This is a genomic window from Paenibacillus wulumuqiensis, from assembly GCF_000971965.1.
In the GTDB taxonomy this organism is placed as follows: Bacteria; Bacillota; Bacilli; order Paenibacillales; family Paenibacillaceae; genus Saccharibacillus; species Saccharibacillus wulumuqiensis.
In genome coordinates this window covers 692,057-749,727 of sequence record NZ_LAQP01000001.1, presented here as the reverse complement: position 1 = coordinate 749,727, position 57,671 = coordinate 692,057, and the positions used below count along the sequence as shown (strand labels likewise).

Genomic DNA, 57,671 nt, shown 5'->3' with positions numbered 1-57,671 from the left:
TTCGATTGTCCACTCACCGGCTTCCGGACGTTTCAGTTCGGTTACCTGATGATAAGCGCCTTTGAAAATTTCTTCATCCCGGTCGGAACTGACTTTTACATGACGAACCTTACCCTGAGGAGAAACCAGACGCAGCTCAGCGATCGGCTGATCGGTGATCCAGTCGAGGGTAATGGATTTTACGTTGTCTTCTACGGTCAGTGTCTCGGTCGCTGTGCCGCTATATTCACCACCGCGCACATAATATTGTCCATAATTGGGCGATCCTGTGGACGCTGCTGGCGAAGATTGCAGTGATGGCTGCGAGGAAGCGGTCATATTGCTCGCAAACATAGCTGCCGGAATATCTGCGGATGGTTGGGTATAGACATCTCCGTATACGCTGGTGCCTACCGAAGCCGGAGCCAATGCAGCTGCCCGTGCACCAGCTGTACCGATATAGGATTTGAACAGATCAAAGGTGTAGGAACCGGTGCGTACCGTAGCATGATTCCACGGTCCCATCTGTACCAGTGTGCTGTTCGGACGCAGTGCACTATCGGTTGTGACGACACCATCATTGCTGCCGAATAGTGCCAGATAGGCACCGCCGAAGCTGTAGGAGGACTTGCCGGAACCCGACCATTTGTTGCCGCTGAGTGTATAGAACGGCACTTTATTCACATCCGGGTCTTTGGCCATTTCCGAGCGGAAATATTCCATATTGGAAGTCTGAAGAGAGTTGGTGCCTGGACTCTGGGAGCCGACCAGATCCGCCAGCCATCCAGCCCAGCTGCTATAGGCCAGATCGGCCAGCTGTGAGCCATGATGCGGCGTACTGAGCGTGATGACGCGGTTGACATACGGATAAGCGTTATAGCGGACCAGCGCGGATTCGGTATCGACGCCGCCTTTGCTATGGGCAACAATTACGATCTTTTTGCCAAAGTGCTGGCTGATTTCCTTGATCTTGGCGGCGAGCAGTTCGCCATCTTTCCACATGTCTTCCGGTGTGCCGGAAATATCATACATGTTGATAAAAGCGGTCTGGTAGCCATTGTTGTAGGCATACTCATACATATCGTTGTTGTCGTACCAGACTTTGGCCTGGCTGGTCAGACCGTGTACAAACAGAATGACCGGCTTGTCTGCCGATACATTCGCTGGCGTCTGGCCGGCTGCCCAGGCTCCCGGTGAAGCAGCTACCGCCGGAGTGGCAGGAGCCATAAAGGCCTGGGATGGAAAGGCCGGTGCAGCCAAACCTGTAATGAGTGCACACACCAGCAGTTTACTTTTGATGGACATGATATTCCTCCTTGATATGTAATAAATGGAAATATTTTTCCCTTTCTTAATGTAGTGGGAAAATATTAAAGCTGTTACTTATTTTTGTAATTATTTTGTTTAGCTATACAGGACGAATAAATTAAATTTTAACAATTTGAAAATAATGTGAGGTAAATTTCCACGATTTGAGTATAATAAAAACCGTAGCATCTAAAAGTATGTTCAAAAAAGTACAAGCGAATCAGAAAGAAGGGGTCTATAACATGAGCAAGATGGAATTACTCCAGAATCCCAAGCAGCGGAAACTGCTGTTCAGTGCGGGATTCAGCTGGATGTTCGATGCGATGGAAGTGGGGATGATTTCCTTTATCGCTGCGGCACTGGCAAAGAGCTGGAGTCTGAGTCCGCAGGAGGTAGGTTATCTGACGAGTATCAACTCGGTCGGGATGGCAGTCGGCGCAGTGGCTGCCGGTTATCTGGCAGACCGCTACGGGCGCAAGTCGATTCTGCTGTGGACGCTGCTGATCTTCTCGATCGCGAGCGGATTGTCCGCGCTGGCGACAGGATTTGGCGTACTGCTGGCACTCCGGTTTATCGCCGGCTTTGGCCTGGGAGGCGAGCTGCCGGTAGCTTCCACACTCGTATCGGAATCGGTTGCTGTCAAGGATCGCGGACGTGCAGTCGTGCTGCTGGAGAGCTTCTGGGCATTTGGCTGGATTATCTCGGCTGTGGTCGCGTATTTTGTCATCGCCCGTTACGGGTGGCAGTGGGGATTCGTGATCGGTGCTTTACCCGCATTGTATGCGCTGTATCTACGCCGTGCGATTGAGGATTCACCGCGATTTGTCAAAGGGGGTGCCGGTCGTCAGGCATCCTTTAGAAATGGACTACGGGAAATATGGAGCAGTCCGTACCGCCGTACGACGCTGATGGCCTGGATTCTCTGGTTTATGGTGGTGTTCTCGTATTATGGGATGTTCCTCTGGCTGCCGTCAGTAATGGGACTGAAGGGCTTTACGCTGATCAAAAGTTTTGAGTATGTGCTGATCATGACGCTGGCCCAGCTGCCGGGTTATTTTACAGCGGCTTACTTTATCGAGAAATTTGGCCGCAAATTCGTGCTGGTCGTCTATCTGGTGCTGACCGCAGTCAGTGCCATCTGGTTTGGCTACGCTACCAGCGAGCTGTCGCTGATTCTCGCAGGGGTCTGTCTGTCCTTCTTTAATCTGGGCGCATGGGGCGGATTGTATGCCTATACGCCGGAGCTGTATCCGACACGGGTGCGCTCGACAGGTACCGGAATGGCGGCAGGATTTGGACGGATCGGCGGGGTAATTGCGCCATTTATGGTAGGGATGCTCGTCGGTGATGGTGTACCGGTGAGCACAATCTTTACGATTTTCTTCGTAGCGATCCTGATCGGGGCGGCGGCTGTTCTGTTCCTCGGCAAGGAAACCAAAGGACTGGAACTCGAATAACTGGCCTGGCCTTGCTTGGGAAAAGAATGATTGGCTGGTGCGGTCTGGATTGATTCGGCTATTATAGGAACAATAAAGCTCTCTTTACAGTGAAGCTGAATTCGGGTATTGATGCATCAAAGGATAATCAGCATAATATAAAAAACGCTGCAGTCATAAGGCTGCAGCGTTTTTTTTGTACTGTAATGAAGCAGGGGAGATTCATCTCATCTATCTGGTATAAAAGTATCTGCTTCTCAAAAGTTGATTCCCGCGGGAAGAGTTGTCTGATGATGCAGCCATTCATGCGGGTAATGGAAAATCGACTAATCCTCGAACAATTCGCGCAGCATCGGAGCTGGATTTTCCAGAAAGTGGCGGGTGATCTGGTAGTGATCCGTGTCCTGGTAATCGATCCGGCGCAGTGTCTCCTGATCAAAGCTGATAATATCCGCTTCCGGATAGCCCATCAGAATCGGCGAATGGGTCGCAATAATGAACTGTGAGCGCGGCGTCAGCTCATGGAGAATCCGCAGTAGGGAGAGCTGTCTGGCAGGAGAAAGTGCCGCCTCCGGCTCATCCAGCAGGTAGATTGCCGACTCGCGGATACTGGTAAACTTGTGTTTGAATAGATTCAGAAAGGATTCACCATGCGACTGCTGATGCAGCGACTTGCCGCCATAATATTTATAATTAGTCGTGTCCGTCTCATCGATGTGATTGGCGAAATGGTAAAAGGATTCTGCACGCAGGAAAAATCCTTCGGTCAACTTGGGCAGCCAGGAGAGCCGGATATGGTCACCCAGCGCAGCTTCAGCCGATTTGACCTCATACGTATTCTGCCGCGAACCACCAGCAGTATGGAATCCGCACTGGTAGGCGATGGCTTCCAGCAGGGTAGATTTTCCTGAACCGTTCTCACCGACGAAGAAAGTGACAGGATTTTTGAGTTCCAGCATATCCATTCGTTCGATCAATGGCAGGGAGAAGGGATATATGCTGTAGTCTTCGATATTTTCTTTTAATAATGTAACCCGGCGCAGATACATGTTGATCCACCTTTCGATATTAGAATACAGCTGTTACCAATCAGGATACAGAATTGTCTGGTAACGCAGAGAGAGGGAGCGTTTGCTTCGGCCCTTGTTATGCCCAGTATAAGATAGACAAAATGGGAAAGTAAAATGCTACTGTACCTTATGTTTGTTCACAAATTGGACAAAATTATGAAATCGGTTCACTTTTTGGGTCAAAAGTGTTTTATAATGAGTGAAAGCAGGTAAAAAAAGGTAATGTGTCCTTATACCGGACGTATCTTTTGTTTTCCTGTGTCATGAAGAATAGGTACTCAGCAAACTTATACTTTCTTGAAAGGCGGAAGATCTTATGGCAGATGAGAACAAGAAGCAACCGCAGTCGAATGATCAAGAAAATACTCAAGAAGAAAATGTAACGCTGACAAATCGGCAGGGCCATCCTGTCACTGACAATCAAAATGTAAGAACAGTAGGGAACCGGGGTCCTGTGACACTGGAGAACTATAATTTTCTTGAAAAAATAACTCACTTCGACCGTGAGCGTGTGCCTGAACGCGTCGTCCACGCACGTGGAGCGGGAGCGCATGGTGTATTCGAAGCTTATGGAACGGTCGGTGATGAGCCGATCGCCAAATATACCCGCGCCAAGCTTTTCCAGGAGAAAGGCAAGCAGACCCCTGTATTTGTCCGCTTCTCCAGCGTTATTCACGGAGGTCATTCTCCGGAGACATTACGTGATCCGCGCGGTTTTGCTACCAAATTCTATACCGAAGACGGTAACTGGGATCTGGTCGGCAACAATCTGAAAATCTTCTTTATCCGTGATCCGCTCAAATTCCCGGATATGGTTCACGCGTTCAAGCCGGACCCGATTACGAATGTGCAGGATATGGAACGTTTCCTTGATTTTATCGCCAATAGTCCGGAGTCTACACATATGATTACATTCCTGTTCTCTCCATGGGGCATTCCGGCGAACTACCGGATGATGCAGGGATCAGGGGTCAATACGTACAAATGGGTGAATGAAGCCGGTGAAGCGGTACTGATCAAGTATCACTGGGAACCGCTGCAGGGCATCCGCAACCTCAAGCAGGAAGAAGCCAATGCGATTCAGGCCCTCGACTTTAACCATGCGACTGTCGATCTGTACGATGCGATTGAGCGCGGTGAATATCCGGAGTGGGAACTGTGTGTGCAGATGATGAGCGACGATTATCATCCGGAGCTGGACTTTGACCCGCTGGATGATACCAAGCTGTGGCCGGAAGATAAGTTCCCGTTCATGAAGGTTGGTAAAATGACGCTTAACCGCAATCCGGAAGACTACTTTACCGAGGTGGAGCAGGTTGCCTTCGGTACAGGTGTACTGGTGGATGGACTGGACTTCTCGGATGATAAAATGCTGCAGGGACGTACATTCTCCTATTCGGATACCCAGCGTCACCGGGTGGGTGCGAACTACCAGCAGCTGCCGATCAATGCGCCGAAGTCCCGCGTTGCCACCAACCTGAGCGGTGGTCAGATGCGTTACAAAACAGACCGTGCACCGGGTCAGAATCCGCATGTGAACTACGAGCCTTCTTCGCTTGGCGGTCTCCAGGAAGCGCCAAAAGCAGGCAAGGATCATGAACCGGAATATTACAATACCCGTCTGATGCGCGAGAAGATCGACCGTCCGAATGATTTTGCACAGGCGGGCGAGACGTATCGCAGCTTTGAAGACTGGGAGCGCGATGAGCTGATCAGCAATCTGGGCAGCAACCTGGCTCAGTGTAACGAAGTGATCCAGGAGAAAGTGCTCGCCAATATTACCCAGGCCGATGAAGATTACGGCAAACGTGTCCGTGAAATGATGGAAAAAGTAATGGCTGATCCGGAAAAAGGTACGCCAATGCACCGTGCTCACAAGGCTGCCAAAAAAGCAGAAGATACAGGACATGAAGCAGGTCCTTATTGACCTTACGTGTATGTAGCTATTAATTGATAATTTCATTAGTGCAATAGCCCCTATCCTGAACTCAGGGTGGGGGCTATTTGTTTGTGCAGTTATGCATATTCGCAATGGCGGAAAGGACCGCTTGGAGCAACCGTAATCATAGCATTTCTGGCATTGATCCACTCTGGCATACCATCACCAAACTTTACTTTGTAAGGGATAGGAATTGAAGTTATATTGTAGGGGGCTTGCTTTATTGATGTTGATTTACAGCTAAAGTGATTTCCAGCTCAGGAATATATTTCACCTGAATATTCCCATGTATATCCGTTTTGTATTTATTGGAATTCTTTTGGTAAAGATACTTAAAAGGCTTGATAGTTACAGCTCGAGGAATCGATTGGAAAGGTTCAAACTTTGTATCTGTAGTTGAGCTATTCCCATCATTCCAACCATAGGCATAAAGAAGTTTTATTTTGTGTCCGTTATCATCCCATAGTTCGTAACCATACTTTTGTTGAGTGTTGTTCATTTTAGTTGGAAGAATGAATTCGGTTACTAAAGTTGTAGTAATAGGTGTAATCGCCAGTGTGTTAACTTTAAATCCAATATTTTTGGTACTTTTTTGGATGGAAGGAGACGTGGTCTGAATGTTATCTGTATTTAATTGAACCGGTACGTCCAGTCTAAGAGGCCTCTGAATGCCTTCAACATGAAGATCAAGGCCTGCATTAAATTGATCGGGAAAAGGAGCTCCTCCCTGGTTTCTCAGATCTCCAAATTCCAGAATCATGGAATTTTGATCGGGACCGGGGAAGGAGAATATACCCGTAGTATGATGATCGGTTGAATAATGGTTTATACTTTTCCCATTGATCGTTATGTCGATGTCTTGAATTTTGTCATTCCAATCTTTATAGGCCTCGGTTTTGCTTCCTTCTATAGCTATAGCGACGCGGGTTCCATCATAAGAGACTGCAGAAGCTTTTATAGTCAGTTCGTTATAGGTATCATTTGTATTAATTTCTGTATACAGTTTTTGCTGATAAGCGATTTTCAGCCCCATGTCTCCTGCCATTTGAAATAGACTGCCTACCACAGGAAGGCCGTGAATAGTAGAAGCTATGGCAGGTGAAGCCATGCTTGATCCCAACAGCAGCGTAACTACAGCCGCAAAGGAACCAAATGCAGTTAAGGCTTTAAACTTCCATGTCTTTTTTACTGTAAAAGGCAATTTTTCCTGGGTATCGTCCAGGTTTTTCATGATCTTGTCTTGCAGATCAACTTCAATTGAAGTATTCAAGATAGAAGTTTGCAGTTCTTTAAGACTTGAATCTGAATCAAAATGAATGCCCATACGTATTCACTCCCCGTTTTTTTTCCTGAATTAACTTTTTGCGAATCCGTTCATACTTCTTGCGAACGGTAGCCGGTTTGATATTCATAATGAAAGCAATCTCTTCATAACTGTATTCTTCAAGCGATCTTAGAAGTACAATCTGTTTTTCCTCTTTTGTCAGTTTATCCAGATATGTATGAACAAGATGTATTGTCGGATTCTGTGCTTGTTCAATTTGTTCCTTTTGATAGGCAAACAGGGTATTCAGATCTTTTTTCTTTTTCTTCAAAACATCAATGCAGGAATTCTGAGCGATTTTATATAACCATGGTGAGAAAGATTGCGTACATTCGAACTTGCCGATATATTTATAGGCTTTTATAAACGTTTCCTGTGTAACATCTTCTGCTTCCTGAAGGTTATACAGGGTGTAGTAACAATATAAAAATATGGGTCTTTGAAAGCGTTCAATGATCAAACTGTAAGTCTGTTTATCACCCTGCTTGATTTTGCTTATGATCTGCGTAAGATCGCTATCGATTTCATTTTCGGTCATATTCCCAACCTCCTTCATTACATACTACTTTCATACAGGTAATTTTGTGACAGCTATATCAAACTTTTTCCGGTGAGTATTAATGATGTATACGCCGGCACTAAAGATGTACAGCGATCATATCCGTATCTGCAGTAAACCATACTTTGTAGAATACAGCTGTTTCGGATTGCGTGTAATGACCATTAACCAAGCAAAAGTTTGATTTCCGCTGCAATTTGTTTAAATAAACGTCATACCGAAAACAAACACAAAGGCGGCGATCCCGATGAAGATTATCATTACACAGGAAGAAGCAGTACAAAAAGGAGTCTGGAATGAAGTTATGCAGATGTTTGGCGTACAAAGTGAAGACGAGACTTATCCGCAGGAACAGTATATCCTCACCGAGGAACAGGCGCGCAAGCTTCAGATTATTTGACGACAGCGACGAACTGAATAAAACACCCAGAGGAATCATTTGCCAGCACCTGGTTTATTGCCGGAATACGTTGCTGCAGATGATTCCTCTTTTTGGCATAATCCGGTTTTGTCGACAGCAATCGTCATGAAATCTACACTTTCTTTTTGAGACCAAATACATTTCAACGGGTAAAACATAGTATAGATAACCAGTTGTTAGAGGATATAAAAACATATACATAATGACTGGTGAAGATCATACGTCTTGTCGTACATGCTGCAAATGGGAGACCAGACGGGAGTCTGTTCGTCCACATTATGAGGACTGGAGTGGTGTGAGTGGAATTTTATCGGACGAGTGTGGAGGAAGCGCTGCAGGAGACAGATACAACTGAAAATGGCTTAACTTCACAGGAAGCGCAGCAGCGCCTTGAAACGGACGGTTACAATGAGCTGAAGGGCAAAGAGCGTACACCCACCTGGAAGCTGATCGTGGAGAACCTGAGAGATCCGATGGTGGTGGTTCTGCTAATCGCTTCGATCGTACAGATCATACTGGGACATGTGGTGGAAGCAGGCATTATTATTTTCGTACTGATCCTGAATGCGATCATTAGTGTAGTGCAGACACGCAAAGCCGAGAGTTCCATTGAAGCGCTGCGACAGATGTCCGCGCCGGAAGCCAAAGTACTGCGTGATGGCGTACGCCAATCACTGCCTGCCAGGGAGCTGGTACGCGGCGACATTATCCAGCTGGATGCCGGAGACTTTGTCCCTGCGGATGCGCGGCTGCTGACGTCGGAGAGTCTCAAAGCCGACGAAGGCATGCTGACCGGTGAATCGGAAGCGGTCGAAAAACATATTCGTGTAATCGATGAAGAATCACCGATTGGCGACCGCAAAAATATGGTCTTCAGCGGTGCGCTGATCGTCTACGGACGCGGAACTGCCGTTATTACCGGCACCGGACTGAGAACGGAGATTGGCAAGATCGCCGGGCTGATCGAGAGTGCCGAGTCCAAGCAGACTCCACTGCAGCGCAAGCTGGAAAGCTTCAGCAAAAAGCTCGGTGTGTTCATTTTACTGCTCTGTATTCTGATTTTTGCCGTGGAAGCGGCCCGCATCTGGTTCTCAGCAGATACGGTGGATACGACCGCAGCGATTCTGGAAGCGCTAATGTTCGCTGTAGCGGTTGCTGTCGCTGCGATCCCGGAAGCACTGTCGTCCATCGTGACGATCGTATTATCTGCCGGAACGAACAAGATGGCCCGGCAGCATGCGATTATCCGACGCCTGCCTGCCGTGGAATCGCTTGGTTCCACCAGTGTCATCTGTACGGACAAGACCGGTACACTGACCCAGAACAAGATGACGGTCGTCGATTATTATTTGCCGGACGGCAGCCGGGATGATTTTCCGGATAATCCGGCAGAATGGTCGGAGGGAGAGCGCAGGCTCGTTCATATCGCCGTACTCTGTAATGACTCCAATATTGATGAAGAAGGCAAGGAAATGGGCGATCCGACCGAGGTGGCGCTGATTGCCTTCAGCAACAAAAAGAACAAAAAATACACCGAGATCCGGGATAGCTTTCCCCGCGAAGCCGAGATTCCGTTTGATTCGGACCGCAAGCTGATGTCCACAGTGCATACATTTGATAACCAGAAAATGCTGCTAACCAAAGGCGGACCGGATGTGCTGATCGGCCGCTGTACCCATGTGCTGCTGGGAGAGCAGGTAGTCCCGCTGGATGAGGAGATCCGCCAGCGTCTGTTCGAAGCGAATGAAGACTTTTCCAGTCGGGCACTACGCGTACTCGCCTACGGATACAAAAACCTCCCCAATGATCAGTCTACCGTCGGTACCGGGGACGAGCAGGAACTGATTCTGGTTGGACTGACCGCGATGATCGATCCTCCTCGCGAAGCGGTATATGGCTCGATCGAGCAGTCCAAGCGGGCCGGTATTCGCACGATCATGATTACCGGTGACCACAAAACAACCGCCCAGGCGATTGGCAGGGATATCGGTCTGATGGACGATAATGATATCGCCGTAACCGGTCAGGAACTGGACAAAATGTCCGATGAAGATCTGGATCGCAATCTGGAGAACATCTCCGTCTATGCCCGTGTATCCCCGGAGAACAAAATCCGGATCGTACGCGCCTGGCAGAAAAAAGGCAAAATTACAGCCATGACCGGAGATGGTGTCAACGATGCACCAGCGCTCAAGCAGGCTGATATCGGAGTCGCTATGGGCAGCGGTACCGACGTGGCCAAGGATTCGGCGGCCATGATCCTGACCGATGATAACTTTGTATCCATTGTCAACGCCGTCAGTGTCGGCCGGACGGTATTCGATAATATCAAAAAGTCGATTGCCTACCTGTTTGCCGGTAATCTGGGTGCGATTATCGCGATTATTTTCGCACTGGTCATGAATTGGATTAATCCGTTCACCGCGATCCAGCTGCTGTTTATTAATCTGGCAAATGACTCCCTGCCAGCGATCTCGCTTGGTATGGAAAAGGAAGAGCCGGGTGTCATGGACCGCAAGCCGAGGGATATTAATGAGGGACTGTTCGCTGGAGGCACGCTGAGAGCGGTCATTACACGCGGCCTGATCATCGGTGTCGCCGTTATTGTGTCCCAGTATATCGGACTGCAGCATTCACCGGAGATGAGTGTCGCAATGGCATTTACCACATTGATTCTGGCGCGCACACTCCAGACATTTGCCGCTCGCTCGAATGTGCAGAGTGCCATCGAAGCCGGATTGTTCAGCAATAAGTATGTAATCGGCTCTGTAGTACTGTGTTTTATTCTGTACGGTATTACACTGCTGCCGGGCGTACGCGGAATCTTCTCGATCCCTGACAGCTTTGGTGTACAGGAATGGGCGATTGCTACCGGACTGGCAGCTGCTGCACTGGTATTGATGGAGCTGGAGAAGCTGATTCGCCGGGCTATGGTCAGAAACAAAGAACAACAGACTGCTGCATAACAGGCACCATACTGAAGCAAACTCGGCTTCCAACAAGAATGGCTGTACTATGGTAACATGCATACCAGTCTTGCAAATGGAATAAGACTCATAGGCTAAATAGAGAAACAAACCGTAAAACAGCAAGAAAAAGCCTCCCGGCCAAGTTACACCGGAAGGCTTTTTTAACTTTTAGAATAAAGCTATTTATTTGTCGGAATCTTTGTCTTCGTCACCGGCGGATTTTGGAGAAGGCTTGCCTTCCCATTCATCGGCTTGTGTCTCAGGATTTGCACCGTTCTCTTTTCTTGTTTTCTCCATTAGTGTATCTTCAGAGTTCGGGTTTTCCATGTTTTTGTCTTGATCTGTCATGATGATCTCCTCCTTAGTGGGTCTAGTCTGTAGTATTGCTCCTTCTTTCATTACCCGATTGTGGAAAATGAAAACACAGTCATAGAACAATAAAGAACACAAAAATGAACTTGTTAATAGGTCGAACGCTATATCGGTTTGTTAACGTTTGATTAAGCGTTATCATATCCTAATATTATATTTGTTTATTTTTGACTTATGTATTTTCAAACAAAAACAAAAGTGATATACTGCACACATAAGCAATCCAATTTCAGGTAATTGATCAGTACAACCAACTTTATATACTGGAGGATGAAGCATGATACCTAATCAATGGGATTCTCAGAAAGCCGCTGCTATTCAGGAGGGTGTGGACAAGCTGGTCTATCGTTCCAATCTGATCGGCTCGGATCGCCGTGTATGCAACTGGGGCGGAGGCAACACATCGACCAAAGGCATGGTCAAGGATTTTCGCGGCCGTGAGATTGAAGTGATGTATGTCAAAGGCAGCGGCTCCGACTTGGCTTCGATGAAGGCGCAGCATTTTACCGGTCTGCGGATGGAAGATATTCGTCCTCTGTTCGAACGGGATGAGATGCCGGATGAAGAGATGGTTGCTTATCTGGCGAACTGCATGATCGATGCCAGAGCACCGCGTCCGTCCATTGAGACACTGCTTCACGCTTTCCTGCCATTCAAGCATGTCGATCATACCCATCCGGATGCCATCATCAGCCTGTGCTGTGCAGACAATGGCAAGCAGATCGCGAGTGAAATTTTCGGTGACAAGTTCGTATGGGTGCCGTATATCCGTCCGGGCTTTACCCTTTCCAAAATGATCGCACAGGGTGTGCTCGATCATCCGGGTGCCGAACTGGTGCTGATGGAGAAGCACGGTCTGGTCACATGGGGAGAGACACAGGAAGAATGTTACAACAAGACGATCGAGATCATTAACCAGGCAGCAGAATATATCGCCCGCAAAGCGCAGGAGAAACCGCTGTTCGGCGGCGCCAGAGTACAGTCGCTATCTCCAGAGGAGCGCAAGCAGCTGATCGCCGGCATTATGCCTGCCGTACGCGGCGCAGTGAGTGACAGCAAGCGGATGATTCTGACTTTTGACGACGCGGACGATGTGCTGGAATTTGTCAATGGACAGGATTCCGCCCGGCTGTCACAGGTGGGTGCAGCCTGCCCGGATCATCTGGTACATACCAAAATGACGCCGCTGTTCATCGACTGGACACCGTCTACTGATGATGTCGAAGGGCTCAAGCAGGCAGTCATTCAGGGAATTAACACGTATAAGCAGCAGTATCAGGAATATTTTGAACGCAACCGGAACGAAGGCGATATTATGTTCGAACCTGCTCCGCGCGTAATCCTGATCCCGGGCATCGGCATGATCAACACCGGCAAGAGTCATGCGATGTCGCTGGTGAGTGGAGCGCTGTATCACCGGGCGATTGCCGTCATGGGCGGCGCGACTGCACTCGGACAGTTCGTATCCCTGAGTGAATCGGAATCCTATAATGTGGAATACTGGCCGCTGGAGCTGTACAAGCTCACACTGGCACCGGCCGAAGCGGAGTTCTCGCGCCAGGTGGCCCTGATCACCGGTGGAGCCGGCGGAATCGGCAGTGCCACCGCCCGCCGTCTGGTCAGCGAAGGCGCCCATGTCGTACTGGCGGATCTCAATCTGGAAGGCGCACAGAAGGTGGCGGATGAACTGAATGCCAGCTATGGAGCGAACCGTGCCCTGGCTGTCAAAATGGATGTGACGAGCGAGACGATGGTACAAGATGCCTACGCCGAAGTCGCTCTGGCCTACGGTGGCGTGGACATTATCGTGAACAACGCCGGTCTTGCCACATCAAGTCCATTTGACGAGACCTCGCTCAAGGAATGGGAATTGAACATGAATGTACTGGGAACCGGGTATTTCCTGGTCGCTCGCGAAGCATTTAAAATCATGAAAGAGCAGGAACTTGGCGGCAGTATGGTATTCATCGGCTCAAAAAACTCGGTCTATGCCGGTAAAAATGTGACCGCTTACAGCTCAGCCAAGGCGCTGGAAGCCCATCTGGCCCGCTGTATCGCTACCGAGGGCGGTGAATTCGGTATCCGGGTCAATACGATTCTGCCGGATGCCATCTTGCAAGGCTCGGCGATCTGGAATTCCAACTGGCGCAATGAACGGGCAGCCGCCTACGGAATCGAGCCGGATCAACTGGAAGAACATTACCGCAAGCGCACCACACTGCTCGTGAATATTTATCCGGATGATATCGCGGAAGGAGTTGCCTACTTTGCTTCTTCCAAAGCAGCCAAGACGACCGGCTGTATGCTGACCATCGATGGTGGCGTACCGGCAGCATTTACCAGATAATGTTAGAATGAACAGATAGCATGGTCTAGGCACCACTTATGGAGGAGGATATGGCATGACAGACAAAGCTTATGCTCTATTTGAGGAACAGCAGCAAAGCAGAGGGATGGATCTGGATTTGATCAAATCCCGTTTGAAAGCGCTACAAATCGAGACGCCATCCTGGGGATACGGCGATTCGGGTACCCGGTTCAAAGTGTTCCAGAAAGAAGGCGTACCACGCGACCCATTTGAAAAGCTGGAGGATGCTGCCCAGGTGCATAAGGTAACCGGTCTGTGCCCATCGGTAGCGATCCATATTCCCTGGGACAAAGTTGAAGATTACGGCAAGCTGCGCAGTCATGCGGAAAGCCTGAATCTGAAGATCGGTGCGATCAATCCGAACATGTTCCAGGAAGAAGAATACATGCTCGGCGGTGTCACCAACAGCGATCCGGCGATCCGCCGCAAAACGACTGACCATCTGCTGGAATGTGTCGATGTGGCCAAAGAAACCGGTTCACGCGATCTGAGTCTATGGTTTGCCGACGGTACCAACTACCCCGGCCAGGGCAGTATCCGCAAACGCAAAAACTGGATGCTCGAAGCACTGAGCGAGATGTACCGCGCGCTGACGCCGGATATGCGCATGCTGATCGAATACAAGGCGTTCGAGCCGGCCTTTTACCATACCGATATTGCCGACTGGGGCATGGCCTACAATTATGCGGTCAAGCTGGGTGAGCAGGCGCATGTGCTGGTGGATACCGGGCATCATCTGCCGGGCGCGAATGTGGAGCATATCGTCTCCTATCTGATCGATGAAGGCCGTCTCGGCGGGTTCCATTTTAATAGCTACAAATATGCCGATGATGATCTGATCGTCGGTTCGATCAACCCGTATGAGCTGTTCCTGATCTTCTATCAGATTCTGGATGCGGCGGACAGTGGAGAAGACCGGCTCGTACAGGCGGTAAACAATATCGCTTATATGATCGACCAGTCGCATAATATTGAAATGAAGATTCCGGCGATGATCCGTTCGGTGTTGAACGTGCAGACTCAGTATGCCAAGGCGTTGCTGATCGATCACCGCGAAGTGGCGGAAGCCCAGGCCAACAACGATGTGCTGGGGGCCGAGGATGCGGTGCGCCGCGCATTCGAATTTGATGTGACACCACTGTTGCATGCAGTGCGTGAAGAACAGGGACTGCCGCTCGATCCGATGAAGGCGTATCTGGCAGACAGCTACGGACAATCGATTCTGGCGAGAGGCAAAGGTGGTGCCAGCTGGTGACCATCCTTGCCTATGATCTTGGAGCAGGCAGCGGCAGAGCAATTATCGGCAGACTGAATGATCACCGGATCGTCACACAGGAGATTCACCGGTTCAGCAATGATCCGGTGAAAATAGGAGATCGCCTCTACTGGGATATACTGCGCCTGTATCATGAGATCCAGCAGGGACTGGTCATCGCCAAGCAGGAGCGAATGCTGCCGGAAAGTATCGGTATCGACTCCTGGGCTGTCGATTTCGGATTGATCGGACGCACGGGTGAATTGCTCGCCAACCCTTCTCATTACCGGGACTGGCATACCCACGGTGTGATGGAGCAAATGCAGGAAGAGCTGGGGGCAGAGCAGATCTTCGAAGCGACCGGTATTCAGTTTCTCACATTTAATACACTATATCAGCTGGCAGCGATGCGACAGGCGGGTTCGCCGGTGCTCAAGGAAGCGGAGCGGTTTCTGATGATTCCGGATCTGCTGCGTTATTTCATGACCGGCGAGATGATCAATGAATTCACCAATGCGACGACGACCCAGATGTATAATGCCCGCCAGCAGGATTGGGATCGCAAGCTGCTGTCGCATATCGGTGTTCCGTCCTCCTGGTTTGGCAGGCCGGTACAGCCGGGATCGCCGGCAGGACATCTGCGCTCTTCGCTGATGGTCGATCTGGGGCTGCCTGCCATTCCGGTGACAGCGGTGGCGGAGCATGATACCGCTTCGGCGGTGGTGGCGGTTCCGGCGCTGTCGGATTCCTTTGCCTATCTCAGCTGCGGGACCTGGTCGCTGATGGGAACGGAAGTCAGTGAACCGGTCATTAACGAGCGCGTACGCGAGCTGAATTTTACCAATGAAGGCGGCGCTTACGGCACGTATCGGCTGCTCAAAAATATTATGGGCCTATGGATTTTTCAGGAATATAAAAGGGAATGTGAGCGCGACGGTCACCATGCTTCCTATAGTGAATGGATTCAGCATACGGCCGGATCGGAGCCGTTTATTTCCTTCATTGAACCGGATGATCCGCTGTTTCTGCATGCCGGGGATATGCGCTCACGCGTGCGCCAGTACTGCCGTCATACCGGACAGCAGCTGCCGGATACCTATGGTGCGGTAGCCCGCTGTATTTTCGAGAGTCTCGTATTAAAATATCGTTATGTACTGGAGCAGACGGAGCAGCTGTCGGGCAAGCGGTTCGACGGGCTGCATATGGTCGGCGGCGGCATCCAGAACCGTCTGTTATGCCAGTGGACCGCCAATGCACTGGGACGCCCGGTATGGGCAGGACCGGCAGAGGGAAGCGCGATTGGCAATTTAGCGGTACAATGGATAGCACAGGGGACATTCAGGGATATCCGGGAAGCCCGGGCCGTTATCCGTGATTCCTTTCCGGTGGATGTGTATGAGCCGCAGGATCAGGAAGCATGGGAAGACGCTTATGGACGCTTCCTGCGGTTGACGGCGATTCCCGTACAATAACGATTCGGAGTTGAGGATACTATGTTAGTCGCGGAACGGTATGACATGATTGTAAAGCTGGTGAATGAAAAGGGCAGTATGCGGGTAACGGAGCTGAGCGAGCGCTGCCAGGTTACCGAGGAGACGATCCGCCGTGATCTGGACCGGCTGGAACGGCAGGGGCTGCTGAAGCGTTCGCATGGCGGCGCAGTCAGCGTCAAGGATGAACAGCCGGAGACCCCGTTCTCGGAGCGGGAGATTATGCACACCGAAGAGAAGCGCCGCATCGCCGAGGAAGCGGTCAAACTCATCGAGCCGCAGGACCGTATTCTGCTGGATGCGAGTACGACCGCATGGTATATGGCAGCGAGTCTGCCGGATATCCCGCTGACCGTGCTGACCAATTCCATCCGCGTGGCGACCCAGCTCAGTACCAGAGAGAAGATCGAGGTCATCTCCACCGGAGGACAGCTGGTACCGCGTTCGCTGTCCTTTGTCGGACCGCTGGCGGAACGTTCGCTGGATACGTACTATGTGAACAAGCTGTTCCTGTCCTGCAAAGGACTGCATCTGGACCGCGGCATCAGCGAATCCAATGAACTGCAGGCACGGGTGAAGCAGAAGATGGTTGGTATGGCCGACCAGATTATCCTGCTGGCCGATGCAAGCAAATTCGGTGTCCAGGCCTTTGCCCATGTGATGGACCTCAGCGAGGTCGATCGGCTGATCACCGACACTCGCCTTCCCCAGGAGACAATCCGCCAACTGGAAGAGCGCGAACTCAAAATTACCATCGTCTAAGCAAATGTACCATATCAGCATCATGACCGAAGCACAAAGTAAAAGATGGCGGCCGGGCTCCCTGCAAACTGCCATCTTTTGTGTATTATGGAGCGAAAAGAGGTGCAGCATGAAAGTATCCTTATTCATCACCTGTCTGAGCGATGCCATCTATCCGCGTGTGGGCGAAGCGATGGTCCGTCTGCTGGCTGCACATGGTGTGCAGCTGGACTTTCCGCCGGTGCAGACGTGCTGCGGACAGCCTTCCTACAATAGCGGGTACTGGGAAGAGACGCGGACCGCGGCCAAAACGATTTTGAAAGCGTTTGAATCTAGCGATTTTGTCGTCTCGCCCTCCGGCTCCTGTACCTATATGGTGCATCATTACCCGGAGCTGTTCAAGGACGATCCCCACTGGCTGCAACTGGCCCATGAACTGGAAGCCAAGACGTATGAATTCACCCAGTTTCTCGTACAGGTGCTGGGAATTACGGATGTGGGCGCGCATTTTCCATACAAGGTTACGTATCATCCATCCTGTCACGGCAGCCGCCTGCTCGGAGTCAGGGAAGAGCCGATGACGCTGTTGTCCCAGGTCCGTGGACTGGAATTGGTCCCGCTGCCTTTTGCCGAGGATTGCTGCGGCTTTGGAGGGACCTTTGCTGTGAAAATGTCGGATATCTCCGGTGCGATGGTATCGGAGAAAGTAGATCATATCAAGGAAACGGAAGCACAGGTACTCGTCGGACTGGATATGGCCTGCCTGATGAATATTGCCGGCAATCTGCGGCACCGGGGTGAACAGGTGCGGGTGATGCATCTGGCAGAGCTGCTGTACGAAGGGGTGGGGGTAACATGAATCCGGCACAATCTACACAGGGCACCGTCAAGGAAAGAGCCGACGTTGCGCTGAATAATGACTTTCTGCGCAATGCCGTCAAGTTCACGACCGAACGGCTGCGCAGCGGCAAGCAGGCTGCGGCTACAGAGCATGGCAACTGGGAAGAATGGCGGGAACGCGGTCGTCAGATCCGGCTGCATACGATCGCCCATCTGGATTACTACCTGAATACGTTTGTGGAAAATGCCCGCAAAAATGGGGTACATGTGCACTTTGCCCCCGATACGGCCGCAGCGACGGATATCGTCATGACGATTGCCCGTCATAAGCAGGCCGAGTCGGTCGTTAAGTCCAAATCGATGGTCTCCGAAGAGCTGCATATCAATCGCGCGCTGGAACTGGCCGGGATCGAGACGATTGAGAGTGATCTGGGTGAATACATTATCCAGCTCGCCGGAGAAGGCCCGTCGCATATCGTCATTCCCGCTATTCACAAAAACCGCTATCAAATCGCCGAGCTGTTGTCCGAAGACGCAGGAGAGGAACTGCCGCCGGATACGACCATTCTCGCCGGTTATGTACGGCGCAAGCTGCGTGAGAAGTTCCTCGGGGCGGATATCGGCATGACCGGCTGCAACTTTGCCATTGCCGAGACCGGATCGATGGTTTTATTTGAAAATGAAGGTAATGCCCGCATGGTCACCACACTGCCCAAAACGCAGATTACGCTGATGGGGATGGAGCGCATTATTCCTTCCTGGGAAGATCTTGAAGTGATGGCGACACTGCTGCCAAGGTCTGCAACCGGCCAACGGCTGACGATGTACATGTCCGGCATTACCGGACCCAAGCGTACCGCAGATGGCGACGGGCCGGAAGAAATGCATATTATTATCGTGGATAACGGACGCTCGGAGCAGCTCGGTGATCCGGAATTTCAGGAACTGCTGAACTGTATCCGCTGCGGTGCCTGTCTAAATGTATGTCCGGTCTATCGTCATATCGGCGGTCACTCGTATGGGGGTACGTACAGCGGACCGATCGGCGCAGTGCTGACACCGGCACTCAACCGTAATGTCGCGGAGTGGGACGATATCGCCAATGCGTCCAGTCTGTGCGGGGCCTGCTATGAAGCCTGTCCGGTCAAGATTCCACTGCATGATATGCTCGTCTATCTGCGCCGCCGCAAGGTCGAGCGCGGTCACGGCAATCGCTGGGAATCGCTGGGCATGAAAGGATTCGCCGTGCTGATGGCCAACTCCAAGCGATTGGCACTGGCACTCAAAATGGGCCGCATCGCCCAGAAACCGGTCGTGCATGACAAAGGCATTACGATCAAAATGGGTCCGCTCAAAGGCTGGAATACGTACCGTGTCGCCCCGTCGATGGCAGATCACTCGTTCCGTGAACACTGGCAGGAGCTGTCCGAGGAAACAAGGCGTACAGCCCCGCCGATGGATGCACAGACCCGGGATCGAATGGAGCAGATTTTGCGTCAGCGCCGGGCGAGCGGGATTACGGGAGGTCAGCATGAATAATTCGCAATCAACGCCTGACTGGCTGCAGCAGCTGGAAGAACAGTCACGTATCAGCCAGCAGGCTTTTATGGATAATATCTCAACCCGACTGCGGCGTCCGCGCATGACGGAAGCGCCTGCACATCCGTACCGGGGAGCGCCGGAATTCTGGAGTGGCTTTCAGTGGAGCGAGCAGCAGCGGATCGATAAATTCACCACCCATTTCCAAGAGGTTGGCGGTCATGTAGTTCGTCTGCAGACGATGGGCGAAGCGGCAGAATTTATTGCCGATCACGCCATGCAGATGGGAGCACGTTATCTGGTTCGACAGCAGCAGCCGGAACTGGCAGCGCTGCGTCTGGAAGAGCGTCTGCCGGATGTGCAGATTTCCAGTTGGAACAGCGATCCGGATGAAGCATGGACAGCCCGGGCAGCAGAGGCGGATATCGGGGTAGTCATAGCGGATGGCGCGGCGGCCTATACAGGTACCGTAATGGTCACTTCAGCAGCGCAGCAGGGACGTTCGGTCAGTCTGCTGCCGACGGTATGTATCGTTATTTTGCCGGTGGATCGGTTGTATACCAGGCTGGGTGAGCTGCTCATTCCGATGGATGAGATCGGCCGGGAGAACCTGCCAGCCGGTATGCACTTTATCTCGGGACCGAGCCGTTCGTCGGATATTGAGAATGATCTGACGATTGGTGTACATGGACCGGGGATTATCTATACGCTGCTCGTTGGCTGAATACTCTTCGAGGATGGCGAATAGGAATGGGTATGCAGATTGTTTATTTCGTATATGTCCGGCTGTGCTGTCATAGCCGGGCTTTTTGCTGTGGTATTTTTGACTTTGATATAAGCAAGGGTAATGATAGCGATCCGCCGATCAGGGGTAAAGGATTCTAAAGCCGTATACAGGCGGCATGAAAATATGAGGGTTACACCAGACCCCCGAAGTTTAGAAGATTAGGCTGCAGTATACAACAGGAGGGATATATTATGAAAATGTCAGGAAATACGATTCTTATTACAGGCGGTGCATCCGGGATCGGGCTGGCTTTTGCGGAGCGTCTGCTTCAGGAAGGCAATACGATTATCGTCTGCGGCAGACGGGAGAGCCGACTGCAGGAAGTACAGGCACAGTATCCGCAAATGCACACCCGTGTAGTCGACGTGGCGAGTGAGGAAGACCGCATTCGGCTGGTAAATGAGATAGTGACCGATTTTCCGGAGCTGAATGTACTGATGAATAATGCGGGTATTCAGCGCAATTACAGCCTGACGGAAGGCACGGAATCATGGGTGGATCAGCGGGGAGAGATCGCGACCAATCTGGATGCACCGATTCATCTGGCGACACTGCTGCTGCCGCATTTACAAAAGCAGCCATCGGCCGCGATTATTAACGTGACCTCGGGGCTGGCCTTTTCGCCAAAAGCATCCGCACCGGTATATTGTGCGACCAAGGCGGCGCTGCATTCTTTTACCCTGTCCCTGCGTCATCAACTGAAAAATACATCTATCGAAGTGATCGAGATCGTGCCTCCCGGTGTCAATACGGATCTAGGCGGATCGGGTCTGCATACATGGGGTGTGCCGGTGGACGAGTTTGCCGACGGGATTCTGGCGCGTCTGCGCACTGGTGAACATGAGATCGGGTATGGAACATCCGAACGCAATCGCACGGCTTCGCGGGCGGAACTGGATACGGTATTTGAGCAGATGAACAACCGCTGATTTATTTGAGCGGAATAGTCATAGACAAAGCGCCAGACTGGGGATTGCAAAATCCATCGTCTGGCGCTTTTATTTACTCTATTTGGATGGTGCTGTCCTATTGCTTACTGGCCTGTTCATCTGTCTGTTCATCCCCGGCCTGCTTATCATTCTCAAGCTGGTCATCAGTCTCCGACAGCTTATCCTGAATATACTTGCGCAGTTCGTTCTCATCCACGCCCAGTACGGCTGCACCGTGTACAACCTCTTCTCTCAGCAGAGGGGTGGGAGGGATCTGCAGCTTTTCCGTTTTGCTCACATTGACATCCATGCCGAGTCCAGCCAGCTTGAGCATGGTGGAAGCGGACATATTGGTCTTGATGTACGGAGCGGTTGCTTTGAGAATGCCCGGCAGATTGACAATCGAGGTAGAGCTTTGCATTTTGGCCGCCAGTGCAGTCAGGAATTTGCGCTGACGCTCGGTACGGGTAAAGTCCGATGTCGCATCATGCCGGAAGCGGACATATTGCAGTGCATGAGTGCCATCCAGTGTCTGGTAGCCCTTCTTGAGGTCTATATCATAGCGGTGACCATCGCCGCCGTCGGTGTAATACATATCTTTCTCGACATCGATATCCACGCCATCCATCTCATCGACGAGCGCCTTGAACCCTTCAAAGTCAATAGTGACATAGCTGTTCACCGGAACGCCCAGCAGCTGGCTCACTGTCTGCATGGCCAGCGGCGCGCCACCATAGGAATATGCAGCATTGATCCGGCTGCGGCCATGTCCGGGAATCTCTACATACGTATCCCGCAGAATCGACATCAGGTAGGCCTTTTTGCTGACCGGATCAATTGTGGCGACCATCATGGAGTCCGAACGGCCATTGCTGCCGTCATCCCGTGAATCGGTACCGAGCAGCAGGATATGTACAGGATCTTTGCCATCCCATTCGGGCAGCTGAAAATTTGTCTCCTGTTGGTCGGCACCGGCCGGGTCATCAGGCTCTACCGAGATGGTGTTCGCAAATTGTACAACCGAATATGTATAGTAACCCACCACACCGGCACCAGCCAGTAACAGCAGCAGCAATATCCATTTCCATTGTCGAAGTACTTTGTATAACAAGTGATCAACTCCCTGGTGATAGTAAATAGCATTACATGCATAACAGCCTCTTCTTCGGTGCAGAACCTGCATCGATGGTACTGCGTATAACAGAAGATGTAAGCAGCATACAAGCCTTATAAATCATAATTACTAGAAATCATTTTGTCAATTTTAAAGCATTTAATATTAATATTCGAATGATAAATAAGAATAATATATTCTTTAAGTTGGTTGAATTATGCTTTTGATTACATAATGAAATAAGTTGTGAGTGAAGGAAGAGCGACCCATCTGCCATATTTCTGTTTTATATCCCGTATGCTGTTTGCTTTTAAGTGGAATTCAGCTCAACCAGACAATTCTGTATTCTTCGATCTGTCCAACCTTTTCATAATTCACAAATAGCCGCTTCCTCTATTCTGCCGGGAAGCGGCTATCTGGCCGATTTGATTGGGTTTGATATACAGCAAATTGCTATTTCACCGGCTGCTGCATCGCAGCGGGAATAGCTGCTTTGGACTGTTTGATATCAATCCATTTTTTGATAAATAAAATGGCAAAGCTCATCACGACCAGGGAAGCTCCTGTCAGCATGAATGCGGGTGCTACCCCGGAAGCGGTCACGAGTATTCCGCCGAGCAGTGGTCCTGTCACCGAGCTAGCTGAGGTGAGGCTGTTCACGGTTCCGAATACACGGCCGGTCATATGTACAGGTGTCTGTTCCTGCAGCAAAATCTGAAACGGGATAAACGTAAATCCGGCCCCGACCCCTGCCAGCAAAAAGGAAGAAGTGAGCAGAAGGGTGGTAGGCCATCCGGCATGCAGCATGCCGGCAAATGGCGCGATCAGTCCGAATACAATGCCCATCAGAGCGGCACCAAGACTCATTTGCAGCAGATGGGAGCTTTTGATCTTGGCACACATCATGGCAGCCAGCAGGGTGCCTACACCGCTGGCCGTAATGCACCAGCCCAGCAGATCTTCGTTGATATTTGGAATCTGACGCAGCAGAATAATCGTCTGCGAATCCGCCAGCTGCAGCACCAGCAGCACCAGACAGAGCAGCAGCGTGCCATAGGCGATGATCGGAATCCGGACCAGATAACGCAGACCTGCCGCCGTATCGGAGAGAAAGGAGCGCTGTCGCTCATTCTGACGATCCGAAGCTTCCTGGTCGGAAGAATCGAACAGGGCATGACCGGGAACTGCGAGTAAGATAAGACCGGACAGCAGGAACGTAAAAGCATCGATGACAAAGCACCAGTGAATGCCGACCGCCGCCAGCAGCAGCCCGCCAAGAGCAGGCCCGGCAATTTTGCTGCCCTGTTCGATAAAGGAACTGATCGAGACCGCCTGCTGCAGATGCTCATGCGGCACGACTTCCTTGATCTTGCCGCTTTTGGCTGGCGAGAACAGTACGTCAAACAATCCCTTGAGTATGAGGATGATATATACCTGCCACAGCTGATCGGCAAAAATCAATCCGAAGACGAGTGCGGCGCGAACCACATCCGAGATAATCATCAGCCATTTACGGTTCAGACGATCGGCCAGAGCGCCGGCAAAGGGACCTCCCAGCAGCATTGGTACTACACTGCACAGTGTCACCCATGTAATCTGCATTGGGGTCGCCTGCCACTTGATACCGACCAGTGTGAGCAGGGCAAGCAGATGCAGCCAGTCGCCCAGGTTGGAGATCAACTGAGCGGTAATGAGTGTCCGGTACGCCTGGTTGCGCAGCAGCGATGCCACTGTCGGATTATCGCCGGAAGACAGCTTGTTTTCCACAAAGAATCCTCCCTTTCGTCAAATGAAATAAATATGTATGTATTTATCATAAGGAGAGCGCGCCCAGTATTCCTCCGCCTACAGGATGATTTACAGGACGTCCCAGGTATGGAAAAGGAGTAAAACTACGGATTGTAAAATGCACTGACGCATATGGTTGCCAGCAGGTAAAAAATGAGCTATACTTCTAAATAGTAATTATTACGATTAAATAAAAGGAAGTGTTGGATATGGCCAAAAAGTCCAAAGTAATCCGCCAGCAGCAGCGTGAAGCCCTGGTGGCTAAATATGCAGAAAAGCGTCGTCAGCTGAAGGAGGCAGGCGATTATGAAGCGTTAAACAAACTGCCCCGTGATTCTTCACCTACGCGTCTGCACAGCCGCTGCCAGATCACTGGACGTCCGAGAGGATATTTGAGCAAGTTTAAAATGTCACGCATCATGTTCCGCGAACTGGCACACAAAGGGCAAATTCCCGGCGTGACCAAATCGAGCTGGTAATATACTGTGAATTGGAAGAAGGATTGTTACTGCTACACAGGCAAAACCTGATTTGATAGTGAACACGCAGTTCATGCGCTGTTCGCCGACCATGAATTGTTTACGGGATAAGCGATTGCTTTAAATCAGTGAAAAATCAGCAGAGAATAAAAAGTAGTGGAAGCGCAAAAGCCGCCATATTTCTGGAAGATGTATACCAGGTATATGGCGGCTTTATTTCATTTTTTGTAGGCTTTATAATACTTGTTCATATGGCTGACGACAATGCATTCCTTGGAGCTGTGGCTGCGAAGTTTGTAGATCGGACTTTCCACTCGCAGAATATTGCTGTCTCCATTTTGATAGCTCGTATCAATCAGGGAATTGCCTTCGTCGACTTCCTCAAAGCTGCTGATATTCCGCTGCACCCGGCCCAGACGCGGGCCTACCTTGTGGCTGTTCACTGGCCGCTCCATAATAATCCGGTATGTATTATCCCGAAAATGAACAATCGGATATTCCCAGGAAGAGGACGAGCCGGTCTGCTCTTCAGCATCTGCCACCGCAGGCACATCCGCTTCGATAGCAGGCTCTGCATAGGCGGAAGGAATATCTGCATAACCGGTCAGCAGCATGGTAATCAGAAAAATATACGCTTTCATGATGACTCCTTTCACTTGCTGCAATCATTTATAATAGTCGCAATAGTATTGGAATACTGAAGTCCACACTCTATCATAATACAGAACAGCGATCTGTTTCAAAAGCAGACATCCATTTAGTGTAATTATACACTAATAAATGTATATATGCATATATAATCTGATGGTGACCAGTTATTATCAGAGTGATCTTCACTGATTTTCCTTGTGGTAGTACATATAGTGCAGTACAGAATAATAAATATAAAAAGATTGCCCAGTAAAGGCAGCCTTTTGCTGAGAAACGGGACGATCTGCCGCAGAGAATGCAATCTTCCCGGAAGGAACCGGAATAGCTAATCCTCTGGAATATCCACTATAATAGAGAATATCCCACTCATTTCATTCACAAGATTGCATAATACGGAATATGGGGTAATCCATAGAGAATGAAAAAGTCAGGAGTGATGAAGCGTGAATCAGAGTATAACAACTGTCAACCGCAAGGACAAAACCGAGCAATGGAAAAGTGTATTGAATGAACTGTACGATAAATTTCAGGATCACGGACAGCAGGCTGTCAAGAACTATGACGATGAGGCGATTCATCAGGCCCGGGTCAACTGCCGCAAGCTGATGACACTGATGCATATACTGGACCCTGAACAGCAGACCGGTCTGCTGCCGATTTTCAAAAAAGCCCAGAAGCGTCTTGGCAAAGTACGGGATGCGGATGTGCTGATTGATGCATTCAAGGATCGGCGCAAACAGTCCAAGGAACAAGGATTGGACGATGAAGCCGCCCTGCTCAAAGCGGCGATCGAAGAACACAAGGAGCAGCGCCAGTTTTACCGCAAAAAAATGGTCAAAAAGCTGCCGAAACTGCAGGGCAAAAAGCTCAAACGGCAGTGGCAGGAATTTACCGAGAACCGGCTGCCTGATCTGGCTGTCCAGGCGGACGTAAATCGGATGATGCGGGAGCTCGAAATATCTTACGAACAGAAAAAACAAACTTATCGCCAGATCGCCAAAGCGGAAGGGCTGGAATCCGCTGAGACACTGGACAGCCTGCACAAGGTACGCATCGCTGCCAAGGAACTGCGTTATACGGCAGAAGCGGCAGAGTTTGCATTGAATTCCAAATTCCGTGATCATGAAGAGACGTACAAGCGTATCCAAAAAGAGCTCGGAACGATCAATGATACCCATGTATGGATTGAGTCACTGGAAGAGTTGGATGCCAAAGAAATGGGTGTGGATGAAGAAGTGCGAGCCCGGTTTGTGGACAAGCTGCGTGCCGAGATGATTGCTGCGATTGAAGAGCAGCAGCGTGCGATCTGACATACGGACCAACAGGCGTGAAGAGCATTTTGTTTCATGAAATAAGCGGTACTTGCTAAGCAGGGGATGAAAATGGGTAATATGTAGAATGTGACGTATAACGATGATGTATGCAGCAGTGTACTTTTCACAAAGGAGCGATTACCATGTCCAAATCATCCAAAAACTGGTCTCTGGCTACAGGCGATTCCATTACACTTCAGGATATCGATCCCGGCTATACCGGCAAGTACAAATCCAAGGAAGACACCGAACCGGAAAAGGCCGAGCTGACCGATACGTTCGAGAAGCTGCAGCCCAAGCTGTTCGCAAGCGGTAAAAAGTCGGTTCTGTTCGTGTTCCAGGGTATGGACTGCAGCGGCAAGGATGGGGTCATCAACAAGGTATTCTCCATTTCCAACCCGGCAGGCATTCATATTCACAGCTTCAAGGCACCTACATCCGAAGAACTGAGCCATGATTATCTGTGGCGTGCGCATCAGAATGTGGCGGGATACGGGTATATCAGTGCCTTTAACCGATCCTATTATGAAGATGTGCTCATTACGAGAGTACACGGACAGATAGATGATGATACAGCCAAGCAGCGGTTCAAGCAGATTAATCATTTTGAGAAAATGCTGGAAGAGAACAATGTTAGAGTGGTCAAAATATTCCTCCATATCTCCAAGGAATTCCAGCTCAAAAAGCTGATTGATCGGGTCGAAAAGCCGCACAAGAACTGGAAATTCGATGAAGGTGACCTGCAGGAACGCAAATACTGGGATGATTACCAGCGCTGCTATGAGGATGTGTTCAAGCATTGTGCTTCCGAGCAGCATCCGTGGCATATTATCCCGGCTGATAACCGGTGGTACCGTGATCTGGCCGTCCTGCAGATCGTCGTCCGCACGCTGGAAGAGATGGACCTCGCTTATCCGGACCCAATTCCGGAGCTGCAGGACCATCTGCCGGATATGTATGCCGAATTGGAAAAGCTCAAGAAAAAATAATACCTCTCAGCAACCATTACAGTTATTACAGCCATTGTACAAGCATAAGGATAGTGTGAATTGGCGCTGATTATTGCGCTGCTTACGAGAGCATCCGATCCTGTCAGGCAGAGGTCGAGCGGCTGAGTTCGCTACCGGGTCTGCCGTGCGGCTCGATCGGGTGTTCATACATAGAGACGTATACAGCAGGGAGGATATTTATGAGCAGCGACAGAACGATTATTGTTACCGGAGGAGCCATTATACGGGACGATCACAACCGGATTCTCTGGCAGAAGCGCGGTGATTTGGCAGATTGGGGATTACCTGGCGGGGGCATGAAGCCGGGCGAGACTATTGAACAGACGATGATTCGCGAAGTTCGGGAGGAGACCGGACTGGAAGTGACAGGCAGTCGGCTGTATGCGGTATATACCGGAGATCGGCTGCAATACACGTATCCGAGCGGTGACGATGTCGTTTTTGTGATGTTCATGTTTGAGGTGGATGTGGATCTGCAAGGGAAGCTGGAACCGGACGGAATCACCCTGAAATACGATGATCCGGATGGCGAATCGAGTATGCTCACCTTTTACAGTATCGATGAGATGAAGCTGGAGCAGGTCAATCCTGCACAGCGTCCGCTGATCGAAGACCTGCGCAATGACCGGCAGGGTGATATTCTACGCCATTAGAGTATGATATACGGTGCAACAGGCAGAACATCCGGCGATTTATCATAAGAATGAATACAAGGCAGCATCCGGAAAAGAGCACGATAAACATAATTTGCAAAAAGAAGGTGAACAGGATGCTGGCCAAATGGATCAACCGCATTCCCAGAGACTGGCTGGTATGGATGTACAAGCATATGCCGCTGGAGCGTGTGAAGAACTGGGCGGTCCGTCGTTCCCAGCACAGTTTCCTGGTAGCGGTGCTGGGCGTTTTTACCAATGAAAAAGGCGAAGTACTGCTGCTGCGGCACTCGTACCGGGAGCAGGAACCATGGGGCATTCCCGGCGGCTGGATGGAGCTCGAACAGCCAGAGCAGGGGCTGCAGCGCGAGATTCGGGAAGAGACCGGGCTGGAAGTACATATTCATCGTCTGGAACGGGCGATTCAGCGGAGCGATCCCAATTGTGTCGATCTGATCTTCAGTGGAGAAGTACGGGCAGGAACATTCGTTGCCAGCAGCGAAATAACAGAGATCATGTACTGCCAGGCCGGCGACTGGCCGGAAGGTCTGCCGCAGTCCCAGCAATGGATCATTCAGGGCATTCTGGATGGACGGAAAAAGCAGGCACAGGCAGGGGAAGAAATGGAGCGAATATAAATGGGTGTATACGAAGTACATACAGGGCGTCTGCTGTCAGGGCTGCGTCAACCCGAGGGAACCGGGCACTATTATGTGTCATCACCGGAAGGTCTGTTCCAGACAGATCATCTGGACGGAATCACTGGCACTTACTGGAGCATGCAGACTATGGAAGATCTGCTGTACCAAGCATGTATGGAAGTCATTGGCTCCTTTGCACAATCGGACAAGAACGAGCAGGTCTATACTTTTATTATCGAAGCGGATAATGTCAACGGCAACTATCTGCTGTATATCAACACCTTGCATGATCTGGAACAGATGACTGCGTATTATTATAAATATTATCAGGAGAAATATGCGGAGAACCAGGAAGAGTCCTACAATCGCTCACTGGAACAGATCCGTCAGTCGATCCGCTATGCGACAGGCGATTATCCGGATATGATCGATGATCTGGGTGAAGCACTGGAAGCTCCTCTGGCGATGTACCAGGAGATCAATGAGCGCCTGTGGGAAGAAGAGGAAGAGGGACCTGTACCGGTGCTGGATACAGCTACCCGGGAATTGTTCACACAGACAGATGGCGAATTTATCCGGATCATGGATCAGTCGATGCGTGACGGCGGCTTGACCGTAATCGCTTTGCGGGTGATGGAGCGTCTGCAGCCGGAGTTCCATCGGCTGGACCGGACGAACGATTTTATCGCTTATGTACAGTCGTCGGATGGGGAGGGAGGCGACTATTTGACTTTCAGTACCCTGATTCGCAAAACGGTTCCCCTGGAGCGGCTGTATCAGGTTATGCCGCAGGAACGTAAAGATGATGAGCAGTTTGATGCACTGTTCCAACAGTATGCGGTGCGACCGGTGCAGGAGCAGCTGGATTACTGGAGTGAGCAGATCCGCTGCAACCGCTGGAATACAAACAAAAGCGTAATTACCAAATACGGCAAAACCGATTTCCATGCCTATGCCGCTTTACTGGCAGCCGGACCGGCTATCCAGCCTCTCATCGAGCAGGCATTAAGCGTCATCACGGAAAAAGATGATGATCTGGCGCAAATGTATCATATGCTGCTGGAAGATCTGGCTTCGTCTTGAGTTCGTCACTACTTGTGCATGGAATCGTATCAGCAAAATGAATGGTTAGAATGCTTCAGCCACCGGCTTGATTCACAGCGGGTGGCTTTTTCATATTCATTTGTAATACGGGACCACAAAACATCATCAGTAATGATCTGTACTGCTTGTTCCTGAAGAGGCATCTGCATGAATTCCCGGATCAACGGATAGGCCGGCACGTTCATAAGCATCCTGTAAAATGGTCAGCGCAGACCGAACACCAATGCCAAATCGATTGCAGCCTGCTTCCGCCATTTCCAAGAGAGTATCCAGATCACGAATACCGCCTGCTGCCTTGATCAATGCTGAATCGCCGATGACCGACTTGATCAGCCGGATGGTATCAACTGTGGTCGGTTTGGGCCCCCAGCCGGTCCCTGTTTTGACAAAGGCTGCACCAGCCTGAACGACCAGTTCACTGCCCCGGCGAATCTCGTCATCCGTCAGATAGGCGATCTCCAGAATAGCCTTGACTGGTACTTGTTCGGCTGCCTGAACGACAGATGCCACATCCTGTCTAACCCGCTCATAATCTCCTGACTTAAGCGCTCCGACATTGATGACCATATCAAGCTCCAGGCAGCCCAGTGCCAGCATTTCCCTGGCCGTATGCACTTTCATGGATGTTGTATCTGCACCGGAAGGAAATCCGACCACTCCGGTCACAACCGTATCCGGCACATCCTGCAGCTGCCGGACCACATAGTCTGTCATATAAGGCATGGGACTGGCACAGACACAATGATACCTTTTCACAATATCAATCAGCCGATCAACTTCCTCTACCGTAACATCGGTGCGCACTGCACTCACATCCACCATCCGCCCGATCCGGGCATAGTCTATTACAGGTTGTATCACTTTTGTTCCTCCTCTTTATAAAGATAATTATCTTTATTGATGTAAAAATAATATAATAGCATTTGAGAGGGAATACAAGTCTCTCTAAAAGTAAAAAATCTGAATTGCATCATCACCACAGAAATACAGATATTTTCTTGTGATAAGTGCGCAATATTATACTCTATGAAAATTATCAACGTTCAAAATTGGCATGGATTGTTGATACTTACCCACTAATGAAAGCGCTTGACAAAAGATAATTATCTTTATATATTCTAAGCAACAAGAAACAGTAATGTAGCAGACAACTGGAATAATAGACAACCAGATAATGGGTAGACAAGATAGATACAGCCATAAAACCAACCTGTGGAAGGTGATAAATATGCCGAATATCATCGCCTATGATCTCGGAACCGGCGGGGTCAAAGCTTCGCTGTACAACGAGAGAATGCAGACGGTCGCGCGATCCTTTGTAGAGTACGAGACCTTTTATCCGCAGCCAAACCGGCATGAGCAGCGGCCGGATGACTGGTGGAACGGGATCAGGGAGACAACGCGTCAGCTGCTGGAATCCTCGCAGACCCCTGCAGCTGCGATTGCCGGGATCAGTTTATCGGGACACAGTCTTGTGAGTGTTCCGATCAGCAGGGAAGGAGAGGCTCTGCAAGAATATGTACCCATCTGGTCTGACCGGCGCGCCGAAGAGGAAGCAAAGCAATTTTTTCAAAATATTAACGAAGAAGAGTGGTATATGCGGACCGGTAACGGGTTTCCGGCTGCCTGTTATCCGTTGTTCAAGCTGATGTGGCTGAAGAAGCATGAACCGGGGATTTTTGCCCGTATGAATAAAGTACTGGGGTCCAAGGATTATATCAATTACAGGCTGACCGGACAGATGGCTACCGATGACTCCTATGCATCAGGTACCGGAGCATATGACCTGCACAGCCAATGTATGATGGATGAACTGCTGCAGGCAGCAGGTGTGGCGGCAGATATATTTCCAAATATCGTTCCTTCCCACCGGATGATTGGACAGGTGACTGCGGAGGCAGCAGGCTGGACCGGGCTGCAGGAAGGCACTCCTGTTGCCTGCGGCGGTGTGGATAATGCCTGTATGGCATTGGGAGCAATAGGTGCAAAGCAAGGCCGGATCTATACTTCACTCGGTTCGTCAAGCTGGATTCCGGTCAATTCAAGTCGGCCGGTGCTGGATGTAAATACGCGGCCCTATGTATTTGCCCATATTCAGGAAGGCATGTACACAAGCGCATATTCGATCTTCTCGGGGGGCAGTTCGCTGCGCTGGGTGCGGGACACGATATGTCCTGATCTGATGGGACGGGCAGATGCCTATGAGCAGATGAGTCAGTGGGCTGCCGGTGTGCCGGTCGGTGCCAATGGGGTTATTTTCAATCCGAGTCTGGCAGGAGGAACCTCACAGGATTACAGTGTGCATATCCGCGGCAGCTATGTCGGACTGCATCTGGGTACGACCCGTGCGGATCTGATTCGGGCATCGATGGAAGGTATTGCCATGAATCTGCGGCTGTCGCTGGATCAACTGAAGCGGCATACGACAGTAGCAGACCGGATACTGATTTGTGGCGGCGGCAGCAGAAGCAGACTGTGGATGCAGATGTTTGCCGATATTTTTGAAATGGAGATCATCAAGACGAATGTGGATCAGGATGCGGCTTCGCTTGGTGCGGCAGCTATTGCAGCGCGTGCACTGGGATGGTGGCAGGATTACAGCCCGATTGAGGCACTGCATACGGTGGAACGTACCTGTATTCCGGATCGCCTAAACAGTGAACAGTACCGTCAACTGCTGCCGGTATTCCGGCATGTTAACGAGATGTCTGCCCGGCTGGGAGATTACATGCATCAGCACCGGTTATCCCTGCAGACCAACGAACAGACGGCGGTTGATGATTCGGTCCGGCAGCATCATTAACTTTGATTGGACAAGGAGGAGTTGGACATGAACGAGGATCTGTTTGATACCACATTCCGGCTGGATGGCAAGACGGCTGTTATCACAGGAGCGGCTTCGGGCATCGGTTTGGCTACCGCACAGTTGTTTGCGGAGAAAGGGGCATCTGTCGCTCTGCTCGATCTTCATCTGGCCCAGGCGCAGCAGGCGGCAGAGGGATTGGAATATGGTACAGCAGTAGAGGTTAATGTGGGTGACAGCGAGTCGGTTCGGAAGGCAGTGGCAGAGGTCAGGGAGAAATTTGGCAAAATCGATATCCTGGTCAACAGCGCCGGTATCGGTCCGGTGGAATGGGCCGAGGATTACCCGGAAGAGGACTGGCACCGGACGATGAGTGTGAATGTGAACGGCATGTTCTTCATGTCCCAGCAGGTGGGACGGGAGATGATTGCCGCTCAGCGTGGAGGCAAGATCATCAGCCTCGCGTCACAGGCAGGCTTGGTCGCAATTGATCGGCATGTTGCCTACAGCGCGAGCAAGGCGGCTGTCATTTCTATTACCAAATCACTGGCGCATGAGTGGGGCAAGCATCATATTCAGGTCAATGCGATCTCGCCAACGGCCACGTATACTCCGCTGATCGCCGGCTACTGGGAGGGAGCGATCAAGGAAGAAGCGATCCGCAACACACCAGCCGGTCGATTCGCCGAACCGGGAGAGATCGCTGCGGCTGCCCTGTTTCTCGCCAGCGGTGCAGCGAATATGATCACCGGTGCGAATCTGGTCGTGGATGGAGGCTATACGATTCACTGATCACGCAGAGACGACCGGTGGGAAGTCCAGACTTTGTTCAGATGGATGGATAGTTTGACCGAGTAGGAGAGTGAATGCTGCCAATTGTGAGAGCAAAAGAGAATGCAAGAGAGTAGCCTTAAGTAAGAAGTTGGAACATTCGTATCTTACTTTGTTTATGTCCGTCCTTCCAGATACACACTGTATTCATATTTATCCGCGACCAGCTTGATCAGGCTGTATTCAAAAGGTCCCTGTTCCACATGGCTGATCCGTTTGCTGCACAACAGCGGGGAACCCAGCGGAACCTGAAGAATCTGGGACTCGGTAAAATCGGCTGCTACTGCGGATAGACGTTCCCAGGCATGCAGCAGAATAATATGATAGGTCTGCTCCAGAAAAGCATACAGGCTGTTAAACCGGTTCACATGCTGCTCCAGACCCGGCACATAATTGGCCCGTAGGTAATTGTTCATCAGGGCGATCGGACGATCGTCGGCATACTGGACGCGCTGCACCAGATAGACCTGGCTGCCGGCAGGAAGCTTCAGCGCATCGGCTACATGCTCAGGCGGTGTGATCAGTTCAATCGACATGCCGCGTGTAGTTACATGGTAGCCTTTGGCCGTTAATGTCTCGGTGATGGAAGTGAGATGATTGAGCCGCTGGGTAGTCGAGGTATCGAGGATTTCGGTACCTTTCCCCTGTGTCTTTTTGAGGAAGCCTTCACTGCTCAGCAGTTCAATTGCTTTGCGGATCGTAGTGCGGCTGACCGAGAAGCGCTGCTCCAGTTCGGATTCGGTAGGCAATAGGGTTCCTGGCGCGTAGCTGCCTTCTTTGATATCGTGTTTGAGTTGGGTATATACTTTGCGGTAAGCGGGAATGTCGTTCATAATCATGCTCCTCTGATCGTCCTGGCATGGCTGGGATGCAGAATTGGATATGCAGTTCACCAGCTGTATATAAGTGATCATGCCACAAAAAGTACAACGCTTCAAGTAAAGGTCATTATCTTTATCGAAAGTCAAGCAATATACATTACAAATACGTACTATTATCCATACATCAATAAAAGATTATCATTCCTTCCCTTGTTAAATTCATAAATCATATCTATAATTTTCCTGTTATTATGTAGTAATATCTAAAAAATCAGGAGGATTATTATGAAACGGAAATGGTTTTATTTTGTAGTAGCTTTGTTGTTTATTGGTGTATTGGCTCATCCTGAGTCTGGCTCAGCAGATTCTACAAATACAGTGACTACTAAGGTTATGGTATATAAAGGCCAACAATACATACAGCTGGCTGGAGGAGACAGAGTAGTTATCAATAAATTGAACAAATTATTCAAAGAACATGCAGTAAAGGCTGCGAGCTCTAACCGGAAGCTTAAAAAAGAGAATGCCAGTTATTCCTACACTACACAAGCAAGTACTAAATATAATAAGGCTAATAAAATTTCTGTTATGTATACAGATTATGTTTATACAGGTGGAGCTCATGGAATGTATGGGATAGTTATGTATAATTACGATTTGAAAACAGGAAAATCATACGAATTGAAGGACTATATTCAAAACCAGACACAAAAAAATAATCTTAAAAATGCAATCTCTGCAAGCTTACAAGCGAAGTACGATGCGGGAGAAAATGTGTTTGAAGATCGAATTTATGATTTTCCGCTAGAAGTAAATACGGATTTTTACTACTATCAAAAAGGTATTGTAGTTGTATTTTATCCTTATGAAGTGGCTCCTTATGCCGAAGGAATAGTTAGTATCAAGGTACCGTTTGATACAATTAACAAAACAAATTAAAACAGAGGTGCAAGCTTTCTGTTTTAATGATAAAACGAATTGCTGCAGTCATCAAAAAATCGCTCTGATCCTGCATCCCGTTTATCCAGACGGGGTTGGCAGCTCAGAGCGATTTTTTGCTGTTCCTACTTATGCATGCTGCAGCGTGAGGATTACCACTTCAGCGTAACAACCGATTTACCCGGTACCGTATAATTCACAGACTGCCCGTTCCACTGGATTTTGGCGGTTTTCGCAGCATTCTGGGAATTATACAGGACGATCGCTTTGGAACCGTCCGGATTTTTGAAAGCTACGCTCTGCATATCGTCAAATGAATTGGAATCAATCCGGTACGCGCCGGTGTTTACAAATTTGCTGAAATGACCGAGCAGGTAATACTGCTTGGTATAAGTCACTTTGTCTTCGGGGCTGCTGGAGCTGTTATCGGAGTTCTGGATCGTGACCATGCCTTTGTTGGTATTATTGTCTCCAATTACGCTTGGTCCGTCTTTCTGATCCAGCGCGGCATTCCAGAGAATGATCGATTTGGACCAGTTGCGGGTCATGCCGATAAACTCATTGATCATGTTGTCAAAGCCCTGGGTAGTGCCATTCACCGGGTCATTCCATGTACCGAATCCGCCTTCGGTAAACCAGATGTCCTTGTCCGGATGGGCATTGTGCATGCTGGTCATCGCGGTAAAGTCACCGCCATAATGGTGGAAAGCACTGCCTGCGACGTACTGGGATTTGCCATTGTCCTTGAGTCCCTGGATCACGGTTTTGGGGAACGTCCAGTTATCATAGTTGTGATCATAGGCGATAATTTTGGTGTTCAGCCCGGCAGCTTTGAGCGCAGGTCCCAGATAATCGCCGATCATACCGATCTGATCCTGTTCATTCATGAGCATGCCCGGATAGCGGCCCGGCTCGAACAGCGGTTCATTTTGCGGCGTTACCGCATAGATGGGAATACCTTGAGCCTGATAGGCCTGTATGAATTTGACGAAATAATTGGCATATACCGGATAGTTCTCGGCTTTGAGCTTGCCGGTACCGTTTTTGTCATTGGTTGTATATTTCATCCAGGCCGGTGCGCTCCATGGAGATGCGATGAATTTGATATTCGGATTTTTGGACAGCGCGGACTTGATCATCGGGATAATGTAGGACTGATCCCGGGAAATGCTGAACTGGTTCAGCGCTGTGTCGCTAGCGGTATCGTCATACGTATACGTGCTCCAGGCAAAGTCGCTCGCACCTATCGGTTGGCGCAGCATGCTCATACGGATGCCGGAAGTACCGAACAGGTTATCCATCACTTCATTACGCTTGGTGCTGCTGAGCTTATAATTGAGCAGCCAGGCAGCAGAGTCCGTCATCGATACGCCAAAACCGTCCATCTGCTGATACGTTTTGCCTTCGTTAACGGTAAACGTATAATCGGCACTTCCAGTACCGGCAGCGAAGGTCAGGTCACCCTGGCGGATGAGCCTTGTATCCGGACGAAGACCGACACTTGGCTCGCTGTGGGGATCGGCTGTCGTCAGCCAGACCTGGGCTTTTTCGTTGGCAGCATGCGCCGAAGGTGCAAGCGAGACGAGTGGAGTGATAGCAAGGGAACTGAGCAAGGCAAGCTGCAGTCCCTTTTTAAACATGGACATTGTAAAACACCTCTCCTTCCAATCGTGTAAACGTTATCAATTACATATGGAATAAATTATCAATAGAAGAGTTGTTTTACAATATGAAGAAGCATGTCTGGTAGAAATGCACTGTGGATGCGTAGAAATGCATACATGAAGAGAGCCGATCAATACGTGCATGGCGTGGGAAAGACAACAGAGGAGGTAGGTGACGTCCTATTTATATGCCAAAAAACAGGCAGAGCATAATGCCCTGCCTGTCTCTATTTATTTTATGCTTAATGTGTAGGCAGCCCGCTCGGTGTTCAGCTGTACACGGGAGTCACTGATCTCATCGATCCGCAGATCGTGGGTGATAATCTCGTACGTATCACGGGGTACCTGGACTTCTTCGCCATCGGCGTTCTGGGTAACTCCCTCACCGCGCAGCAGCAGCGCGCTTTCCAGGTAATCATCGATTTCATTGTCTTCATTTCTTTCGTCAATATCCGACAGGGTGAAGTGAACAATGTCGGTATCATCCAGCTCTTTTTTCTCAATAATAATCGTGTTGTTTTTGTGCTGGTCCAGCCAGTCTCTGAGGGTCTGAATATCGTTGGTTTCTGTCATAGGTATCATTCCTTTACTGGTTTATAAGAAAGTCTGGTAGAATTCATGCTCTGATGACTGCTTGTATCAACGGATTGGAGCATGATGGGGCAATAATATGTCTATGGACCATCATTCTCCGGCTTGGCTGTCAGAAAGAGTTACATACACAGCCGAGCTGGACAGTCTCTATAACTATTCAATTACCCTGCCTTGCAGATTCGTAATCGCTGCAGTATATGAAAATGCATGAACAGGCAATATTGTGGGTCTTTTACCGCATTTACAGCCGCCAAAGGATCAGCCATAATTTAGTTAGTTCTGTCAGCGGAAGGCAGTTGATGCGTTCTGTACACAGCTGCGCTCGGGTCCAATAACTTCATTTTCAAATACAAAAGCTCATACACATAGATCAGAGCGGGTCCGGAAGCACCGGACGGATAAGGAGGAGAATGGATGAATGATGGAAACAACGGGCAAGTGCGTGAGATGAATTATCATATCGTTGCGCTGCATATGATGCAGTGGAATCCGATGAATCTGAGGGAATGGTGTCTTCCTGACGAATACAGTATCGAAATCGAACATATTATCAAAGTCCTGCCGCATGTCAACTCATCGGATGAGCTGGGAGAGCAGTTGTACTGGATTATGCAGAAATATTTTGGCGTCTATGCGGGCTGTACTATTCAGGAATGTGCAGCGGTGGCAGTGGGTATCTATGCCGATATCCAGGCACAGCAGCGTCCGCAGCCGTTTGCCGCTTTTCAATTTTATGACGAACAACTCCTCTTTGGTACATACACAAGCAGATCTTATAAAAAGTAAAATGATATCATATCGTACAGGGAGACTGTGTGCAGATTATGCTGCAGCTAACAGACTCTCATAGTTACGGAGCATGATGTCATCATCTTAAAAGCACGGACAAGCCGGATGGTTCCCAGGCAAAAGAGGGAAAATCCGGTTGGTCCGTGCCTTTTTGGTTTATACATATTCTGGAATGACCTATACAATGAGATGAGGTGCAGATTGATGAGAATATCGTATAATACAGAGTCCCTTTTTGAAGGAAGAGATATTCTGGATGTGATGCAGGTTCTGCATGCGCATGGGCTGGATATCGTCGAATTCTGGTCATGGGAAGACAAGGACCTGGAAGGAATCAACCGACTTCGGCATGAGCTGGGGATGGAAGTGGCCTCGATCGTTGTCAAACTCGCAACAATGCTGGAACCGGACAAGCGGGATGAAGCGATCGACGGGATCCGGCGTACGGCAGAAGCTGCGCGCTCACTGGATTGTACCCGAATGGTGCATACGATTGGCTTTGAGAAAGAAGGCATGAGCCGGGATGAGATGCAGCAGAGTCTGATCGATGGACTCAAAGCCGCTATCCCGGTTCTCGAAGAATACGGTGTGACCACCTGTATTGAACCGCTGAACACAACCGCAGACAAAGAGCTGAGCGGTTACTTCCTCAATACATCCCAGCAGGCATTCGATATTGTCGCCGAGGTGAATCATCCGCTCGTCAAAGTCTGTTACGATATGTACCATGTGCAGGTGATGGAGGGCAATGTACTGCCGCGTCTGCAAAACAATATTCATCATGTGGGTCATATTCAGGCTGCCGGTGCGCCTGGTCGTCATGAGCTGTTCATCAGCGAGCTGAATTATGATTATGTATTTGATGCGATCAAGCAGATGGATTATAACGGTTATGTAGGTATTGAGTATTTCCCGATTCATGATCCGATTGATGATCTGGTACGGATCAAGGAGAAGTTCCACACTGGCTGACTGGGACAGCGATAGTAATGGTAGATTCAGATCCCGGATAGGGATAAGCGGATAGAAGAGAAGCACGATAAAAGGCATTTCACAGGAGGATATGGATTCTGCAGGACTTTTAATAAAATATATGTTTGTTCCTGCCCTTCACGTTCATGTGGAGGGTGTTTTTATGAGTTTAAATAATTAAATAAGAGAACGATGAGTTTGATTTTGTATACTATCGTTCGTTTAAATGAGGGTATAGAAGTTTTATATTAGCTTTATTTCAACTGACACCTCCAAAAACCGAACAATATTCATCAATTACACTTGACCATGCAGATAATTTTCGCTAATATACCACTGTAGGCCGATAAAAACGGCTGAATTTACTGAAATTCCACTTTATAGACGTACATTATAAATAATATGACGATTAAATATTCGTATATCCCCGAAAATAGGGTTTGGGGGTCTCTACAAGGAACCGCAAATTCCTGGCTACGGATAGGATGCTTTGGCATACCTGTTCGCAAGCCGGGGATTTTTTGTGCGTTTTGGAGAACAGAGCAGGTATCCAACATTATTAATTATGTAATTAAAAGTAAAATTTTACTTATTAATCTATCCAGTCGGATCACGCAGTATAATACAAATATCAGGCTGCACACATCCCATCCGGCATTATGCTCATCAGGAGGATATTATGACAAAATATGATTGTATCGTAGTAGGCGCAGGACCCGCAGGAATCTTTGCATGTTATGAATTGACACGGATTGCACCGGAATGGAAAGTCCTTTTGATTGATAAAGGCCATGATATCTACCGTCGCAACTGTCCAATTATGCAGGAGAAAATCCAGTTCTGCCCACCGCCCGCAGGGAAAAAGGACTTTGCCGGCTGTCTGCCTGCATGTTCGGTAACGGCAGGCTTCGGTGGAGCCGGGGCTTACAGCGATGGCAAATTTAATATTACGACGGAGTTCGGCGGCTGGCTGACCGATTACCTGGCTCCATCCAAGGTCGAAGATCTGATCCGGTATGTGGATTCCATCAATCTGGAGCACGGCGCTACCGAGATGATCACGGACCCAACGACAGATGTGATCCGGGATATTGAGCAGCGCGGTTACGCTTCGGGTCTGAAGCTGCTGCGTGCCCAGGTGCGCCATCTCGGCACCGAGCAGAATCTGGAGATTCTGAAGTCCATTTATGAATATCTGAACACCCGGATTGATATGGTCTACAAGACAGAGGTGGAAGATATCCTGACGATCAAGGAAGACGGCAAGCATCGAATTACAGGCATCGTAACCAAAAAGGGAGACACCTACGAGTCCGCGAATGTGATGATCGCTCCGGGGCGTGATGGTTCAGCCTGGCTGACCGATATCCTCAAAAAGCGCCGCCTGAAAATGTACAATAACCAGGTGGATGTGGGTGTACGTGTCGAGACATCCGATGTGGTCATGCAGGAGATTAACAAGCATCTGTATGAAGGCAAATTTATCTATAATACATCTGTCGGTACACGGGTGCGTACATTTTGCAGTAATCCGTCCGGACATGTCGTGGTCGAGAATCACAGCGGCGTGATGGCGGCCAATGGTCACTCTTTCAAAGATCCGGCGCTCGGTTCGCGCAATACGAACTTTGCCCTGCTCGTGTCGCACAAATTTACGGAGCCGTTCGACAAGCCGAATGAATATGCTCGTGAAATCTGCCGCCGGGCGAACGATCTGTCCAGCGGAGGCGTTATCGTACAGAAGTTCGGCGATATCCTGCGCGGCCGCCGCTCTACTGCCGACCGGATCAAGGAAGGATTCCTCGAACCAACACTGAAAGAAGCGGTGCCGGGCGATCTCGGTCTGGTGCTGCCATATAATACCATGAAGAGTCTGATCGAGATGGTGCAGGCGCTGGAAGGCGTCACACCGGGCATTGCTTCCGAGCATACGCTGTTCTACGGAGTGGAAGCCAAATTCTATTCCGCCCGTCCCAAGCTGGATGAGAATCTGGAGACTGAGATTGATGGACTGTACTGCGGCGGCGACGGTGCGGGTGTGACACGTGGTCTGGCCCAGGCCGGAGCAGCCGGTATATGGATCGCCCGCAGCATGTTCACCAAGACGGGCAGCAGCAGCCGGGTACCTGCGACAGTTGTCTAAACCCCGGCTGTCATATCCGCCGCTATGTCTGGCTTGAACAAGATTCGATAAACGATTCATTAGCCTCGTATGCAGCAGCCAGCACAGCTCGTATGCAGCAGCCAGCACAGTCGGTATAGTAATCTTATGTTCTGACCAGAGAACATAGAAGCTGTTATGGGAGCTATTAGCTGCTGGAAGGATTACAGACAGTATGAAGTCGTGAAAAAAGCAATCATTAAACGAAGATTGTATACAGTCCACACGAATAAACAACACCAATAAAAAAGCTGCCGGATGCGTTCCGGCAGCTTTTTCTCGCAAAAGAAGATATGGAGAGATGCAGTTGATCTGAAGTGTATTTATAATTCTATTCCTGCTCGATCCATGCAAACATCGCGGCAATAGACTGCTTGTGCACCTCTTCGGGCATATGATGACCATACTCTTCATAGATCTGTACATCATATGGCTTGCCCAGCTCCTCCAGTCGTCTGATCATGCGGTCAGCGTGGCTGAAGTCTACCTGCAGATCCTGCCGCCCGTGAATGATCAGCACAGGACAATCAATCCGTTCTGCCAGTGCTGCCGGTGAGCGGGCTTCATACCGCTCGGGGTACTTGCCTGTCGAGCCGCCGACTACCCGTTTGAGCATACGGCGCAGATCGATTCTCTCCTCATACGTATGAGCCAGATCGGATACACCGCCCCACAGAATCAATCGATGAATCGGTGGCTGAACGGATTGTACAGTGGTCAGTGTCGCATTGACCGAACCACGGGAGAAGCCCATGACCGAGATCTGCTGTTCATCCGTAAATGGCAGCTGGCTCAGCCAGCGAATACCAGACAGCACATCCTCCACATCACCACCGCCGAATTCATCGCGTCCCTGACCGCCCTCCGCGCCGCGATAGCAGGGAGCAAATACGATATGCCCATGCTGGGCAAACCGCTCCAGCCAGTCCATACGCACACTGCCCACCCGGCCAATCCCGCCGCGGCAGTATACAAATACAGGATGATTTCCTTCCGTAACCGGTCGGGTCGCCGGACACAGAGGGCAGGCGATCGGCAGAACTTCCAGATCCTCGGTCTCATAAAAGGAATTGAGCCATTCGGCCAGCTGTTCAACAGACGCTGTTACACCATAAGGCAATGCCATGTATCCTTTGACCCGGTAGATGTCCGATATATAGCTAATTTGATAGATCATGGAACTGCACCACCTTCGTTTATTGTTTCAGTAAATCATTATTTTGAAGTTTCATAATCTATGATTGACTCGACAGGGGATGGATGAATAGATAAAATGTCTTATAAAGTGTACCATATTCAGCTCGGTGCGGAAGGAATGAGTACGATGGAGTGGACGATACACCCGCTGGGCGATTCGGCGGTACTGATCGAATTTGGCAGTGGGGTTCAGGAAGATACACTCGCCGTGATCCAGACGGTGGCTCGGCAGATCGAAGAAGACCCGTTTCCCGGCTGGATTGAATGCGTTCCTTCCTATACTACGCTGGCGGTCTATTATGATCTGGCTGTACTGTCTTTGATGAGTCATTCCGGTGATATCGGCGTGTATGAGAAAGTCAGTCAGCTGGTAGAGCAGCGGCTGCTGGCTGCTGTGACCACGGAAGTTGATCAGGACAGCACGATAGTCGAGATCCCGGTCTGTTATGGAGGAGAATACGGACCGGATCTGGAATGGCTGGCGGATGCAAACGGACTGACCGCCGAAGAGGTTATTCATATTCACGCAGGAGCCGAATATACCGTCTATGCGATTGGATTTGCTCCCGGATTTCCCTATCTAGGCGGGATGCCGCCGCAGATTGCTGCGCCGCGCAAAGCAACACCAAGGCTCACTATTCCTGCCGGATCGGTAGGCATTGCCGGCACGCAGACCGGCATTTATCCGCTGGAGACACCGGGCGGCTGGCAGCTGATTGGCCGTACGCCGATTCGGTTATTTCGTCCGGAAGAGTCGCCGCCCAGCCTGCTGCAAAGTGGACACCGGGTTCGATTCCGACCGATTACAGCGGAACAATATGTTCGTCTGCAGCAGCAGGAGTCTGCTGGCTTGTCCCGATCAGACGAGACAGGAGGCTGCGAATGAGCATCATTATAGAGAAACCCGGCCTGTTGACAACGGTACAGGACACTGGACGTACCGGATATGGCAAGTATGGAGTCAGCCTGTCCGGTGCGATGGATCGACCGGCGCATCTGATTGCCAACTGGCTGGTAGGCAATACCGGGCATGAACCGACGCTAGAAATTACGCTAACCGGCTTTGTTGCTGAATTTACGGCAGACTGCTGGATTGCTGTAACCGGCGGTCAGCTGACACCGGTTGTGGATACCGAACTGCTGCCGATGTGGCGCCCTGTATGGGTGCGCAAGGGAAGCCGGTTGTCTTTTAAAAAAGTGGAGTCCGGCTGCCGTGCCTATCTGGCCGTATCTGGCGGCTGGCAGATTCCGCCTGTTATGGGCAGCGCCAGTACCTATCTGCGGGCAGGCATTGGCGGATTGGCAGGCAGAGCGCTGCGCAGTGGAGATATCCTGCATATTCAGCCAGGACAAATGGCACTGCCGGAGTCATCTGGTAAAATGGATGATTCCTCCTCCATCTCTACGGTACCGTGGCAGGTCAGCCGACTGCTGCTGCCGGCTCAGACCGGTCATCCCGTGATTCGTATTCTTCCGGGTCGCCAGTGGGAGGATTTTACACCTGTCAGCCGACAGTCGCTGCTGGAAGACAGCTACCGGGTGACTCCGCAGTCGGACCGAATGGGCTATCGGCTGTCCGGAACGCCGCTGGAATTGAAGACGCCGCAAAATTATATCTCGGAAGCAGTCGCCCATGGTACGATTCAGGTTCCGGCAGACGGTCAGCCGATTGTTCTAATGGCGGATCGGCAGACACTGGGCGGCTATGCCAAAATCGCCCAGGTCATCTCGCTCGATCTATCGGTCATGGCACAGCTCGCCCCCGGTCATACGATCCGCTTTGAACAGGTGTCGATCGCGGAGGCGCAGCGCTGGTACGGAGTATGGGTGAGAGAGCTTCGCATTTTACGGAAAATGATTGAACTAAAACTCAAAGAGCTGCATTGACATCAGGAACAGGAGGAGTGCATATGTATCAGGTGGATCTGAATTGTGATATGGGGGAGAGCTATGGCATATATACGCTGGGAGTGGACGAAGCTATATTTGGCAGCATTACTTCTGCCAATATTGCCTGCGGATTCCATGCCGGTGATCCTTCGGTCATGCGGACAACGGTACGTCAGGCCGTTGCGCACGGAGTGAAGATTGGTGCTCATCCGGGTCTGCCGGATCTGGTTGGATTTGGCCGCAGACGGATGGAGGTCACCCCGACAGAAGTATATGATATGGTCACCTACCAGATCGGAGCGCTGCAGGCATTTGCCAGCCAGGAAGGCAGTAGTCTGCACCATGTCAAGCCGCATGGAGCACTCTATAACATGGCAGCGGTCTCTGCGCCGCTCTCCGATGCGATTGCACAGGCAGTATATGCGGTGAATCCGGGACTGATCCTGTACGGGTTGGCTGGCAGTGAGCTGATTAGCGCCGGGCAGCGTGCGGGTCTGCAGGTCGCAAGTGAAGTATTTGCCGATCGTACCTATCAGCAGGATGGTACACTGACTCCGCGTTCTGCAGCCGGTGCACTCATTACCGATGCGCAGCTGGCAGTGAAGCAGGTGCTGCAGATGGTCACGCAGCAGCGGGTGATCTCTACCGAGGGAACAGAGATACCGATCCAGGCGGATACGATCTGCCTGCACGGAGATGCGGCTTATGCCGTACAGTTTGCCCGGGAGCTGCGCGTACAGCTGGAGCAGCAAGATATTGTGGTACAGGCGGTATCCGCCAATTTATAAATCGGAGTGTACATCATGAATACATTACATAAAAGCGCCCTGGTCCAGCTGATTCTGTCGATGGCCATTTTTGGCTCAGTCGGCTTTTTCTCGGGATTGTCAGGGCTGCCTGCAGTTGAACTGGTCTGGGTGCGCTGCGTCTGTGCGGTTATTCTGATTGGTGGTGTCTGGTGGTTCAGCGGCACGTACCGCAGTGAAGTGTGGCAGCGCCGGGAAGTGGTGTTTGTGCTGCTCTGCGGGACGACGCTGCTGCTGAACTGGGTGTTTCTGTTCAAGTCGTTTGAGCTAACTTCAGTAACGGTAGCGATCTCTCTGTATCATCTGGCACCAGTTATTGCCATGATTCTGGGTAGTGTGATTTTCCGGGAGAAGCTGACCTGGATGGGATTGGGAGCGATTTTGCTCTGTTTTGCCGGTACGCTGCTGATTGTGGGAGCTGGTCAAGGGGGCGGCGGATTCCAGCTGACCGGTGCGATCTATGCGATCATTGCGGCCTTTTTCTATGCGGCGACCATGCTGCTTGGCAAAAGTATCCGCACACTGAGCGTCTATGCGACGACATTTATCCAGATGCTGCTCAGTATGATTCTGCTGCTGCCGTTTATTTCGTGGACCTCCTATCTGAATCTGAGCGAAATGAACTGGACATATTCCATTATTACCGGGTTTGTTCATACGGGGATCGTCTATTTGCTGTTCTATAACAGTGTGCGTTATTTGCCGACCCGGATCATCTCGGCACTTGTCTTTGTTGATCCGGCGGTTGCGATTCTGCTCGATGTGCTGCTGACCGGCTTCCGGCCGGATGGCTGGCAGTGGGGCGGCGTGCTGCTGATCTTTGCGGGTATGTTCTATATTGTAAAGCCGCAGGGAAATAGTTAGTGTACGGATAGCAATAATTTGTTTTATTGTATTTTTTAATGAAATGGAAATATGCATACAGACCTGAAGGTCAGGAAAAGAGGAACATCATTGTCACAACCCGATTCCCATATTCAACCGGCTGCGAGCCAGCCATTATTCCAATCAACCGAACTGCCTGTGCGGTCTCTCGATGATCCCTTTGGCTATATCTACACTTACGCCTGTCATGAAGACGAACAGGAGCTGTGTCATCTGGAGCTGCGCTGTCTGCTTGGACAGAAGCCGGAAGTCCGTCATGTAGAGAGTGTGGTACAGATTCCGCCGGAGCGCAGCCCGTTTATTCATTACCGGCTGGATATTCAGTGTGAAGCTGCGAATCTGGAACAGCTGGAGCAGGCGGTAGAGCAGCTGGATATGAACAACCGGACGTTCAAATTAATCAGTCTGGATGCTGAACAGACATTTACCTATGACGAGAAAAGACAGCTGGAGCGCCGGATCGGCATGCATATTACCGGCAAAGCGCAGATGAAGCAGCCGCAGCAGTTGATCGGTATGACGTACGCGGGCGGTCGCTGGGTAGCCGGCCGCTGTCATGCCTCCGAATCCGTCTGGCTCCGTCACAATGACAAGCCTCGCCATTACTCCACAGCGCTCAGTACCCGGGTAGCCCGGGCGGCCGTCAATATTGCAGTACCTGACACAGCAGCTTCACTGATCGATCCATGCTGCGGCATCGGTACGGTGCTGATTGAGGCGATGTCCATGGGAATTACAGTAACAGGATATGACCTTAATCCGCTGGCAGTGCAGGGTGCGCGTGAGAATCTGACCCACTATAGCATGCCGGATATTGTCAGTCTGGCTGATATGCGGAAGCTGACCGGCCGATATGATGCGCTTATTCTCGATCTGCCCTACAATCTGTGCTCCGTACTGAATGAGCAGGAACGATTGAACATGCTTCTCTCGGCTGCGAGACTGGCCGGGCGGGTACTTGTCATTTCCACCGAGGCGATTGAGTCATCGATAGAACAGGCTGGCATGCAGATCTTGGAGGTCTGCCATATCCGTAAAGGCCATTTTACCCGTTACTTATGGTTATGCGAATCGGTGCGTTAACTGCCGGTTCGCCGGGTAAGGTTCTGTATACAAATGGCAGGGAAAAAGACAGTTATCAGACGATGAATCGGTGCAGATGCCTGTACAATCGGAACATAGCTGTCTGTCAGCGCCATTTATTCAACCATTGGATAAAAAATCTATTCATCTATTGTAAAATTTAGTAACATAGATATATCCGGGAATTCCGAGACTATCGATAGAGAGGTGCACATTTATGAAATTTAGCGAGTTTACGTATAAACGTCCGGATATGGATGTTCTCAAAAAGGATTTTGATCAGCTGCTGCAGCAGTTTAATCAGGCATCCAGCTTTGAAGAGCAGGATCAGGCGATGGCGCAGATCAACAAAATGTTTAACAGTTTCTCCACCCAGGCACAGCTCGTCTCGGTACGCCATTCCATTAATACGAATGATGAGTTCTACAAAACGGAACAGGAGTATATGGATGAGATTGGACCCGTATTCCAGGAATACATAGACAGCTATTACAAAGCACTGGTGAACTCCAGCTTCCGCAGCGAACTGGAACAGAAATGGGGACATCAGCTGTTCGCTTCTGCCGAACTGACACTGAAAACGTTCCATCCCGACATCATCGCCGATCTGCAGCAGGAGAATAAACTGACGACGGCTTACAGTCAGCTGATCGCTTCCGCCAAAATCATGTTTGAAGGCGAAGAGCGCACACTGACCCAGCTGACCCCATTCGAGCAGTCCAAAGACCGCGATATGCGTCAGCGTGCCGGGGAAGCCCGCTATGGATTCATGGCAGAGAACAGCGAAGAGCTGGACCGCATCTATGATGAGCTGGTTAAAGTCCGCACGACGATTGCCCGCAAGCTCGGTTACAGCAGCTTCACGGAACTGGCATATGCACGGATGGGTCGTACCGATTATGGTCCGGAGCAGGTAGAAGCATTCCGCAAGCAGGTACAGGAATATATCGTTCCGGCTGCTGCGCGCCTCAAGGACCGCCAACGTGCCCGCCTTGGTGTGGACCGTCTGTCCTACTTTGACCAGAGCTACAGCTTCCCGACCGGCAATCCGACACCAAAAGGGGATGCCGACTTTATTATCAATAACGGTGCCAAAATGTACTCCGAGCTGTCACCGGAGATCGACCAGTTCTACAAGTTCCTGCAGGACAATGAACTGATGGATCTGCTCAGCAAAAAAGGCAAGATGGGCGGCGGATACTGTACGTTCCTGAACGACTATCAGAGCCCATTTATCTTTGCCAACTTTAACGGCACTTCCGGCGATATTGATGTACTGACACACGAGATGGGCCATGCGTTCCAGGTGTATCAGAGCCGTCACTTCGAGGTGCCGGAATATATCTGGCCGACCTATGAAGCAGCAGAGATTCATTCCATGAGCATGGAGTTCTTTACCTGGCCGTGGATGGAACTGTTCTTCAAGGAAGACACGGACAAGTACAAGTTCGATCATCTGTCCGGCGGACTGCTGTTTATTCCTTACGGGGTAGCGGTGGATGAGTTCCAGCATGTGATCTATAGCAACCCGGAATTGACTCCGGCCGAGCGTAAAGCTGCCTGGAAAGCGGTAGAAGAGAAGTATCTGCCATTCTGGGATCAGAGCGACAATCTGTACCTGCAGAGCGGGGGCTACTGGCAAAAGCAGGGGCATATCTATGAAGCTCCGTTCTACTATATCGATTATACGCTGGCGCAAATCTGTGCTTTCCAGTTCTGGAAACGGATGAATGAAGACCAGCCGGCAGCATGGGCAGACTATGTGAACCTGTGCCGTCAGGGCGGCAGCAAGTCCTTTACCGGACTGGTGGAAGTAGCCGGTCTGATCTCGCCGTTCCAGGAAGGCTGCGTCGCTTCCGTTATCGGTGATATCGAGAACTGGTTGAACAGCATCGACGACAGCAAACTGTAAATGAATGTACCGAATCAAATGGAGTACCGAAGCTGGCCTTAGCCGAACGGATAGTTGTGGCTGTAATGCACGATAACCGGCAGGAGAGGGGATAGAACGGGTAATCCTCGTTAGCCGGGTTTTTGCCCGATTGAACCAAACAGCCTGTCCCCGGACCGATGGATTCTGATATAATCCTGAGTAATCCGTTGGCAGGCTGTTTCTTTATATGTGATACAGGAAGATGATCGACTTAATAATAAGCCTGTTCGGTAAACAGATAGCATCATAACAATAGATGGTCCATGCTTCATAAAAGCTGATTGAATCAAACCTACAGAGAGAAGGATGATCGTGGTATACCGCAACGAAGATTATCCGCTCCGGCATATCCACATCCCGGTCGAACTGGAATTGTATTTTCCGGTTCTGCAGGAGAATGAGACACTACCGGGATATCTGGAGCGCTTTTTTATACATAACAGGGAGCCGGCAACCTGGGTACACTGCTGTCAGGTCGCCCGTCGGGCGGTACAGCTGGCGGAGCAATATGGGCTGGATGCCCGGATCGCGCTGCTGGGAGGCTGGCTGCATGACATTGCCACCGTTATCCCGGATGAGCATAAATTAACACTGGCTGCCCGCTATGAGATCCCGATCCTGCCGGAGGAAAGGAAAGTGCCCTATCTTCTGCACCAGCAGTTGTCCCGCCGGCTGATTGAAAAGGTATTTGGGCTAAAGGAGCCGCAGCTGCTAAGTGCGGTCGGCTGCCATACTACACTTCGTGCAGACATGGAAATGATGGATCAGCTGCTGTTTGCCGCGGATAAGCTTTCCTGGACATCCAGTGACACCGCTCCTTATGTACATCAGATAAACGAAGCGGCAGACCGTTCCCTGGAAGAAGCCGTGCAGATCTATCTGGAGCATGTATGGACGGATACCGCTGGTATTCCCGTGCTGCATCCATGGCTGATTGCGGCCAGATTAACTGTGCAAAGCCGCCAGTATCTGCGAACGCTTCCGGCGCTGTCGGCAGATATTCACTGGGGACCGGTGACCGCGCGTTTTCATGAGCGAATCGATCCTGCCGGACTGGATACAGCGCTGATCAGCAATGTGTCCATCGTCCCGATGGTTGGCGATCGCCTGGTCATGATCCAGCTGGAAGATGGGCGGTGGGAACTGCCGGGCGGTACACTGGAAAAGGATGAACCCTATCTGGATGCGCTGCAGCGAGAAGTGGAAGAGGAGATGGGAGGTATGCTGCTGGATTACCAGGTATTTGGTTATTTCCATTGTGAATCTGCTGCGTCTCTCCCGTACCGCCCGTATATTCCACATCCGCATTTTATTCGTCTGGCCGGGTATGGACAGGTACGGCTGCAGGGTGCGCCGCTCAATCCTCCGGATGGAGAACAGGTGGCACGGGTCGATGTGGTGGATATAGAGGAAGCTGTTGAGCGTCTCCGCAGTACGGGGCGCAGCGATCTGGCCGACTTTTACCGGATGGGTTATTACTGCTGGCAGCAGCAATTCGCAGCCTATTCTCGTGGAACGGAGCTGTAATGATGAAGGATGGACACAGGGATAACCATATGATTCGTCCTGCTCGTCCCGGTGATGAATACGGCATTGCCCGTGTACATGTGAGCAGTTGGCAGACGACTTATGCCGGTATGATGGATGCGGAATTTTTACAGCAGTTATCCGTTACCCAGCGGGAAGAGGGCTGGGCCAGGAGTCTGGGCGAACCGGAGTCCAGACGTTATATTCTCGTGCTGGAGCAGCAGGGGGAGATTACCGGCTTTATCAGCGGCGGAGCCAACCGTCAGCGGGTGGTTCATCATCTGTATGATGCCGAGATCTATGCACTGTATTTGCTGCAATCTGCCCAGAGCAATGGTTACGGGCGCGAGCTGCTCCAGCATATGGCCCGGCTGCTGTATGAAGGGGGATATCGGGCTGCGATTATCGAGGCTCTAAAAGATAACCCGGCTGTGGACTTCTACCGTCATCTGGGTGCGATGCCTCTGTCGGAACAAACGATCAGGGTCGGCGGCAGACTGCACAGGGAAGTTACACTGGGCTGGAAAGATTTGAACGTCCTCCTCCCATAGGTGCATAGGGAGATTAACAGGCGCATGAAATAGATACGGAAAAGTATAAATGATCTCAGCTGTTCATTGTCCGCCAGAAGGACGTCAAGAAGACTAAAAAGCGAATTTTGCGAAGTGAAGCGGGTTACCGTTTTCAGTCTGAGACTCTCAGTTACCTGCTTGGAACAGAGCAATCTGCAGTCAACATGGAGGTGTGTGATGGGCATACGAACTACCTGTCTTTGTCTGATACAGTATAATGATCATTACTTATTTCAGGAAACGCTTCTGAAAAGCAGCGGGCGCATCATGTATCGTCCGGTAGGCGGTACGATGGAGCCGGGTGAGCACAGTCGTCAGACCGTTATCCGGGAAGTCAGAGAAGAGATCGGAGCGGATCTTGTCGATCCGGTGCTCCGTTACATTATCGAAAATCATTACGAAATTCCGGCTCATGAAGCGGCTGAACAGAGTGCTCAGGCAGCTCAGCCAGCCGAAGATACGGTTATAAAAGCAAATGAGTTATGCTTTATCTACACAGCCAGCCTAAAAGATCAGTCGCTGTACAAACAGCCGCATATCACAGGTGTAGAAGGAGATCATACGTACACAGCCGTATGGAAGACGCTGAGAGAGATTCAGCAGGATACGTCAGCCGTTCTCGTTCCGTCCAATCTGCTGGAACTTCTGCTCGCGGAGCAAGAGGGCAGAACATACGAGTCTCCGCTGCATCATTTGATTCGGACATAGACTACATACGATCAGAAAGGGAATAGACATGAACACAGATCAACAACGTATTCAAAATAAACAAAAAGCATCCGCAAGTGCCAATAAACTTTCCGTTCTGCCGATTCTGCTGCTGGCAGGGTATACCTTGCTGCTGTTCTACTGGATGTTTTTCGGATTCGGACGAACCGATCATCCGGGAGCACCCTATCGGTATAACTTGGTTCCTTTTCGAACCGTGATCGATTTTGCGACACTGCGGGTGGGCAGTCCGCTGGATCGGCTGATTAATCTGCTCGGTAATATAGGTGTGTTTGTACCTTTTGGACTGCTGGTACCCTGGATTCGTCGGGTTAAGCTGCGGCGTTTTCTGGTCGGGTTTGTATGCTGCATCTTTGTAGTAGAAGTCATGCAGATGCTGTCCCGGCGGGGAACATTTGATATCGATGATATCTGGCTGAATACGCTGGGCGCCTGGATCGGGTACATGCTGTGGAGTGGAATCCAGCGGCTTGGTTGGCGTAGATAACCCTGACTGTTCCGAATATAGATGGGTACAGCAATCGTCTCCATACATGCAGATGTCCGTTGAAGTAGTATAGGCAGCTGTCTAGTCTGGAAGTTTTGTCATTTACTATGACCGACTGTCTCATGAGCAGGCGGCTGACGGAACATAAAGTAATAGAGCAGCGAAGAGGCTATATACAGTACCCCGGTAATGCTAAACGTAATCGCATAGCCCCAGTACGTGCCATAACCGGTCACCAGATAGGATTGTACCGGACCCATCGTTGCCCAGCCGAGCATGAATACGGTCTGCATGAGCGAGTTGGCGATGCTGCGGCGTTTGTCCGAGACACGATCGACCATGATCGACGATTGCAGTGGATTCGCTGCATTCATCAGTGCCTGTCGGAACAGGAAGCTGATGGAAGCCACGAGCAGCACATTGGTAAATCCGGTCAACAGCAGGAACGGCAGCGACAGCATCTGAAAAGCAACCACAGCCCGCACGGTACCGATCCGAGCTGCCAGTGCCGGGCCAAGCAGCATGGAGACAATCGTCATCAGCTGACCGAGTGAGATCAGAATACTCATCGAGGTCAGGGAGACATCGAATCGATTGGTGAAATACAGGTTCAGATAAGGAACGACCAGTCCTGATCCCAATCCGGTCAGCAGCTGTGCCAGCATGAAGCGGCTGATAAACTTCATATCGGAAGAAGCCTTATTGTTGGCAGCAGTATTCGTGGCAATCGCCGGAATGGCTGCCGAATCGGCAGCAGAAGCTTTGGCGGACTCGGGAGGAACAGGCTTTTCCATGACAAAGATCATCGGTATAAACGCCAGCAGCGTCGCTACACTGCCGACGACCAGCACAAATTGCAGACTGGTGACATAGCTGAATCCCGAGGCATGCAGCGCATCTGCCAGTACACCGCCCCCCGTATTGCCGATAACCTGCGCGGCCAGCACGAGCGAGGAATAGAAGCTGAACATGCGTAGACGTTGGGAACGAGATACATTTTCCGCGAGAAAGGGAATAGCCATCACCTGAAAAATAGCGGCAAATATCCCTGAACAGACCGCCAGCAGAAGCAGTGTATCATTTTGCATCGCAAAAGAGCGGCCGACAAAGAAAATACCACTGAACAGCGCACCGAGTGCCAGCAGCTTTTTACGGCTGAACCGGTCGCCCAGCAGACCGACCGGGATGAATAAGATAGCGGTTGCAAGCGACTGAATGCTAATAATATGTCCATTCATCGCATCCGGATAACCCAGACCCTGTATGTATAGATTGTAAAGTACACTGAACATGCCGTTACCGATCTGGTAAAGCAGATTCGCCCAGAAAAAAAGCCGCACATTGCGCGGCCAGTTCCGTACCTCTGTCAGAAATGATAAGATCGCGCGCAAACGGAACTCCTCCTGTCCTGTAAAAACCAATCAGCCTATTGTACCATCAATACGGAATATTATGAAATGCAGCCATTTCGCTCTGGATTTGTTGCCGCGGATCATGATAACACAGCAGCAGCCGGCGTAATCAGTACCGACTGCTGCTGTATTTGTATGTCCCGCCGATCTGAACCGGGATATGACTTAATCCAGTGTCTGAACGATAGTGCCCTGTCCCGATCGGACATTCACTACTGCCGAAGCGCCATTCACGAGTGTCAGCTGGGGAGGAATATGACCGATATCCATGCCATAGACCACCGGAATCTCCAGATCGCCAAATACCTGCTGCAGCGCATCGGTCAATTCGAAATTGCCCAGTGCCGAGTAGCCGGCCGGTCTGCCGATCAATATACCCCGGGCATGACGGAACCAGCCTGCCTGATCCATCTGCCAGAGATGGCGGTAGATGTCACCAGCATTCATTTCGCAGCTCTCCAGGTACCAGATCATACCGTCGGAGGCACCGTAATGTTCGATGAACTCATTGACCGGAGCCCATGATGTACCGATTAACGGGGTGATGACGTCCATACAGCCGCCAATCAGACGACCGGAGAACTGCAAGGACGTATTCGGCTGATCCTCCTGCCCCAGAATGTGCCAATCGGTTGGCGTATCCAGATTGTAACCGGGACGGCTGCGGTCGCTGACGGTCTGATGATGGCTGGAGGAGCGCTGCTCCACCTGCTGCCCGGCCAGTGCCGTGAGCATCTCCTGCCATTTAGCTGTCGTCGAATCATCGGAGCCCGAGATATCGACTGCACCCGGACCATGCGCGGAAGCGTATCCGGTCTGCAGGGTATAGACAAAAGTCAATGTGCTAATATCCGAGAAGCCTAGAATCCAGGTAGGCGGCTGCTGACGAATACGATCCCAGTCCAGCAGCGGCAGCAGTTCCATCAGGAATTCCCCGCCCCATGGCGGAATGATCGCTTTTACCTGCTCATCCAGCAGAAAAGTCTGCAGTTCTGCGGCACGCTCGGCTTTGGGCAGACTAACGCATTTATCGTTGGTCCATATGCTCTTGCCAAGAGTTACTTCATATCCGGCCTGCTCCAGATAATCGCGCGTCCGGTGCAGCAGATGATGGTACTCGGGATTCACTCCGCTGGACGGTGCAGTAATGGCAATCCGGTCACCGGGGCGCAGCGGAGCAGGGTAGATCATTTGGGATGACGGATAGGTAAAGCCGTTCTCTGCAGACGAATAACGATCCGGGATATATTCCATAATGGGTGCAGCCTCCTCGTAATGAATGTGTTTTATAACAGACGATAGGTGGCGAACGGTTCACTGTAACGGAAAGGCTTGCTTAACCGCTCCAGCTCGGCCATAACATCATCGCTTAATACCAGTTCGATACTGTTCAGGTTATTGTTCAGCTGTTCCACCGATGTTGCGCCTGCAATAATACTTGATACGGCAGGCTGCTTCATCAGCCAGGCGAGCGACAGAACGGCCGGGTCGATGGACAGCGAGCGTGCACACCAGCTGATGCCATCAGCGAGACCGATTCGCTCTCCGGTCAGCAGACGGTTAAAGGAAGGGTCCTTATCCGCCCGCGATCCGGCGGGGGCTTCATCCTCCTGTGAATATTTACCGGTGAGAATGCCTCCGGCCAGTGGGAAATAAGGAATAATACCGACGCCCTGGTCCAGGCAGAGCGGCATCAGCTCCTGCTCCGGCGTACGATCAGCCAGCGAATAGGACGTCTGAATGGATACGAACCGCTCCAGCTTCAGCCGATCGCTGATGCTCAGCGCCTTCATCAGTTCCCAGGCGGCATAATTGGAAGCGCCGATATAGCGTACCTTGCCGGCCTGAACCATATGCTCCAGCGTGCGCAGCGTCTCATCCAGGGGAGTATACGGATCAAATGTATGAATCTGATAAAGGTCGATATAATCCGTCTGCAGACGCTTCAGGCTGTCATCCAGTTCACGCTGCAGATGATAGCGGGACGAGCCGCGCTGATTGGGTGAATCGCCGCGCGGCAGTCCGGCTTTGGTCGCGAGGATCACGTCATGCCGTTTGCCGTTTTTGAGTCCTTCCCCGATAATCCGTTCGGAGGCGGTTCCCGCATAAATATTGGCTGTATCGATAAAGTTGATGCCGCTGTCAATAGCGGCGTGCAGTATTTGAATGGACGTTTTTTTGTCGGCACGCTTGCCAAAGGAATTGGTGCCCAGTCCGAGCAGGGACACCTGCAGCCCGCTTCGTCCCAGATAGTGATATTTCATCATGTGTAAATGCTCCCTCCACAAGTCAAGTCATGAGATGATTATTCTGCTGCCTTTTCAGGCATGGTGGTGAAAGGACCGGTCAGACGGATCGAATACCGATCGCCCGGCTCGGGACGTACTTCGACAGGGGCGGTGAAGAAGTCACTCAGCCGCTGTGAATCCAGCATATCTGCTGTATGACCGGCGGCAAATACCTGGCCGTCACGCAGCAGCATCGTTTTGTTAAAGCAGGGCATGATCTCTTCAATATGATGCGTCACATACAGCAGGGTAGGAGCGTGATCCTGCATCGTAATCGTCTGCACCCGCTGCAGCAGCTGGTCTCTCGCGAAAATATCCAGACCGGTGCACGGTTCATCCAGGATCAGCAGATCCGGCGAAGCCATCAGCGCACGTGCGATCAGAATGCGCTGCCGCTCTCCCTGGGAGAGGGTACCATAAGTGCGGCCGATCAGACGCTCTGCATCCAGCTGACGCATCAGCTGCAGAGCCTGCTCCCGGTCGCTATCCTCGACCTGGGTGTAGATGCCGATTGAGGCGAATTTACCGCTTAATACGATATTCTCTGCCGTATCCCGTCCATGCAGACGCTGCTGCAGCGATGTGCTGACCCAGCCGATCCGTTTGCGATGTTCGCGCAGATCGACTTCGCCGAACTTCTCGCCCAGTACACTGATGGTCCCGGTAGTGGGCCATATGTATCCGTTGATCATATTGAGCAGGGTCGTCTTGCCGGAGCCGTTGAGACCAAGCAGGCACCAGTGTTCCCCGGGCTGTACCTGCCAGGAAATATCGTTAATAATCATACTCTGTTCGCGCCGCCAACTGGCATGCTGGATATCAATAATCAAGATGTTCACTCCTTCGGGTCAATAAAAGGTTAAGCGGCTCGTTGAACGTGCTGCTCTGGATGTATTACAAATTATAGCATCATTCTGGCTTTCTCTAGTAGAAGGAAGACGGTTTTTTGCCGCAGAATCCTTGATGATAAGGCTTATTCATATCCATAAACCACCATGGCGTATAAAAATATAAACGATACGCGCGGACCATCTGCATCCTCGTTGTTCCAAATCAGCATATCTGTGGAAATTGACAACACACCGATAAAAAATATAAATTATACATAAATAACTAATTTTTAGTTGGATAGTAAAGAAAGGAGAAGCATGATTAACCGCATTATAACTTTGTAGAATTTGAGCCTTTACAATTGATAAACAGAAAGCA

The 57,671-nt window shown here is 50.5% G+C and carries 51 protein-coding genes and 1 riboswitch (1 of these 52 cut by a window edge); of the genes, 34 read left to right on the top strand and 17 right to left on the bottom strand.

Translation table 11 applies throughout. The annotated features are described in order from the left end of the window. Positions 1-1,284, bottom strand: partial view of an esterase/lipase family protein gene (locus tag WH45_RS11325; RefSeq protein ID WP_046214424.1) — the 5' portion only. The gene continues 393 nt to the left of window position 1, outside the view; only the first 1,284 of its 1,677 coding nucleotides appear in the window; it begins with the start codon at positions 1,282-1,284; its stop codon lies beyond the left edge, outside the window. A gap of 245 nt (positions 1,285-1,529) precedes the next feature. On the opposite strand from WH45_RS11325, the gene WH45_RS11320 reads away from it, so the two are divergent. Continuing rightward, the gene (locus tag WH45_RS11320) at positions 1,530-2,744 is read left to right on the top strand and encodes an MFS transporter (protein ID WP_046214423.1); all 1,215 of its coding nucleotides are present in this window, start codon (positions 1,530-1,532) and stop codon (positions 2,742-2,744) included. Positions 2,745-3,049: 305 nt separating this feature from the next. Here WH45_RS11320 and WH45_RS11315 read toward each other — a convergent pair whose 3' ends face one another. Next, positions 3,050-3,772: an AAA family ATPase gene (locus WH45_RS11315; RefSeq protein ID WP_046214422.1), complete on the bottom strand. Its 723-nt coding sequence runs from the start codon at positions 3,770-3,772 to the stop codon at positions 3,050-3,052. A 337-nt stretch (positions 3,773-4,109) separates the two neighbouring features. On the opposite strand from WH45_RS11315, the gene WH45_RS11310 reads away from it, so the two are divergent. Beyond that, the gene (locus tag WH45_RS11310; RefSeq protein WP_046214421.1) at positions 4,110-5,720 is read left to right on the top strand and encodes a catalase; all 1,611 of its coding nucleotides are present in this window, start codon (positions 4,110-4,112) and stop codon (positions 5,718-5,720) included. 232 nt (positions 5,721-5,952) lie between these two features. Here WH45_RS11310 and WH45_RS11305 read toward each other — a convergent pair whose 3' ends face one another. Together WH45_RS11305 and WH45_RS11300 are read right to left on the bottom strand one after the other, a co-directional pair. Beyond that, a complete protein-coding gene (locus WH45_RS11305) occupies positions 5,953-7,056 on the bottom strand; it encodes a DUF4179 domain-containing protein (protein ID WP_046214420.1) in 1,104 nt (367 codons plus the stop codon). Then, on the bottom strand, positions 7,040-7,594 hold the full coding sequence (locus WH45_RS11300; RefSeq protein ID WP_052723736.1) for an RNA polymerase sigma factor: 555 nt from the start codon (positions 7,592-7,594) through the stop codon (positions 7,040-7,042). Before WH45_RS11300 ends, WH45_RS11305 begins: the two co-directional genes overlap by 17 nt. Before the next feature lie 268 nt (positions 7,595-7,862). Here WH45_RS11300 and WH45_RS23760 point away from each other — a divergent pair, with 268 nt between their 5' ends. Together WH45_RS23760 and WH45_RS11295 are read left to right on the top strand one after the other, a co-directional pair. Then, positions 7,863-8,015 (top strand): hypothetical protein, encoded by a 153-nt coding sequence (locus WH45_RS23760; RefSeq protein ID WP_200897678.1) that lies wholly within the window; start codon positions 7,863-7,865, stop codon positions 8,013-8,015. A gap of 320 nt (positions 8,016-8,335) precedes the next feature. Continuing rightward, positions 8,336-11,002 carry a cation-translocating P-type ATPase gene (locus WH45_RS11295; RefSeq protein ID WP_046214418.1) on the top strand — a complete coding sequence of 889 codons (2,667 nt, stop codon included), beginning with the start codon at positions 8,336-8,338 and terminating at the stop codon, positions 11,000-11,002. A gap of 186 nt (positions 11,003-11,188) precedes the next feature. Here the strand turns inward: WH45_RS11295 and WH45_RS23755 are convergent, their stop codons facing one another. Further along, the gene (locus WH45_RS23755; RefSeq protein ID WP_200897677.1) at positions 11,189-11,353 is read right to left on the bottom strand and encodes a hypothetical protein; all 165 of its coding nucleotides are present in this window, start codon (positions 11,351-11,353) and stop codon (positions 11,189-11,191) included. 301 nt (positions 11,354-11,654) lie between these two features. On the opposite strand from WH45_RS23755, the gene WH45_RS11290 reads away from it, so the two are divergent. The 8 genes from WH45_RS11290 (at position 11,655) to WH45_RS11255 (ending at position 21,326) form a co-directional block, all read left to right on the top strand. Then, positions 11,655-13,724 (top strand): bifunctional rhamnulose-1-phosphate aldolase/short-chain dehydrogenase, encoded by a 2,070-nt coding sequence (locus WH45_RS11290; RefSeq protein WP_046214417.1) that lies wholly within the window; start codon positions 11,655-11,657, stop codon positions 13,722-13,724. Positions 13,725-13,779: 55 nt separating this feature from the next. Continuing rightward, on the top strand, positions 13,780-15,000 hold the full coding sequence (rhaI, locus tag WH45_RS11285) for an L-rhamnose isomerase (RefSeq protein WP_046214416.1): 1,221 nt from the start codon (positions 13,780-13,782) through the stop codon (positions 14,998-15,000). Further along, on the top strand, positions 14,997-16,472 hold the full coding sequence (locus WH45_RS11280; protein WP_046214415.1) for a rhamnulokinase: 1,476 nt from the start codon (positions 14,997-14,999) through the stop codon (positions 16,470-16,472). Before rhaI ends, WH45_RS11280 begins: the two co-directional genes overlap by 4 nt. Positions 16,473-16,493: 21 nt before the next feature. Continuing rightward, positions 16,494-17,252, top strand: coding sequence for a DeoR/GlpR family DNA-binding transcription regulator (locus WH45_RS11275; RefSeq protein ID WP_046214414.1), 759 nt, complete (start codon positions 16,494-16,496; stop codon positions 17,250-17,252). A gap of 109 nt (positions 17,253-17,361) precedes the next feature. Next, entirely contained in the window at positions 17,362-18,090 is a 729-nt protein-coding gene (locus WH45_RS11270; RefSeq protein WP_046214413.1) for a (Fe-S)-binding protein, read from the top strand. After that, the gene (locus WH45_RS11265) at positions 18,087-19,610 is read left to right on the top strand and encodes a LutB/LldF family L-lactate oxidation iron-sulfur protein (protein WP_046214412.1); all 1,524 of its coding nucleotides are present in this window, start codon (positions 18,087-18,089) and stop codon (positions 19,608-19,610) included. The genes WH45_RS11270 and WH45_RS11265 overlap by 4 nt, the downstream gene beginning before the upstream one ends. After that, a complete protein-coding gene (locus tag WH45_RS11260; RefSeq protein WP_046214411.1) occupies positions 19,603-20,334 on the top strand; it encodes a LutC/YkgG family protein in 732 nt (243 codons plus the stop codon). The genes WH45_RS11265 and WH45_RS11260 overlap by 8 nt, the downstream gene beginning before the upstream one ends. 254 nt (positions 20,335-20,588) lie before the next feature. Further along, entirely contained in the window at positions 20,589-21,326 is a 738-nt protein-coding gene (locus tag WH45_RS11255) for an SDR family oxidoreductase (protein ID WP_046214410.1), read from the top strand. A 97-nt stretch (positions 21,327-21,423) separates the two neighbouring features. Here the strand turns inward: WH45_RS11255 and WH45_RS11250 are convergent, their stop codons facing one another. Both WH45_RS11250 and WH45_RS11245 read right to left on the bottom strand, forming a co-directional pair. Next, on the bottom strand, positions 21,424-22,437 hold the full coding sequence (locus WH45_RS11250) for an LCP family protein (protein WP_046214409.1): 1,014 nt from the start codon (positions 22,435-22,437) through the stop codon (positions 21,424-21,426). A 456-nt stretch (positions 22,438-22,893) separates the two neighbouring features. After that, positions 22,894-24,207, bottom strand: coding sequence for an MFS transporter (locus tag WH45_RS11245; protein ID WP_052723735.1), 1,314 nt, complete (start codon positions 24,205-24,207; stop codon positions 22,894-22,896). Positions 24,208-24,437: 230 nt separating this feature from the next. On the opposite strand from WH45_RS11245, the gene rpsN reads away from it, so the two are divergent. After that, positions 24,438-24,707 carry a 30S ribosomal protein S14 gene (gene rpsN / locus WH45_RS11240; RefSeq protein WP_046214408.1) on the top strand — a complete coding sequence of 90 codons (270 nt, stop codon included), beginning with the start codon at positions 24,438-24,440 and terminating at the stop codon, positions 24,705-24,707. Positions 24,708-24,925: 218 nt separating this feature from the next. On the opposite strand, the gene WH45_RS11235 is transcribed toward rpsN, so the two are convergent. Beyond that, complete coding sequence (locus WH45_RS11235) at positions 24,926-25,348, bottom strand: hypothetical protein (RefSeq protein WP_046214407.1); 423 nt, start codon at positions 25,346-25,348, stop codon at positions 24,926-24,928. A gap of 453 nt (positions 25,349-25,801) precedes the next feature. Here WH45_RS11235 and WH45_RS11230 point away from each other — a divergent pair, with 453 nt between their 5' ends. From WH45_RS11230 to WH45_RS11210, 5 genes are all read left to right on the top strand, one after another. Further along, positions 25,802-26,668 (top strand): CHAD domain-containing protein, encoded by an 867-nt coding sequence (locus tag WH45_RS11230; protein WP_046214406.1) that lies wholly within the window; start codon positions 25,802-25,804, stop codon positions 26,666-26,668. A 146-nt stretch (positions 26,669-26,814) separates the two neighbouring features. Beyond that, positions 26,815-27,660 carry a PPK2 family polyphosphate kinase gene (locus WH45_RS11225; protein WP_046214405.1) on the top strand — a complete coding sequence of 282 codons (846 nt, stop codon included), beginning with the start codon at positions 26,815-26,817 and terminating at the stop codon, positions 27,658-27,660. 200 nt (positions 27,661-27,860) lie between these two features. Beyond that, positions 27,861-28,334 (top strand): NUDIX domain-containing protein, encoded by a 474-nt coding sequence (locus tag WH45_RS11220; RefSeq protein ID WP_046214404.1) that lies wholly within the window; start codon positions 27,861-27,863, stop codon positions 28,332-28,334. Positions 28,335-28,450: 116 nt separating this feature from the next. After that, on the top strand, positions 28,451-28,972 hold the full coding sequence (locus WH45_RS11215; RefSeq protein ID WP_046214403.1) for an NUDIX hydrolase: 522 nt from the start codon (positions 28,451-28,453) through the stop codon (positions 28,970-28,972). Then, on the top strand, positions 28,973-30,058 hold the full coding sequence (locus WH45_RS11210; RefSeq protein WP_046214402.1) for a hypothetical protein: 1,086 nt from the start codon (positions 28,973-28,975) through the stop codon (positions 30,056-30,058). It abuts the gene before it with no gap. 126 nt (positions 30,059-30,184) lie between these two features. On the opposite strand, the gene deoC is transcribed toward WH45_RS11210, so the two are convergent. Then, entirely contained in the window at positions 30,185-30,940 is a 756-nt protein-coding gene (gene deoC, locus WH45_RS11205; protein ID WP_235338343.1) for a deoxyribose-phosphate aldolase, read from the bottom strand. Positions 30,941-31,307: 367 nt separating this feature from the next. Between deoC and WH45_RS11200 the strand changes: the two genes are divergently transcribed. Continuing rightward, the gene (locus tag WH45_RS11200; protein ID WP_046214401.1) at positions 31,308-32,882 is read left to right on the top strand and encodes a xylulokinase; all 1,575 of its coding nucleotides are present in this window, start codon (positions 31,308-31,310) and stop codon (positions 32,880-32,882) included. A gap of 27 nt (positions 32,883-32,909) precedes the next feature. Continuing rightward, positions 32,910-33,674 (top strand): GolD/DthD family dehydrogenase, encoded by a 765-nt coding sequence (locus WH45_RS11195; protein WP_046214400.1) that lies wholly within the window; start codon positions 32,910-32,912, stop codon positions 33,672-33,674. Between the two features lie 155 nt (positions 33,675-33,829). Here the strand turns inward: WH45_RS11195 and WH45_RS11190 are convergent, their stop codons facing one another. Next, positions 33,830-34,546: a GntR family transcriptional regulator gene (locus WH45_RS11190; protein ID WP_046214399.1), complete on the bottom strand. Its 717-nt coding sequence runs from the start codon at positions 34,544-34,546 to the stop codon at positions 33,830-33,832. A 273-nt stretch (positions 34,547-34,819) separates the two neighbouring features. Here WH45_RS11190 and WH45_RS11185 point away from each other — a divergent pair, with 273 nt between their 5' ends. Then, positions 34,820-35,473: a DUF3298 and DUF4163 domain-containing protein gene (locus tag WH45_RS11185; protein WP_046214398.1), complete on the top strand. Its 654-nt coding sequence runs from the start codon at positions 34,820-34,822 to the stop codon at positions 35,471-35,473. 152 nt (positions 35,474-35,625) lie between these two features. On the opposite strand, the gene WH45_RS11180 is transcribed toward WH45_RS11185, so the two are convergent. Together WH45_RS11180 and WH45_RS11175 are read right to left on the bottom strand one after the other, a co-directional pair. Continuing rightward, positions 35,626-37,119 carry a glycoside hydrolase family 30 protein gene (locus tag WH45_RS11180; protein WP_046214397.1) on the bottom strand — a complete coding sequence of 498 codons (1,494 nt, stop codon included), beginning with the start codon at positions 37,117-37,119 and terminating at the stop codon, positions 35,626-35,628. A 249-nt stretch (positions 37,120-37,368) separates the two neighbouring features. Further along, positions 37,369-37,710 carry a protein YmzB gene (locus tag WH45_RS11175; protein ID WP_046214396.1) on the bottom strand — a complete coding sequence of 114 codons (342 nt, stop codon included), beginning with the start codon at positions 37,708-37,710 and terminating at the stop codon, positions 37,369-37,371. A gap of 435 nt (positions 37,711-38,145) precedes the next feature. On the opposite strand from WH45_RS11175, the gene WH45_RS11170 reads away from it, so the two are divergent. The 3 genes from WH45_RS11170 (at position 38,146) to WH45_RS11160 (ending at position 41,635) form a co-directional block, all read left to right on the top strand. Then, positions 38,146-38,517, top strand: a complete 372-nt coding sequence (locus tag WH45_RS11170) for a hypothetical protein (RefSeq protein ID WP_046214395.1) — start codon at positions 38,146-38,148, stop codon at positions 38,515-38,517. Between the two features lie 207 nt (positions 38,518-38,724). Then, positions 38,725-39,492: a TIM barrel protein gene (locus WH45_RS11165; protein ID WP_046214394.1), complete on the top strand. Its 768-nt coding sequence runs from the start codon at positions 38,725-38,727 to the stop codon at positions 39,490-39,492. 397 nt (positions 39,493-39,889) lie between these two features. Beyond that, positions 39,890-39,989, top strand: a riboswitch (purine riboswitch). 182 nt (positions 39,990-40,171) lie between these two features. Next, entirely contained in the window at positions 40,172-41,635 is a 1,464-nt protein-coding gene (locus WH45_RS11160) for an NAD(P)/FAD-dependent oxidoreductase (protein ID WP_046214393.1), read from the top strand. Between the two features lie 349 nt (positions 41,636-41,984). On the opposite strand, the gene WH45_RS11155 is transcribed toward WH45_RS11160, so the two are convergent. Next, positions 41,985-42,830, bottom strand: coding sequence for an alpha/beta hydrolase family protein (locus WH45_RS11155; protein WP_046214392.1), 846 nt, complete (start codon positions 42,828-42,830; stop codon positions 41,985-41,987). Positions 42,831-42,926: 96 nt separating this feature from the next. Between WH45_RS11155 and pxpB the strand changes: the two genes are divergently transcribed. The 10 genes from pxpB to WH45_RS11100 all read left to right on the top strand — a co-directional run bounded on the left by pxpB (position 42,927) and on the right by WH45_RS11100 (position 52,762). Continuing rightward, the gene (pxpB, locus tag WH45_RS11150; RefSeq protein WP_152663541.1) at positions 42,927-43,736 is read left to right on the top strand and encodes a 5-oxoprolinase subunit PxpB; all 810 of its coding nucleotides are present in this window, start codon (positions 42,927-42,929) and stop codon (positions 43,734-43,736) included. Beyond that, entirely contained in the window at positions 43,733-44,737 is a 1,005-nt protein-coding gene (locus WH45_RS11145) for a 5-oxoprolinase subunit C family protein (RefSeq protein WP_046214391.1), read from the top strand. The genes pxpB and WH45_RS11145 overlap by 4 nt, the downstream gene beginning before the upstream one ends. Positions 44,738-44,760: 23 nt before the next feature. Beyond that, entirely contained in the window at positions 44,761-45,528 is a 768-nt protein-coding gene (locus tag WH45_RS11140) for a LamB/YcsF family protein (protein WP_046214390.1), read from the top strand. A gap of 15 nt (positions 45,529-45,543) precedes the next feature. Further along, complete coding sequence (locus WH45_RS11135) at positions 45,544-46,410, top strand: DMT family transporter (protein WP_046214389.1); 867 nt, start codon at positions 45,544-45,546, stop codon at positions 46,408-46,410. A 90-nt stretch (positions 46,411-46,500) separates the two neighbouring features. Next, the gene (locus tag WH45_RS11130; RefSeq protein ID WP_324292930.1) at positions 46,501-47,514 is read left to right on the top strand and encodes a TRM11 family SAM-dependent methyltransferase; all 1,014 of its coding nucleotides are present in this window, start codon (positions 46,501-46,503) and stop codon (positions 47,512-47,514) included. A 217-nt stretch (positions 47,515-47,731) separates the two neighbouring features. Beyond that, complete coding sequence (locus tag WH45_RS11125) at positions 47,732-49,426, top strand: M3 family oligoendopeptidase (RefSeq protein ID WP_046214388.1); 1,695 nt, start codon at positions 47,732-47,734, stop codon at positions 49,424-49,426. A 333-nt stretch (positions 49,427-49,759) separates the two neighbouring features. Continuing rightward, positions 49,760-50,974 (top strand): bis(5'-nucleosyl)-tetraphosphatase (symmetrical) YqeK, encoded by a 1,215-nt coding sequence (yqeK, locus tag WH45_RS23150; protein ID WP_162198446.1) that lies wholly within the window; start codon positions 49,760-49,762, stop codon positions 50,972-50,974. Beyond that, entirely contained in the window at positions 50,974-51,525 is a 552-nt protein-coding gene (locus tag WH45_RS11110) for a GNAT family N-acetyltransferase (protein WP_082096727.1), read from the top strand. The genes yqeK and WH45_RS11110 overlap by 1 nt, the downstream gene beginning before the upstream one ends. Positions 51,526-51,723: 198 nt before the next feature. After that, positions 51,724-52,254 carry an NUDIX domain-containing protein gene (locus WH45_RS11105; RefSeq protein ID WP_046214387.1) on the top strand — a complete coding sequence of 177 codons (531 nt, stop codon included), beginning with the start codon at positions 51,724-51,726 and terminating at the stop codon, positions 52,252-52,254. A gap of 28 nt (positions 52,255-52,282) precedes the next feature. Continuing rightward, a complete protein-coding gene (locus tag WH45_RS11100) occupies positions 52,283-52,762 on the top strand; it encodes a VanZ family protein (protein ID WP_046214386.1) in 480 nt (159 codons plus the stop codon). A 98-nt stretch (positions 52,763-52,860) separates the two neighbouring features. Here WH45_RS11100 and WH45_RS11095 read toward each other — a convergent pair whose 3' ends face one another. From WH45_RS11095 to WH45_RS11080, 4 genes are all read right to left on the bottom strand, one after another. Next, positions 52,861-54,153: an MFS transporter gene (locus tag WH45_RS11095; RefSeq protein WP_046214385.1), complete on the bottom strand. Its 1,293-nt coding sequence runs from the start codon at positions 54,151-54,153 to the stop codon at positions 52,861-52,863. 186 nt (positions 54,154-54,339) lie between these two features. Beyond that, the gene (locus WH45_RS11090; RefSeq protein ID WP_052723733.1) at positions 54,340-55,428 is read right to left on the bottom strand and encodes a S66 family peptidase; all 1,089 of its coding nucleotides are present in this window, start codon (positions 55,426-55,428) and stop codon (positions 54,340-54,342) included. A gap of 32 nt (positions 55,429-55,460) precedes the next feature. Then, entirely contained in the window at positions 55,461-56,438 is a 978-nt protein-coding gene (locus tag WH45_RS11085) for an aldo/keto reductase (protein WP_046214657.1), read from the bottom strand. Between the two features lie 41 nt (positions 56,439-56,479). Further along, positions 56,480-57,292, bottom strand: coding sequence for an ABC transporter ATP-binding protein (locus WH45_RS11080; RefSeq protein ID WP_152663540.1), 813 nt, complete (start codon positions 57,290-57,292; stop codon positions 56,480-56,482). Positions 57,293-57,671: the final 379 nt, after the last annotated feature.

Coding starts and splice junctions, on each gene's coding strand:
- WH45_RS11320 (WP_046214423.1), top strand. CDS start 1,530: ATGAGCAAGATGGAATTACTCCAGAATCCCAAGCAGCGGAAACTGCTG.
- WH45_RS11315 (WP_046214422.1), bottom strand. CDS start 3,772: ATGTATCTGCGCCGGGTTACATTATTAAAAGAAAATATCGAAGACTAC.
- WH45_RS11310 (WP_046214421.1), top strand. CDS start 4,110: ATGGCAGATGAGAACAAGAAGCAACCGCAGTCGAATGATCAAGAAAAT.
- WH45_RS11305 (WP_046214420.1), bottom strand. CDS start 7,056: ATGGGCATTCATTTTGATTCAGATTCAAGTCTTAAAGAACTGCAAACT.
- WH45_RS11300 (WP_052723736.1), bottom strand. CDS start 7,594: ATGACCGAAAATGAAATCGATAGCGATCTTACGCAGATCATAAGCAAA.
- WH45_RS23760 (WP_200897678.1), top strand. CDS start 7,863: ATGAAGATTATCATTACACAGGAAGAAGCAGTACAAAAAGGAGTCTGG.
- WH45_RS23755 (WP_200897677.1), bottom strand. CDS start 11,353: ATGACAGATCAAGACAAAAACATGGAAAACCCGAACTCTGAAGATACA.
- WH45_RS11290 (WP_046214417.1), top strand. CDS start 11,655: ATGATACCTAATCAATGGGATTCTCAGAAAGCCGCTGCTATTCAGGAG.
- rhaI (WP_046214416.1), top strand. CDS start 13,780: ATGACAGACAAAGCTTATGCTCTATTTGAGGAACAGCAGCAAAGCAGA.
- WH45_RS11275 (WP_046214414.1), top strand. CDS start 16,494: ATGTTAGTCGCGGAACGGTATGACATGATTGTAAAGCTGGTGAATGAA.
- WH45_RS11270 (WP_046214413.1), top strand. CDS start 17,362: ATGAAAGTATCCTTATTCATCACCTGTCTGAGCGATGCCATCTATCCG.
- WH45_RS11265 (WP_046214412.1), top strand. CDS start 18,087: ATGAATCCGGCACAATCTACACAGGGCACCGTCAAGGAAAGAGCCGAC.
- WH45_RS11260 (WP_046214411.1), top strand. CDS start 19,603: ATGAATAATTCGCAATCAACGCCTGACTGGCTGCAGCAGCTGGAAGAA.
- WH45_RS11255 (WP_046214410.1), top strand. CDS start 20,589: ATGAAAATGTCAGGAAATACGATTCTTATTACAGGCGGTGCATCCGGG.
- rpsN (WP_046214408.1), top strand. CDS start 24,438: ATGGCCAAAAAGTCCAAAGTAATCCGCCAGCAGCAGCGTGAAGCCCTG.
- WH45_RS11235 (WP_046214407.1), bottom strand. CDS start 25,348: ATGAAAGCGTATATTTTTCTGATTACCATGCTGCTGACCGGTTATGCA.
- WH45_RS11225 (WP_046214405.1), top strand. CDS start 26,815: ATGTCCAAATCATCCAAAAACTGGTCTCTGGCTACAGGCGATTCCATT.
- WH45_RS11220 (WP_046214404.1), top strand. CDS start 27,861: ATGAGCAGCGACAGAACGATTATTGTTACCGGAGGAGCCATTATACGG.
- WH45_RS11215 (WP_046214403.1), top strand. CDS start 28,451: ATGCTGGCCAAATGGATCAACCGCATTCCCAGAGACTGGCTGGTATGG.
- WH45_RS11210 (WP_046214402.1), top strand. CDS start 28,973: ATGGGTGTATACGAAGTACATACAGGGCGTCTGCTGTCAGGGCTGCGT.
- WH45_RS11200 (WP_046214401.1), top strand. CDS start 31,308: ATGCCGAATATCATCGCCTATGATCTCGGAACCGGCGGGGTCAAAGCT.
- WH45_RS11195 (WP_046214400.1), top strand. CDS start 32,910: ATGAACGAGGATCTGTTTGATACCACATTCCGGCTGGATGGCAAGACG.
- WH45_RS11190 (WP_046214399.1), bottom strand. CDS start 34,546: ATGAACGACATTCCCGCTTACCGCAAAGTATATACCCAACTCAAACAC.
- WH45_RS11185 (WP_046214398.1), top strand. CDS start 34,820: ATGAAACGGAAATGGTTTTATTTTGTAGTAGCTTTGTTGTTTATTGGT.
- WH45_RS11180 (WP_046214397.1), bottom strand. CDS start 37,119: ATGTCCATGTTTAAAAAGGGACTGCAGCTTGCCTTGCTCAGTTCCCTT.
- WH45_RS11175 (WP_046214396.1), bottom strand. CDS start 37,710: ATGACAGAAACCAACGATATTCAGACCCTCAGAGACTGGCTGGACCAG.
- WH45_RS11170 (WP_046214395.1), top strand. CDS start 38,146: ATGAATGATGGAAACAACGGGCAAGTGCGTGAGATGAATTATCATATC.
- WH45_RS11165 (WP_046214394.1), top strand. CDS start 38,725: ATGAGAATATCGTATAATACAGAGTCCCTTTTTGAAGGAAGAGATATT.
- WH45_RS11160 (WP_046214393.1), top strand. CDS start 40,172: ATGACAAAATATGATTGTATCGTAGTAGGCGCAGGACCCGCAGGAATC.
- WH45_RS11155 (WP_046214392.1), bottom strand. CDS start 42,830: ATGATCTATCAAATTAGCTATATATCGGACATCTACCGGGTCAAAGGA.
- pxpB (WP_152663541.1), top strand. CDS start 42,927: ATGTCTTATAAAGTGTACCATATTCAGCTCGGTGCGGAAGGAATGAGT.
- WH45_RS11145 (WP_046214391.1), top strand. CDS start 43,733: ATGAGCATCATTATAGAGAAACCCGGCCTGTTGACAACGGTACAGGAC.
- WH45_RS11140 (WP_046214390.1), top strand. CDS start 44,761: ATGTATCAGGTGGATCTGAATTGTGATATGGGGGAGAGCTATGGCATA.
- WH45_RS11135 (WP_046214389.1), top strand. CDS start 45,544: ATGAATACATTACATAAAAGCGCCCTGGTCCAGCTGATTCTGTCGATG.
- WH45_RS11125 (WP_046214388.1), top strand. CDS start 47,732: ATGAAATTTAGCGAGTTTACGTATAAACGTCCGGATATGGATGTTCTC.
- WH45_RS11110 (WP_082096727.1), top strand. CDS start 50,974: ATGATGAAGGATGGACACAGGGATAACCATATGATTCGTCCTGCTCGT.
- WH45_RS11105 (WP_046214387.1), top strand. CDS start 51,724: ATGGGCATACGAACTACCTGTCTTTGTCTGATACAGTATAATGATCAT.
- WH45_RS11100 (WP_046214386.1), top strand. CDS start 52,283: ATGAACACAGATCAACAACGTATTCAAAATAAACAAAAAGCATCCGCA.
- WH45_RS11090 (WP_052723733.1), bottom strand. CDS start 55,428: ATGGAATATATCCCGGATCGTTATTCGTCTGCAGAGAACGGCTTTACC.
- WH45_RS11085 (WP_046214657.1), bottom strand. CDS start 56,438: ATGAAATATCACTATCTGGGACGAAGCGGGCTGCAGGTGTCCCTGCTC.